The organism is Streptomyces sp. NPDC038280, from assembly GCF_055600045.1.
The window spans coordinates 1-57,671 of sequence record NZ_JBVJYZ010000013.1; the positions used below are offsets into that span (position 1 = coordinate 1).

A 57,671-nucleotide genomic window follows, 5' to 3' on the forward strand; every position below is an offset into this window, starting at 1 on the left:
CTGCAGGGGGGACCCTGTGGGAGAGTAGGACGCCGCCGAACAATCATTGTGGGAAAGCCCCGCACCTTATGGTGCGGGGCTTTTCTGCGTTCAGGACCCGTTCTGCAAAGGCCCCTCCCCCTCCAGCCCGAGCATCAGGCCGGGGGAAGGGGATAGCAAATTAGAGGCGACCGGCTGCCTTCAAGGCCAGATAGGCGTCGGCCAGCGCTGGTGCGAGGTCGTCGGGGGTGGCATCGACGACCGTGACGCCGTGAGCCTTCAGCTGGTCGGCAGTGCGTCGGCGTTGGGTATGGGCCTGGGTGCCGGCGGCGGCTTCGTAGACCGAGTCGACCGAGCCGCGTGCTGTGGCCATCGCAGCCGCGTGAGGGTCGGCGACGGAGGCCAGGAGGACCGTGTGGCGCTGGGTCAGCTGGGGGAGAACCGGGAGGAGGCCCTCCTCGACCGGAGCCGCGTCCAGACTGGTGACCAGCACGAGGAGCGAGCGGCGAGGAGCGTGGGCCAGGGCTGTCGCGGCCAGGCCGCGGGCGTCGGTTTCCACGAGTTCGGGTTCGAGTGGGGCCATCGCGTTGACGAAGGCAGGCAGGATGTCGCCCGCTGATCGGCCCTGTACTTGGGCGCGCAGGCGGCGGTCGTAGGCGATGAGGTCGACTCGGTCGCCGGCCCGGGATGCCAGGGCTGTGAGGAGCAGCGTCGCGTCCATGGCGGCGTCGAGACGGGGGACGTCGCCGACGCGGCCGGCCGAGGTGCGGCCCGTATCAAGGACGACGAGGATGTGCCGGTCGCGCTCGGGGCGCCATGTGCGTACTGCCACCGTCGAGTGGCGGGCCGTGGCGCGCCAGTCGATGGATCGGGTGTCGTCACCGGGGACGTACTCGCGCAGGCTGTCGAACTCGGTGCCCTCGCCGCGTGTCAGCACGCTGGTGCGGCCGTCGAGCTCCCGTAGGCGCGCCAGGCGGGAGGGAAGGTGCTTGCGGCTGGTGAAGGGCGGTAGGACGCGGACGGTCCATGGGACCTTGTGGTGGCCCTGACGGGCGGCGAGACCGAGCGGACCGTATGAGCGGATGGTGACGCGCTCTGACTGGCGGTCGCCGCGCCGGGTCGGGCGGAGTGTCGTGGTCAGGCGGCGGCGTTCGCCGGCCGGGATCGTCACCTTGTGCCGGGAGACAGACTCCTCGGTCCCGGGCAGCCAGCTGCTGGGGGGCCATGCGTCGCGGAGTTGGGCACGCAGGCGGCGCTTGGAAGGGTTCGTGACCAGGAGATCGACGTCGGCAGCGTCACCCAATCGAACTGTTGTGTCACCGCTTCGGGTGAATTGGAGCGTTCGCACTGGTGCGGCCATGGCGTAGTCGCACAGAATTGCTAGTGACAGGGGAGCGTTCACCGCGAGCATCCCCGTCCAGCTGGGGGCGAGGATGCCCACGGGAAGGGACCCGAGGGCGGCGATGAGCGCGGTGCGTCCGGTGAGGGCCACGGTCTCGGCCTCAGCGGGGGACGGGGACGTGGGCGAGGATCGATGTGATGACGGAGTCGGCGGTGACGCCTTCCATCTCCGCTTCCGGCCGAAGCTGGATGCGGTGCCGCAGGGTGGGAAGTGCCAGGGCCTTCACGTCGTCCGGGATGACGTAGTCGCGGCCGGTGAGCCAGGCCCAGGCGCGGGCGGTCGACAGGAGAGCGGTGGCTCCTCGGGGGGATACACCGAGGGTGAGCGAGGGGGATTCACGAGTGGCACGGCAGATATCGACGACGTAACCGGCGATCTCCGGGGAGACCGACGTCTTGGCGACGGCCGCGCGCGCGGCCTCGAGGTCGGCCGGGCCGGCGACGGGGCGGACTCCGGCGGCCTGGAGGTCGCGGGGGTTGAAGCCGTCGGCGTGGCGGGTCAGGACGCTGATCTCGTCTTCGCGTGATGGCAGAGGGACCGTCAGTTTGAGGAGGAAGCGGTCCAACTGGGCTTCCGGAAGGGGGTAGGTGCCCTCGTACTCGACCGGGTTCTGGGTCGCGGCGACGAGGAAGGGGTCCGGCAGGAGGCGGGGAGTGCCGTCGACGGTGACTTGCCTTTCCTCCATTGCCTCGAGAAGCGAGGACTGGGTCTTGGGAGGGGTCCGGTTGATCTCGTCGGCCAGCAGGAGGTTGGTGAAGACCGGTCCCTGCTGGAAGGAGAACTCCGCGGTGCGGGTGTCGTAGACGAGGGACCCGGTGACATCGCTCGGCATCAGATCGGGGGTGAACTGAACGCGCTTGGTGTCCAGTTCGAGGGACGCGGCGAGTGCCCGTACCAGGAGGGTCTTGGCGACTCCGGGGACGCCTTCCAGCAGGACGTGGCCGCGGCAGAGCAGGGCGACGACGAGACCGGTGACGGCGGGGTCCTGGCCGACCACTGCCTTCGCGATCTCGGTGCGCAGGGCCTCCAGGGAGGCTCGTGCGCTGTCCGAGTTCTCTACGATCTCGGGGGTCGGGGCGCTCATGAGGTGCGTACCTCTCTTTCGAGGGCGTCGAGTTGGTCAGCCAGGCGGGTGAGGGCGGCATCGTCGGCGGGTGTCGCGCCGAAGAGAAGGTCCGTCGGGTTCGGGGCTCCGTCGGGGAGACGGGTGGACAGCGCCGGGATCAGGGAGTCGGGGGAGTGGGCGTCGTGTGGGGGGACGCCGAGGAGGGGGGCCAGGCGGCTTCGGGTCGCCGAGCGCAGGACGGCGGCGGCGCGGTCGCGGGCGTTGGCCTTGCGGTAGAGGCGGGCGCGGCCCTCGGTGGCCTCGGAAGCGCGGATGGCCACGGGAAGCCGCTCGGTGACGAGGGGGCCGAGCCGGCGGGCGCGCCAGATCGCGGCGAGTACGGCGGCGATGGTGAGTTGGAGGGTGCCCCAGAGCCAGCCGGAGGGGATCAGGTCGAGGAATCCGCTCTCGGCGCTGGTGTCGCTGTCAGTGCCGTCGCCTTCGGTGGCGGAGGGATCGGAGAGGGAGGGGAGGTACCAGACCAGATGGGGGCGGGAGCCGAGGAGTTGGAGGGCGAGCGAGGCGTTGCCCTGCTTGTCGAGACGGTCGTTGTAGAGGAGGTCGGGGGAGCCGACGAGGACGGTGTCGCCTTCGGATTCAGTGATCCGCAAGAGAGTCGGCAGGCCGTCGGTGAGGTAGCAGGACTCCGTGTGGGGGAGGCCTGTCGCGTAGCGCTCGCCGCCGATGTCGACGCTGCCGGCGCGGACGGCGGCGGGCAGAGTGCACTGCGGTTCGCGGGCGTCGACAGGGGCGGTGCTGCGGGTGGTGACGCCGGGGGCCAGCGTCGGGGTGGAAGGCGGCCCGGGGGCGAGGAGGACGGTGCGGCCGCCCGAGCCGTCGAAGGCCGACCGCAGCGTGTGCTGTTGCCGCGTGGTGAGCAGGTCCGGGGTGGTGACCAGGAGGGTGGTGTCCGGGCCGGTGGTGGCGGTGGCGTCGTCGAGTGTGGTGACCACGCGCAGGTCGACGCCCTGACGCTTGAGGAGTTCGGCGACGGCGCGGCTGCCGTACTGGTCGGCGGAGCGCGGGTCGAGACGGCCGTGGTGGTCGCCGGAGCGGACGGCGGCCATGACGATGGCGGCCACGACGAGGATGGCCAGGGCCAGGAGCAGACCTCGGGTCCGGGTCCAGATCTGGCGGGTGGTGAGGGAGGCGGAGGTGGAGCTGGTGGGCAGCCCGCTCATTCGGCGGCTCCCGGAGTGGCGTTGGCGAGTTCGGGCTTGGTCCGCTCCAGGGACACGTCCAGCTTCTCGATGCGCCGGTATGCGTTCTGGTCGGCGGTGCGCCCGCCGTATGTGACGTCGTCGAATTCCCGGGCGGCGGCGCGCAGTTCGTCGGCGTGGCCGGGCAGGGAGCGGCCTGCGTCGGCGGCTGCCTCGTCGGCGGTGCGGCCGGGGCGGGGATCGAGCAGGGTGCGCTCTTCGAGCGAGCGGACGATGGCGCGCATCCGTTCCTGGACGGCCTGGTTCCAGCGGCCGGCGGCGGCGTGCCGTTCGGCGGCGGTGCGGTGCTCGGCGGCGCTGCGGGGGCGGTCGTCGAAGAGGGAGTCCGAGGTGCTCGCCGTGCGTTGCGGGGTGCCAAGTCGCCACCAGAGGGCGCCTATGACGGCAAGGACGACCAGGGCTATGGCCAGGAGGCCGAGCGGGCCGCCGGGTGTGGCGCCGGAGGCCGCGTCGAAGAGCGTGCCGACCCATTCCCAGAAGCGGTCGAGGGCGCGCTGGAGGAGGTTCGGGTCGTTCTCGTGGTACATCGGCTTGGACAGTTCGCGCTCCGCCGCCTCCCGTGCGGGGCCACGGGGCGTGTCCACCGGTACGTCGCTGCTCGCGCGGATCAACGCCAGCGTCGTTGTCGTTCCCCCCGTGGTCGACACCGCATCAGCTCCTGGAGGTGTCGTCGCCCGGGGAGGCGGGTCCGTATCCGGGGAGCCCGGCGGCGCGCCCGAGTTCGAGGTCGAGGGCTTCTCGGCGGATGCGCTGGTCCACGTAGAGCAGGACGGAGACTCCGGAGGAGATGGGGTAGGTGATCGAGGAGGCGATCACCGCACCGATGCCGGTGATGATCAGGAACGGCCAGCCGAAGTCCGGGGTGGTGCCCGACATCAGGTCGCCGAAGCTGTCGCCTTCCACGGCGAACGCGGCGACGGCGAACGGGATGCCGATGATCATCGAGACCAGCATGGTCAGCAGCAGGGTCAGGGCCATGACGCCGAAGACCCGCCACCAGGCTCCCTGGACGAGCTTGGCCGAGCGGCGCATCGAGGCGATGACGCCTTGGCGTTCCAGCATCAGGGCCGGGGAGGCGAGGCTGAACCGGATCATCAGCCACAGGATGACGACGGTGGCGGCCATGCTGCCCACCGCGATCAGTGCGCCGCCGGCGATGGAGCCGATCAGCATGCCGGGGACGATGCCGACGGCCAGGATTCCGATGCTGATCACAGGCAGGAGCAGGGTGAGGCCCAGGAGCTGGGGGAGCCTCGGGCGGGCTTCGCGCCAGGCGTCACCGAGGTTTACCGGGCGGCCCAGTACGGAGCGGCTGACGACGACGGTGAGCAGCGCCGTGGTGGCGAGGGTCCCGATGAGGGTGATGATCAGCGTCGGGCCCAGGCCGATGAGGGACGCCTGCAGGCTGTCGACGCCCGCGCGCAGTGCCTCCTCGGGGCTCGCGTCCGGCCTGACCTCCGGGGTCGTCGGGACGAGGTAGCGCTGGGCGAGGATCTCGCAGATCTGGGTGATCACGGAGACGGTGATCGTGATGCCGAGCACGGTGCGCCAATGGGCCCGCAGGGTGGAGACCGCGCCGTCGAGGATCTCGCCGACGCCGAGCGGGCGCAGCGGGATGACGCCGGGCTTGGCAGCCGGAGGCTGTCCCCAGGCGCCCTGGTGGCGGGGGCCGCCGCTCCAGCCGGACGTGGGCGCCGGCGGGGGGACCTGTCCGGGGCCGGGTGCGGTCGGAGGCGACCACTGGCCGGCGGGCGGCTGGTCCTTCGACCACTTCGGTGCGGCACCGTCCGCGTCGGCGGGCTCCGCGGGCCGGGGCACCGCGGCGTCATCCTGGCCGTCGGAGGGAGCAGATCCGGGCGAGGCCCAGCCCGGAGTGTCGTTCACGGTCGTCCACCTCGAGGATTTGTCGCAGGGCAGGCTCGTCGAGCCGGCTCGGTCACAATGCCCGGTCGCCTGTCGGGGCGGTCGGCTGGCAGCCATCGTGCCACGCGGGGCCTCGGAGTGGGCCTGGGCCCGTATCTCCATGGCACCTTCATTGTCGGCGGCTCACCGGGCAGACTGGGCGGATGGCTGATCAGTACGTACAAACCCCGGTCGGAACTGAGCCGCCCACACTGCCCGCGCTGCGCTGGGAGGAGCCGCCGGAAGGACCGGTGCTGGTGCTTCTCGACCAGACGCGGCTGCCCGCCGAGGAGACCGAGGTGGTGTGCACGGATGTGCCCGCCCTGGTCCGGGCGATCCAGACGCTTGCCGTGCGGGGCGCGCCGCTGCTGGGGGTCGCGGGTGCCTATGGCGTCGCGCTCGCCGCCGTACGTGGCTTCGACGTCGAGGAGGCGGCGGAGCGGCTGGCGGAGGCGCGCCCCACCGCGGTGAATCTCGGGTACGGGGTGCGGCGGGCCGTCGAGGCCCACCGGGCCGCGGTGAAGGGCGGGGCGGACTCCGAGCAGGCGGCTGCGGCGGCCCTGGCGCAGGCCCGTGAGCTGCACCGGGAGGACGCCGAGGCCAGTGCGCGGATGGCGGCCCACGGGCTGGCGCTCCTCGACGAGCTGCTGCCGGGCGGCACCCACCGGATCCTCACGCACTGCAATACCGGGGCGCTGGTTTCGGGAGGTGAGGGCACCGCGTTCGCCGTGGCGCTGAGGGCGCACCGGGCGGGCAAGCTGCGCAGACTGTGGGTGGACGAGACCCGGCCGCTGTTCCAGGGGGCCAGGCTCACCGCGTACGAGGCGGCCCGCAACGGGATGGCGTACACCTTGTTGACGGACAATGCGGCGGGTTCCCTCTTCGCCGCGGGCGAGGTGGATGCCGTGCTGATCGGGGCGGACCGGATCGCGGCCGACGGCTCGGTGGCCAACAAGGTGGGAAGCTATCCGCTCGCAGTGCTGGCGAAGTACCACCATGTGCCGTTCATCGTGGTGGCGCCGCGCACGACGATCGATCCGGACACCCGGGACGGGGCGTCGATCGAGATCGAGCAGCGATCCGGCCAGGAAGTGACCGAGCTCACAATCCCGCATGTCGCGGGGGCGGGGATCGACACAGGAGGGGGGCTGCCGGTGGCGCCGCTCGGAACGCAGGCGTACAACCCGGCTTTTGACATCACACCGCCGGAGTTGGTGACGGCGATCGTCACGGAAGTGGGAACAGTGTCCCCGGTCACCGGGGAGGGAGTGGCGGAGCTGTGTGCCAGGTCACGACAGGTAACGAATGGCTAATGGGATGATGTCGATATGAAGGGACGCGTCCTTGTCGTCGATGACGACACCGCACTGGCCGAGATGCTCGGGATTGTGCTGCGGGGTGAAGGTTTCGATCCGTCGTTCGTAGCGGACGGCGACAAGGCACTCGCCGCTTTCCGTGAGGCCAAGCCGGACCTGGTGCTGCTGGACCTCATGCTGCCCGGAAGGGACGGCATCGAGGTGTGCCGGCTCATCAGGGCCGAGTCCGGCGTGCCCATCGTCATGCTCACGGCCAAGAGCGACACCGTCGACGTCGTGGTGGGCCTGGAGTCCGGGGCCGACGACTACATCGTCAAGCCGTTCAAGCCCAAGGAGCTGGTCGCCCGGATCCGGGCGCGGCTGAGGAGGTCGGAGGAGCCGGCGCCGGAGCAGCTGGCGATAGGTGATCTGGTCATCGACGTGGCGGGCCACTCGGTCAAGCGGGACGGGCAGTCCATCGCCCTGACGCCGCTCGAGTTCGATCTGCTGGTCGCGCTGGCCCGTAAGCCGTGGCAGGTGTTCACCCGTGAGGTCCTGCTGGAGCAGGTCTGGGGCTACCGCCACGCGGCGGACACCCGGCTGGTCAATGTGCATGTGCAGCGGTTGCGCTCCAAGGTCGAGAAGGACCCGGAGCGCCCGGAGATCGTGGTGACCGTCCGTGGTGTCGGTTACAAGGCCGGGCCGAGCTGACATGACCGGTGGCAGCGCTGCTTCGAAGCCCGGGGAGCCGGGAGTCCGTGCGGGGCGGGCTGCCGGGCCGAGGCGTGGGCTTTCGCGTCTCGGCCGGCTGCTCCAGGGCGGCCGGCTGCTTCAGGACGGGGCGCCGGGCGGTCCGGTGCTCCGGCTTTTCGTGCGCTGGGTGCGCCGTCCGCTGCTGTCCGCCGTGCGGCTGTGGCGTCGGAACATCCAGCTGCGGGTGGTCGCGGGCACGCTGCTGATGTCGCTCGGTGTGGTGCTGCTGCTCGGGTTCGTCGTCATCGGGCAGGTGCGCAACGGCCTGCTGGACGCGAAGCAGAAGGCGGCGCAGAGCCAGGCCGCCGGTGGGTTCTCGGCGGCCCAGGACAGGGCCGGCGCACCCGTCGGCCCTGCCGGTCCGGACGGGGCGGGCAGGTCCGGCGGTTCGGTGAACTGGCGGTCGGACCTGGTGGAGCAGCTCGCCAGTGGTGGGCAGAGCGCGTTCAACGTGGTGGCGCTGAGCCTGGAGTCCGAGGGCACGGCGAGCCGCGGCGCGCGCGCTTCCGGTGAGGTCGACCCGACCGCGAGCATCCCCAGTGGGCTGCGGTCGTCCGTCGCCCAGGGGACGGGCACCTATCAGACGTATACGCGGATCGAGTACACGAGCGGCAAGGCGTCGGAGCCGGGCCTGGTCCTCGGCAAGCGGCTGAACGACGCCGCGGGCACGCAGTACGAGCTGTACTACCTCTTCCCGCTGACCCAGGAGGAGGACTCGCTCGCCCTGGTCAAGGGGACGCTGGCGACAGCCGGGCTGTTCGTGGTGGTGCTGCTGGGCGCGATCGCCTGGCTGGTCGTACGGCAGATCGTCACGCCGGTACGGATGGCGGCGGGGATCGCCGAACGGCTCTCCGCGGGCCGCCTCCAGGAGCGGATGAAGGTGACCGGCGAGGACGACATCGCGCGCCTCGGTGAAGCCTTCAACAAGATGGCGCAGAACCTCCAGCTCAAGATTCAGCAGCTGGAGGAGCTGTCGCGGATGCAGCGACGGTTCGTCTCGGACGTCTCGCACGAACTGCGTACGCCGCTGACGACGGTCCGGATGGCCGCCGATGTCATCTACGAGGCGCGCGGCGACTTCGACCCCGTGACGGCCCGCTCGGCGGAGCTGCTCGGGGACCAGCTGGACCGGTTCGAGTCACTGCTCGCCGACCTGCTGGAGATCAGCCGCTTCGATGCGGGCGCGGCGGCCCTGGAGGCCGAGGCGATAGATCTGCGGGAGGTCGTCCGCCGGGTGATCGGCGGGGCCGAGCCGCTGGCCGAGCGCAAGGGAACCCGGATCCGGGTCGTCGGGGACGAGCAGCCCGTCGTCGCCGAGGCCGATGCGCGCCGGGTGGAGCGCGTCCTGCGCAACCTCGTGGTCAACGCCGTAGAGCACGGCGAGGGCCGGGACGTGGTCGTACGGATGGCGTCGGCGGGCGGCGCGGTCGCCGTCGCCGTGAGGGACTACGGCGTGGGACTCAAGCCGGGCGAGGCGACGCGGGTGTTCAACCGGTTCTGGAGGGCCGACCCGGCACGAGCGCGTACCACCGGCGGTACCGGCCTCGGTCTGTCCATCGCGGTGGAGGACGCCCGGCTGCACGGCGGCTGGCTGCAGGCCTGGGGCGAGCCGGGTGGCGGTTCGCAGTTCCGGCTGACCATGCCGCGTACGGCGGACGAGCCTCTGCGCGGCTCACCGATACCCCTGGAGCCCGAGGACTCGCGGCGCAACCGTGAGCGGGCCGCCGCGGAGGAGCAGGCGGACCAGCGGCTCGGGAGCGTGCCGGCGCAGCCCGGCGGAGAGCGCCCGGCACTGCCCGTACCGGCTCGTGCGCCCCTGCGGCCGCGACCGGGTGAGGCGGGGGATCCCGCGGCGTTGCCGGGCAGTGGGTCCCGGGTGGTGGCCCGGCAGGTGGGGGAGCGATCGGGTGGCGATGCGACGGCGCAGAGCACGGAGTGGGAGGACAGGACTCTTGGGCGCTGACCGTCGGACCCTTCTCCCGGGTCATCGGACTCTCTTCGGCAGGAACTCGTTCGTCGGCAGGACCTTTTTCAAGGGACAGGGGCGTGAGCGTGCCGTGTCGTGGGGGGTCACCTCTCTCGCCGTGGGCGGCATGCTGCTGACCGGCTGCGCGACGATGCCGGACAGCGGCGACGTCAGCAATGTGAAGGCCTCCAACCCCGGGGACTCGCAGGTCCGGGTGTACGCGGTGCAGCCACGGGAGAGTGCGGAGCCCGAGGAGATCGTCGACGGCTTCCTGGAGGCGATGACCAGTGACGACCCGGGTTTCGCCACGGCCAGGAAGTATCTGACCAAGCAGGCGGCGCAGACCTGGCGGCCGGAGGAGCGGATCACGGTCCTCACCACCGCTCCGGACCGCAAGCAGGCGGTGACCACCGGCGGCCGCGACGGCCAGGGCCGCAGCTATCCGCTGACCGGCCGGAAGGTCGCGACCGTCGACGCCCGCCACGCCTACCAGCCGGTCGCGCCCACCGACTACACGGGCACGGTCCATCTGGTGCAGGAGGCCCGGGCGGACGGCAAGGGCAAGGAGTGGCGGATCGACGCCCTGCCGCCCGGTCTGGTGCTGAGTGAGTCGGACTTCCAGCGCAATTACAGCTCCGTCAACAAGTACTACTTCGCCTCCGGGCAGGACTGGGTCGTCGCCGATCCGGTCTACATCCGGCAGCGACAGGACCCGGTCACGCGCATGGACCCGGTGGCGCAGACGGTCAAGGCGCTCCTCGAAGGCCCGACGAACTGGCTGAAGCCCGTGGTCACCTCGCGCTTCCCCACCGGGACGGCACTGAAGGACGGGGTCACCTCGCTGACACCCGACGACCAGAGCACGCTGAAGGTGCCGCTGAACGACAAGGCCGACCAGGTGGGGCACGACCAGTGCCGCCGGATGTCCGCGCAACTGCTGTTCACACTGGGAGATTTGCGCTCGGCGCGGGTCGAGCAGGTGGAGTTGCAGCGGGAGGACGGTTCCCAGCTGTGTGTGGTGGGCAAGGCGCAGGCCGAGGAGTTCGCCGCGGACCGCGCGTCGGGCACGCCCGACAATCCGTACTTCGTCGACGACCAGGGGAAGCTGGCGCTGCTCGACGCCGGCGCCAAGGACGTGGGCAGGGAGAAGCCCGAGAACGTCCTCGGGCCGTTCGGCAACGGTGTCGTGAAGCTGTCGACGGTCGCGGTGGCGCGGGACGAGAAGCACGCCGCGGGTGTCACGCAGGGCGGCCGCGAGCTGCGCGTGGCCTCGATCATGTCGGACGGTGAGCCGCCCGAGCCGCTGGTACGGAGTGCGGCCAAGCGCCCCGAGGACCGGTTGTCGACGCCGAGTTGGGACGGCCGCGGCGACCTGTGGGTCGCCGACCGCGACCCGGTGAAGCCGCGCCTGTTGATGCTGTCGGGCGGCGCCGGCGCTCCGGTGGAGGTCAGGACGCCCTGGATCGAAGGCGCCCGGGTGGAGTGCCTGCGGGTCTCGGCGGACGGCGTACGGATCGCCCTGCTGCTGAAGAAGGACGGCCTGAGCACGCTGCACATCGGGCGGATCGAACGGCAGGGGTCCGGCGCGCGCCAGACGGTGTCCGTCGTCGACCTCCAGCCCGCGGCGCCCCGGATGGAGACGGTCACCGCCGTGTCCTGGGCGGGGCCGAGCCGGCTGGTCGTGGTCGGCAAGGAAGCCGGCGGGGTCGAGCAGGTGCGCTACATCCGCACGGACGGCTCGACGTCGGCCGGAGGCGTTCTGCCGGGGCTGAACGAAGTAACGGCGGTCGCTGCGGCGAACGACGACCGGGCGCCCGTGGTGGCGGATTCCAGAGACGGCATCGCACGCCTGGTCGGCGGCGCGAACTGGCAGCCGATGGTCGAGACGGGGTCGGCGCCGGTTTATCCCGGCTAGACCTTTTCGGTCGGGGCCACGGAGGTCGTCTGCGCCGGGTGACCTTTTGATCCGGGCAGGGCCTTCTCCGCGCGCAACGCCCGGGTCCCCGCAGGGTGCGCGTCGGCGCCCTACGGCCCACTCGACCGGGCGCCCGGTCGCCGGGCGGTTCCCGGTGCCCAGTCGGTTCGTGTCTCGGCGCTGCTCGGGTCGCGGGGCGCACCCGCTTCGCACGTTAACGTCTCGGCGCCGCACGGCCCCTCCGCCAGCCCCTCTGCGGGGCGGCGCTCCGGGCCCTCGGCGGGTGCGCCCCCGTCCCTCCGACGGCCCTCGTCGGCAAGTCCCTCTGCCGGGCGGCGCTCCGGGCCCTCGGCGGTTGCGCTCGTGCCCCTCCGTCGACCCCTCGTCGGCCGCCCCGACCCCGTTGTCCACAGGGGTGGCCCGCTTCGTCGGGCAGGGGCACAGTGGGGGCATGCGGGGGTGGTGGCGAGAGATCGCCGGGTTGGTGCTGCCGGTTGCCTGTGGGGGATGCGGCAGGCCTCGTACACCGCTGTGCGCCGACTGCGGCCGGGCGCTGTACGGGGCCGGTGCGCGCCGTGTCGTTCCCGTGCCGGAACCGGTGGGGCTTCCGGTGGTCTATGCCGCGGCGCCGTACGCCGACTCCGTGCGTGCTGTGCTGCTGGCACACAAGGAGCGGGGCGCGCTCGGGCTGGCCGGGCCGCTCGGTGTCGCGCTGGCCGGCGCCGTCAGGGCTGTCTGTGGGCCCCCTGCCGCCTTCGGGACCGCACCGCTGGCCCTTGTGCCGATGCCTTCCTCCCGGCGCGCACTGCGGGCACGTGGGCATGATCCCGCCCGCCGGATCGCGCGAGCCGCAGCCGCCGAACTGCGCCGCACGGGAACCGCGGCCGTGGCCTTCCCGGTGCTGCGCCAGCGGCGCGCGGTGCTCGATCAGGCCGGTCTGGGTGCCGGGGCGCGGCTGAGGAACATGGCCGGGGCGCTGGAGGTCGCCGCCGGTGGAGCGCGGCTGCCGGGTGACGCGAGGGTGGTTCTCGTGGACGACCTCATGACGACGGGAGCGTCTCTGGCGGAGGCGGCGAGGGCACTGAGTGCCGTGAATCAGCCGCAATTCGCGGGGCTGTTACGTCCGGCGGCCGCAGTCGTGGCGGTTTCGCCGCTCTCATGGGAAATAAACCGGAACTGACGGGGAAGTTGCAACGTTGCAGGTAGTGAGAGGGCAAAAGCACCTGATCGGAGGTACGTGCTGGTAGCGGGTGCCGACACCCGTCCGAGCGAGCTATGTTCGGTTGTGAGGAATGGCGATTGCCAGGGCCTCATCGAATGCACGGGTGCGCCTGGAGGACGGGAGTTCAGGGCGGACGAACCTCAAAGTTGGTGGGGTGGGGATCTTGCCGACTGGGGAGGAGGAGGTGAAAGTCGCCAAGTCCGAGACTCCGGTACTCACCGGAGTTCTGGTGCAAAGGGAGATGCTCGCCGGTCCAAAGAGCCGGTCAGAGTGATCCGGGAACGGAGTTCTGCGTGGACATCGTCGTCAAGGGCCGCAAGACCGAGGTGCCCGAGCGGTTCCGCAAGCACGTGGCCGAGAAGCTGAAGCTGGAGAAGATCCAGAAGCTCGACGGCAAGGTGATCAGCCTGGACGTCGAGGTGTCCAAGGAACACAACCCGCGGCAGGCCGACCGGTCGGACCGCGTGGAGATCACCCTCCACTCCCGAGGCCCGGTGATCCGGGCAGAGGCGGCCGCCGGCGACCCGTACGCAGCGCTTGACCTGGCAACGGGCAAGCTCGAGGCGCGACTGCGCAAGCAGCACGACAAGCGCCACACCCGCCGGGGCAACGGCCGGCTCTCCGCGGCGGAGGTTGCCGACGTCGTGCCGGGCGTGGCCCAGCTCAACGGCAGCGGCGCACCCGTGACGGAGGAACAGCCGGGTGGCATTCCCACCACGAAGATCGGCTCGCTCGAAGTGCAGGGCGAAGGACCGCTGGTGGTGCGCGAGAAGGTCCACACCGCAGCCCCGATGACGCTCGACCAGGCGCTCTACGAGATGGAGCTGGTCGGGCACGACTTCTATCTGTTCGTCGATTCCGACACCAAGCAGCCGAGTGTGGTCTACCGGCGACATGCCTACGACTATGGCGTCATCCACCTCGAATCCGACCCGCTCGCCGGTGCCGAGGGCGCCGGCGCCGGTGGTGCGCTCGGCGGCTGACGGCGGCCGACACCGTCTCTCATGGTGCCCCTGGAGCGCGTTTCGCGCCCCCAGGGGCACCCGCGTGCGACCACGGGATCACCGCGCCGCCGCCCGGGCATGAAATCATGGCGTCCCAGGCCAACCGGTGCTCTGTGAAGTGCGGTTGGTGACCGAAACATGAATTCAGGCCACGGCCTTCAGGGGGAGGAACGATGGCGGACGGCTTCGGTCCGGTGCACAGCGGCCGGGACTCCGATTGCGCGACCGCTCCCGAGGGAGCGGATTCGGCCGATCGGCAGTCCCGAAAAGAGCCGATCCGGGTCCTCGTTGTGGACGACCACGCCCTTTTCCGACGTGGTCTGGAGATCGTCCTCGCGCAGGAGGAGGACATTCAGGTCGTCGGCGAGGCCGGGGACGGCGCGGAGGCCGTCGACAAGGCCGCCGATCTGCTGCCTGACATCGTGCTGATGGACGTACGGATGCCCAAGCGCGGCGGTATCGAGGCCTGCACCTCCATCAAGGAGGTCGCCCCCAGCGCCAAGATCATCATGCTGACGATCAGCGACGAGGAGGCGGACCTCTACGACGCGATCAAGGCGGGCGCGACCGGCTATCTCCTCAAGGAGATCTCCACCGACGAGGTGGCCACCGCGATCCGCGCCGTGGCAGACGGGCAGTCGCAGATCAGCCCCTCGATGGCGTCCAAGCTGCTGACCGAGTTCAAGTCGATGATCCAGCGCACCGACGAGCGGCGGCTCGTGCCGGCGCCTCGGTTGACCGACCGGGAGCTGGAGGTCCTCAAGCTGGTGGCCACGGGCATGAACAACCGTGACATCGCCAAGGAGTTGTTCATCTCCGAGAACACCGTGAAGAACCACGTCCGCAACATCCTGGAGAAGCTGCAGCTGCACTCCAGGATGGAGGCGGTGGTCTACGCGATGCGGGAGAAGATCCTCGAGATCAGGTGAGGCTCCACAACTGATCACGACTCGTCACTACACGGCACTACTCGGCACAACTCGTCGCACCCCAGCGCGACTCCTCGCCACTTCTCAGGGCTGCCGACGAGTGACTCCTGAACCGTCAGTCCAGCGCGGCCACGAGCGCGGCGGCGAGGTCGGGACGGTCGACGTGCTCGACCCGGACCGCGTCGCAGCCCACCCACTCGGCTGCCTCACGCAGTGCCTGCGCCATCGGGCCCACGGCCTTCGGGGTGTCCAGGAAAACCCGCTTCGCGACCAGCGTGCTCCCCTCACGCGCCGGGTCCACCCGGCCGAGCAGCTTTCCGCCGGCGAGCAGCGGCATGGCGAAGTAGCCGTGCACCCGCTTCTGCTTGGGGACGTAGGCCTCCAGTCGGTGTGTGAAGCCGAAGATCCGCTCGGTGCGGGCCCGCTCCCAGATCAGTGAGTCGAACGGCGACAGGAGCGTCGTGCGGTGTCGGCCGCGCGGCTCGGTCGCCAGAGCCTCCGGATCCGCCCAGGCCGGCTTCCCCCACCCCGCGACCGTCACCGGCACCAGACCGGAGTCCGCCACGACGGCGTCGAACTGCTCTCCCTTGAGGCGGTGGTAGTCGGCGATGTCCGCGCGGGTGCCCACGCCGAGGGCCTGCCCGGCCAGCCGGACGAGGCGGCGCAGGCACTCGGTGTCGTCGAGGTCGTCGTGGAGCAGCTCATCGGGGATGGCGCGCTCGGCCAGGTCGTACACCCGCTTCCAGCCTCGCCGCTCGGTGCACACCACCTCGCCGTACATCAGCGCCCGCTCGACGGCGACCTTCGACTCGGACCAGTCCCACCACTCGCCCTTGTTCTTCGCGCCGCCCAGGTCCGTGGCGGTGAGTGGCCCCTCGGAACGCAGCTGCTTGATCACCGCGTCGTACGCGCCGTCCGGCAGGTCGTGGTACCAGTGCGGGCGGGAGCGGTAGGCGCGACGGCGGAAGGCGAAGTGCGGCCACTCCTCGACCGGCAGGATGCAGGCGGCGTGCGACCAGTACTCGAAGGCGTGCGTCCCGGTCCAGTACGCGTCCTCGACGGTGGCGCGGCCGACCGCGCCCAGACGCGCGTACGGCACGAGCTCGTGCGAGCGGGCCAGCACCGAGATCGTGTCCAGTTGGACGGCGCCGAGGTGGCGCAGCACCCCTCGCACTCCGCCGCGACGGTCCGGGGCGCCCAGGAAGCCCTGGGCCCGCAGCGCGATGCGGCGGGCTTCGTCGGCGGACAGTTCGGCGGCGGGAGGCGGGGCGGTCGTCATGCTTCGCACACTAGAGCCGACCACTGACACTCAGGTCCCCGCCGGGAGGTACGCGTGGGAGCTGGGCAGTCCGAGGTCGGAGGGCAGCAGCGCGCCGACCCAGCAGTCCCTCAGCGTGTCCTGGTTGAGCAGCGCCGCGCGCAGGATCCCCTCCACGGTGAAGCCGGCCTTCTCGGCGAGCGCGCGGGAACCGGCGTTGCCCACCTCGGCCCGCCACTCCAGGCGGGTGCAGGCCAGCTCGGTGAAGGCCCAGTGGGCCAGGGCGCGCACGACTTCTGTCATGTATCCGTTGCCGCGGTGCTCCTTCGCCGTCCAGTAGCCGACTTCCCAGGTGCCCGTGCGGGGGTGGTGGAGGCTGCTCGCCGCGAGAAGCGGGCCGCCGTCGCGGGGCTCCACGGCGAAGGTGTACTCGGTGTCGTTGCGCCAGCCGTCCGGTACGTGCTGCCGAAGGAAGCCCTCGGCGTGCTGCCGCTCGTAGGGGGACGGGATCGTCGTCCACCGCTGGATGTCGGGGTCCTGACAGGCCGCGTAGACGGCGTTCGCGTCGTCGGGGACGAAGGTGCGCAGCCGCAGGCGGTCGGTCGTGAGAGTGATGGGCTCCATGACGGGATTCTGCTGATCCGGCACGCGCGGGGCGAACAGTTTTCGGGGAACAGCGGCACCTTCCGAGCGTCCCGTGCGTTGTCTTTCAGTGCGGTGGTGGTCCCCGGATCCGGCAGGCCTCCCGGCGCGGTGCGGTCCTCGCTTACGATGGCCGTTGCGGTGGGGCCCGCTCGCCGCGCCCGTGCCCGTGTCCATGACAAGACCCAGTGCCAGGCCCGACCGGCAAGGAGACCAGCCTCAGTGTCCGTCTTCAACAAGCTCATGCGTGCAGGCGAAGGCAAGATCCTGCGCAAACTGCACCGCATCGCGGACCAGGTCAACTCCATCGAAGAGGACTTCGTCAAGCTCTCCGACGCCGAGTTGCGGGCGCTCACCGAGGAGTACAAGCAGCGCTACGCCGACGGCGAGAGCCTCGACGACCTGCTTCCCGAGGCCTTCGCGACCGTCCGCGAGGCCGCCAAGCGCGTCCTCGGCCAGCGCCACTACGACGTCCAGCTGATGGGTGGCGCCGCGCTGCACCTCGGCTATGTCGCCGAGATGAAGACCGGTGAGGGCAAGACCCTCGTCGGCACGCTGCCCGCGTACCTGAACGCGCTCTCCGGCAAGGGCGTGCACCTGATCACGGTCAACGACTACCTGGCCGAGCGCGACTCCGAGATGATGGGCCGGGTGCACAAGTTCCTCGGCCTCGAGGTCGGCTGCATCCTCGCCAACATGACGCCCGCACAGCGCCGTGAGCAGTACGCCGCCGACATCACCTACGGCACGAACAATGAGTTCGGATTCGACTATCTGCGCGACAACATGGCGTGGTCCCAGGACGAGCTCGTCCAGCGCGGCCACAACTTCGCCTGTGTCGACGAGGTCGACTCGATCCTGGTCGACGAGGCCCGGACGCCGCTGATCATCTCCGGCCCGGCCGACCAGGCCACCAAGTGGTACGGCGACTTCGCCAAGCTGGTCACGCGTCTCACCAAGGGTGAGGCGGGCAACCAGCTCAAGGGCATCGAGGAGACCGGCGACTACGAGGTCGACGAGAAGAAGCGCACCGTCGCCATCCACGAGGCCGGCGTCGCCAAGGTCGAGGACTGGCTGGGCATCGACAACCTCTACGAGTCGGTGAACACCCCGCTCGTCGGGTACCTGAACAACGCCATCAAGGCCAAGGAACTGTTCAAGAAGGACAAGGACTACGTCGTCATCGACGGCGAAGTCATGATCGTCGACGAGCACACCGGCCGCATCCTCGCCGGCCGCCGCTACAACGAGGGCATGCACCAGGCGATCGAGGCGAAGGAAGGGGTGGACATCAAGGACGAGAACCAGACGCTCGCGACGATCACCCTGCAGAACTTCTTCCGCCTCTACGACAAGCTCTCCGGCATGACCGGTACGGCCATGACCGAGGCCGCCGAGTTCCACCAGATCTACAAGCTGGGCGTCGTCCCGATCCCCACGAACAGGCCGATGGTCCGCAAGGACCAGTCCGACCTGATCTACCGGACCGAGGTCGCCAAGTTCGCCGCCGTCGTCGACGACATCGCGGAGAAGCACGAGAAGGGCCAGCCGATCCTCGTCGGTACGACGTCGGTCGAGAAGTCCGAGTACCTCTCGCAGCAGCTCTCCAAGCGCGGCATCCAGCACGAGGTGCTCAACGCCAAGCAGCACGACCGTGAGGCGACGATCGTCGCCCAGGCCGGCCGCAAGGGCGCGGTCACGGTCGCCACGAACATGGCCGGCCGTGGTACCGACATCAAGCTCGGCGGCAACCCCGACGACCTGGCCGAGGCGGAGCTGCGCCAGCGCGGCCTGGACCCGGTCGAGCACGTCGAGGAGTGGGCCGCGGCCCTGCCCGCCGCGCTCGAGCGCGCCGAGCTGGCCGTCAAGGCCGAGTTCGAGGAGGTCAAGGACCTCGGTGGGCTCTACGTCCTCGGCACCGAGCGCCACGAGTCCCGTCGTATCGACAACCAGCTGCGCGGTCGTTCCGGCCGTCAGGGAGACCCGGGCGAGTCCCGCTTCTACCTCTCCCTCGGCGACGACCTGATGCGTCTGTTCAAGGCGCAGATGGTCGAGCGCGTGATGGCGATGGCCAATGTGCCCGACGACGTCCCGATCGAGAACAAGATGGTGACGCGCGCGATCGCGTCGGCCCAGTCGCAGGTCGAGCAGCAGAACTTCGAGACGCGTAAGAACGTCCTGAAGTACGACGAGGTGCTCAACCGCCAGCGTGAGGTCATCTACGGCGAGCGCCGACGCGTCCTGGAGGGCGAGGACCTGCACGAGCAGGTGCGGCACTTCATGGACGACACGATCGACGACTACATCCGCCAGGAGACCGCCGAGGGCTTCGCGGAGGAGTGGGACCTCGACCGGCTGTGGAACGCGTTCAAGCAGCTCTACCCGGTGAAGGTCACCGTCGAGGAGCTCGAGGACGCCGCCGGCGACCGTGCCGGCATCACCGCCGAGTTCATCGCCGAGTCCGTCAAGGACGACATCCACGAGCAGTACGACGCCCGTGAGAAGCAGCTCGGCTCGGAGATCATGCGCGAGCTGGAGCGGCGCGTGGTGCTGTCCGTACTGGACCGCAAGTGGCGCGAGCACCTCTACGAGATGGACTACCTCCAGGAGGGCATCGGCCTGCGGGCCATGGCGCAGAAGGACCCGCTGGTCGAGTACCAGCGCGAGGGCTTCGACATGTTCACCGCCATGATGGAGGGCATCAAGGAGGAGTCCGTCGGCTACCTGTTCAACCTGGAGGTCCAGGTCGAGCAGCAGGTCGAGGAGGTCCCGGTCCAGGACAGGGCTCCTTCGCTGACCAAGGAGGACGCGGTCCCCGCGGGCGCGTCCCGTCCGGAGATCCGCGCCAAGGGCCTCGACGCCCCGCAGCGGCCGGACCGGCTGCACTTCTCCGCCCCGACGGTCGACGGTGAGGGCGGTGTCGTCGAGGGCGACTTCGCCTCCGACGGTGCCTCCGGGGACGGCGGCCTGACCCGCGCGGAGCGGCGCAAGGCGCAGAAGAGCGGTGGCGGCGGCCGTCGCCGCAAGAAGTAACCGCGTAGGACCGCGTACGACCCAGTACGACGGCGTACGACACAGGGGCCGGGCACCGGGAAGGTGTCCGGCCCTTCGTCATACCCCGGCCCGGTTGCCGTCCAGCTCCACGACCGCGCAGCGCCAGCGCCGGTCGGTACCGAGCTCGAGCCGGTACGCCATGGCGCGCAGCCGGCCACCCGTCGCGATGGTGGCGTAGGCCTCCACGACCCCGGGGCGCGGCGGGAACCCGCCGCAGCGGTGCACCACGGGGCGGACGCCACGGCCCCGGAAGGGCGCCGAGGGGGCGAGCTGGACCAGCTGCTCGTACGCCTCGCCCACGGTCTGGCCGAGCATCCAGTGCACGGGGCGCTCGCCGCTGAGGACGGCGAGGAGTCGCTGTGCGAAGAGGACGTGCGGGGGCAGCGGACGGCGCGGACCCGACCCGGGGCCGGGGCGGCTGCTGGGGCGCGGCGGGAGAGGCCGGGTCGAACCGGGTCCACGCCGGTCGCGTCGGCCCACCGGGCGTGCTGCGGAGACGTTGGAGGTGGCGGGTACTGGGCGGGTGGTGGAGGCGGCCGCGGGGGCGGATGTCGGAGCGGCGGCGAGGCCGGCCCGGGAGGTGGCGGCGAGGCCGGCCTCGAAGGGGGCGGTCAGGCCGGTGCCGGCGTCGGTCGCGCACTCGGCGGGGTTGTTGGTCGGTCGGTCCTGCGCGGTGATGGTCCTGTTCATGGCGGTGGCCCCCGTTTCCGTCCGCCCCGGCGCTCTACCAGGCGGTAACTTCGGTTGGTGATCTTCTACGGGGCGGCTGACCGGGTCGCAACGCCGCGACGCCCGCGAGCGCGGGGCCGGACGGTTCACCTATCAGGGTGATGAGAGGCCCTGGGCGCCCGCCGGAGGCTGTACGGCGCGGCCCTCGGTAGACGGACCCGTGCTGGACCACAAAGCCCCGAAGGGGGACTCCACACGTATCCTGAGGGGGTTTCCGACTACGAAAGCGGCGAGCCATGCGTGTGTACGTCCCCCTTACCCTGCCCGGTCTGGCACAGGCGCACAGGGCGGGCGAACTGGGTCCCGGCCCGGTGACCGCGTACGCCGTGACTCCCGCGCTGCGCGAGTGGTACGTCTCCGACGACATCGAGGAGCTCGAGTACGCGGCGCTCAGCCGGGCCGCCGCCGCGTCGCTGCGGATGCTCGCCGTGGACCCTGAGGCCGCGCGCCGCCGGGTCGTCCTCGCCGTCGACGTGCCGGACGGGGCGGCGGTCTCCGACCCCAGCCACGGTCTGGATGCCTCCTCGCTGGGCGAGGTGCGGATCGCCGGCCCCGTGCCGCTGGGCAAGGCGGCCGCTGTGCACGCCGACGCGGACGACGCGGAGGCGGTCGTGTCCGCCGCGGCGGCCGCGCTGGGCGCGGCGGACCAGGGGGACGACGACGCGCAGTTCACCGTGGACGGGGCCGAGGACCACGAGCTGCTCTGGTTCGGCGTGCAGGAGATTCCGCAGCTCATCGGCTGAGCACGGTCCCGCCCGCCGTTTTTCCGGCGGCATTGTCGGAGGGGGCGGGTACCGTCTTTGGATGGGATCCGTCAGGGGGTCGGCAGGGGAATGGGCATGACGAAGCGCGGCACGCATCTGGTCTGGGACTGGAACGGCACACTGCTCGATGACATCGACGCCGTCATCGGGGCGACGAACGCCGCGTTCCACGAGCTCGGCCTCGAGCCCATCACCCTCGCGCGCTACCGGGAGCTGTACTGCGTTCCCGTGCCGCTCTTCTACAAGCGGCTCCTCGGGCGCCTGCCGACGGACGACGAGTGGCTCGTCATGGACGCGGCCTTCCACAAGCACTACTGGTCACGGGCGGACGCCTGCGGGCTCACGGTCGGCGCGGCGGAGCTGCTCGCCGCGCGGCAGAACGAGGGGCGGACGCAGTCCCTCCTCTCGCTCGCGCCGCACGACCTGCTGTTGCCGATCGTCCGGCGCCACGGGATCGAGGAGCGGTTCGTCCGCGTCGACGGGCGGATAGGTGCCTCGACCGCGGGCAAGGCGGAGCACATGGTGCGCCATCTGACGGCACTGGAAGGCGTGGCCCCCGAACAGGTCGTCGTCATCGGCGACGCCGTGGACGACGCGGTGGCGGCGGCCCATGTGGGAGCCAAGGCGGTTCTGTACACCGGCGGCTCACACAGCAGGGCGAGCCTGGAGAAGGCGCGCGTGCCGGTCGTGGACACGCTGACGGAGGCGGTGGCCCTGGCGGACGACCTGGCGGGCTAGCGATCACCGGGTCGAACGGCGGACGATCTGGCCGCGGTCGGCGACGACCGGCGGTGCGCCGGCAACCTGGCCGATCCGGAGCCCGCCCGGCCCCCGCCGGCCAGCGGCCCGCGCGGGCCCCGCTCCGGCCGACCCACGACCCGCCCGGCCCCTTACAGCCGGCGCCCCGCCCAACTCTTTCCGGCCGAGCCACGGCCCGCTCGCCCGGCCGCGCCCCCTCGGCTCACGCCACCGGTGCCTTCGACCTCAGTACCTTCAGGAACTCGCGCATCCAGGCCGGGTGGTCCGGCCAGGCCCGGGACGACACGAGGGTGCCGTCCACGACCGCCTCGGTGTCCTGGAACGTGGCTCCCGCCGCCTCCATGTCCGGTTCCAAGGCCGGATAGGCGGTCACCCGCCGCCCCCGCAGGCTGTCGATCGACGCCGTCAGCAGCGGGCCGTGGCAGATCTGCGCCACCGGCTTGTCCGCGTCGAAGAACGACTTGACGATCTTGCGGAGCTCGGGATCGTTGCGCAGGTACTCGGGCGCCCGTCCGCCCGGGATCACCAGGGCGGCGTACTGACCCGGATCCACTTCGGAGAAGGCCAGATCCGCCGGCCAGGTGTATCCGGGCTTCTCGGTGTACGTGTCGAAGCCGGGTTCGAAGTCGTGCACCACGAACCGCAGGGTCTTGCGGGCGGGGGCGGCGAGATGCACCTCGTACCCCTCCTCGCGCAGGCGCTGGTACGGATACAGGACCTCCAGCGACTCGGCCGCGTCGCCGGTGACGATGAGGATCTTGGCTGCCATGACGGACGCTCCCCGGGTGTCGTGTGTGCCTGGGTGTCGGGGTCACGGTGCATCCGGGACCACGGTTTGCCAAGTCGGACCCGTCCCGATGGGCCGGATTCCGACCCCCTTGCGACCCCGGGACCATCAAGGTCTCTTGTGTCGCTGTCCAGACTGTCAAACTTCCCGCCCCTGTTTTGTACACATAAGGCTCATGACGGGGCGGGGGTGGAGGGCGATAGCCTGGTGCCGTGATCAGCGCGATACGCCGTGGGGGCAGCGAAGCCCCCGGCCTGCGCCCGGAGTGCCACCGTGCCCGGGTCGTTGATCTTCTCATTCCGGGCCCGCTGCCGACATTGGCCAATAACGACCCGGACATCTCTCATCGCGGCATAACGTCGACAGCGACCGGACACCCCGCGTCGTGGCGTTGCGCCTTTTCTTTTTCTTTCCCCTACGTCACGCAACGGCGCGCGACAGGAGCCAGAGGACATGCAGACCAAGCTGGACGAAGCCAAGGCCGAGCTGCTCGCACGGGCGGCCCGGGTAGCTGAGAACAGCCCGGTCGGGGGGCAACTTCCGACGGGGTCCGACAGCGGAGAGCGTCCCGACCAGGACACCCTGCTCGACTACCTCCAGCGCTACTACCTGCACACGGCACCCGAGGACCTCACGGACCGCGACCCGGTCGACGTGTACGGCGCGGCCCTGTCGCACTACCGGCTCGCGGAGAACCGCCCCCAGGGCACCGCGAACGTCCGCGTGCACACGCCCACGGTCGAGGAGAACGGCTGGACCTGCAGCCACTCCGTCGTCGAGGTCGTCACGGACGACATGCCCTTCCTCGTGGACTCCGTCACCAACGAGCTCTCCCGCCAGGGCCGTGGCATCCACGTCGTGATCCACCCGCAGGTCGTCGTCCGCCGCGACCTCACCGGCAAGCTCATCGAGGTGTTCACCTCCGAGGCCAAGGGCGAGCGTCCGCACGACGCCCTCACCGAGTCCTGGATCCATGTCGAGATCGACCGCGAGACCGACCGCGCCGACCTCAAGCAGATCACCACGGACCTGCTGCGCGTCCTGTCCGACGTCCGCGAGACCGTCGAGGACTGGGAGAAGATGCGCGACGCCGCGCTGCGCATCGCCGACGAGCTCCCCACCGAGCCGACCGCCTCCGACCTGCGGGACACCGAGGTCGAGGAAGCCCGGGAGCTGCTGCGCTGGCTCTCCGCCGATCACTTCACCTTCCTCGGCTACCGCGAGTACGACCTCGTCAACGGTGACGCGCTCTCCGCCGTGCCCGGTACCGGCCTCGGCATCCTCCGCTCCGACCCGCACCACAGCGGCGACGACGCGCACGCGCACCCCATCTCGCCGTCCTTCAGCCGGCTGCCCGCCGACGCCCGCGCCAAGGCTCGTGAGCACAAGCTGCTCATCCTCACCAAGGCCAACAGCCGTTCCACCGTGCACCGCCCGTCCTACCTGGACTACATCGGCGTGAAGAAGTTCGACGCCGACGGCAACGTCATCGGTGAGCGCCGCTTCCTCGGTCTCTTCTCGTCCGCCGCCTACACCGAATCCGTGCGCCGCGTGCCGGTCATCCGCCGCAAGGTCGACGAGGTGCTGGAGGGCGCGGGCTTCTCGCCCAACAGCCACGACGGCCGCGACCTGCTCCAGATCCTGGAGACCTACCCCCGCGACGAGCTCTTCCAGACGCCCGTCGACGAGCTGCGCTCCATCGTGACCTCCGTCCTCTACCTGCAGGAGCGCCGCCGGCTGCGGCTGTACCTGCGCCAGGACGAGTACGGGCGCTACTACTCCGCGCTGGTCTACCTCCCCCGCGACCGCTACACCACGGGTGTGCGCCTGCGGATCATCGACATCCTCAAGGAGGAACTGGGCGGCACCAGCGTCGACTTCACCGCCTGGAACACCGAGTCGATCCTCTCGAGGCTGCACTTCGTCGTCCGTGTCCCGCCGGGCACCGAGCTCGCCGCGCTCACCGACGCCGACGTCGACCGCATCGAGGCCCGGCTGGTCGAGGCCGCCCGCTCCTGGTCCGACGGCTTCGCCGAGGCGCTCAACGCCGAAACCGGTGAGGAGCGCGCCGCCGAGCTGCTGCGCCGCTACGGCCACGCCTTCCCCGAGGGCTACAAGGCGGACCACTCGCCCCGCTCCGCCGTCGCCGACCTGGTCCACCTGGAGCAGCTCAGCCGTACGAAGAAGGACTTCGCCCTCTCGCTCTACGAGCCGGTCGGCGCCGGACCCGGCGAGCGCCGCTTCAAGATCTACCGGACCGGTGAGCAGGTCTCCCTCTCCGCCGTCCTGCCGGTTCTGAACCGGCTCGGCGTCGAGGTGATCGACGAGCGCCCGTACGAGCTGCGCTGCGCCGACCGCACGCACGCCTGGATCTACGACTTCGGGCTGCGCATGCCGAAGACCAACGGCGACCACCTCGCCGACGACGCCCGGGAGCGTTTCCAGGAGGCCTTCGCCGCGTCCTGGACCGGCCGCGCCGAGAACGACGGCTTCAACGCCCTCGTCCTGAGCGCCGGGCTGAACTGGCGTCAGGCGATGGTGCTGCGCGCGTACGCCAAGTACCTGCGCCAGGCCGGCTCGACGTTCAGCCAGGACTACATGGAGGACACCCTCCGCAACAACGTCCACACCACCCGGCTGCTGGTCTCCCTCTTCGAGGCCCGGATGTCGCCGGAGCGCCAGCGCGCCGGCACCGAGTTGACGGACGGCCTGCTGGAGGAGCTGGACGGCGCCCTGGACCAGGTCGCGAGCCTGGACGAGGACCGCATCCTGCGCTCCTTCCTCACCGTCATCAAGGCGACCCTGCGCACGAACTTCTTCCAGAGCGTCGGCGAGGGAATCGGCAAGAGGGGCCAGAAGGCGGACGGCGGCGAGCCGCACGACTACGTGTCGATGAAGTTCGACCCGCAGGCGATTCCCGACCTGCCCGCGCCGCGCCCGGCGTTCGAGATCTGGGTCTACTCGCCGCGCGTCGAGGGTGTGCACCTGCGCTTCGGCAAGGTCGCGCGAGGCGGTCTGCGCTGGTCCGACCGGCGTGAGGATTTCCGTACGGAGATCCTCGGCCTGGTCAAGGCGCAGATGGTGAAGAACACCGTCATCGTGCCGGTCGGCGCCAAGGGCGGCTTCGTCGCCAAGCAGCTGCCGGACCCGGCCGTCGACCGGGACGCCTGGCTGGCCGAGGGCATCGCCAGCTACAAGACGTTCATCTCGGCGCTGCTCGACATCACCGACAACCTGGTCGCGGGCGAGGTCGTACCGCCGGCCGACGTGGTCCGCCACGACGAGGACGACACGTATCTCGTGGTCGCCGCCGACAAGGGCACCGCGACCTTCTCGGACATCGCCAACAACGTCGCGATCGGCTACAACTTCTGGCTCGGCGACGCGTTCGCCTCCGGCGGCTCCGCCGGTTACGACCACAAGGGCATGGGCATCACCGCCCGCGGCGCCTGGGAGTCCGTCAAGCGGCACTTCCGGGAGCTCGGCCACGACACCCAGACCGAGGACTTCACGGTCGTCGGCGTCGGCGACATGTCCGGTGACGTGTTCGGCAACGGCATGCTGCTCTCCGAGCACATCCGGCTGGTCGCGGCCTTCGACCACCGCCACATCTTCATCGACCCGAACCCGGACGCGGCCGTCTCGTACGCCGAGCGCCGCCGGCTCTTCGAACTGCCCCGCAGCTCGTGGGCCGACTACAACGCGGACCTGCTGTCCCAGGGCGGTGGGATCCACCCGCGCACGGCCAAGTCGATCCCGATCAACGCGCAGGTCCGCGCGGCCCTGGGCATCGAACCCGGCATCACCAAGATGACCCCGGCCGAGCTGATGCAGTCGATCCTCCACGCACCGGTCGACCTGCTGTGGAACGGCGGCATCGGTACGTACGTGAAGTCGTCGGTCGAGTCCAACGCCGACGTCGGCGACAAGGCCAACGACGCCATCCGCGTCAACGGCGAGGACCTGCGGGTCAAGGTCGTCGGCGAGGGCGGCAACCTGGGTCTGACCCAGCTGGGCCGGATCGAGTTCGACCGCAAGGGCGGCCCCGACGGCCAGGGCGGCAAGGTCAACACCGACGCCATCGACAACAGCGCCGGCGTGGACACCTCCGACCACGAGGTGAACATCAAGATCCTGCTCAACGGCCTGGTCACCGACGGCGACATGACCGTCAAGCAGCGCAACCGGATCCTCGCCGAGATGACCGACGAGGTCGGCGCGCTCGTCCTGCGCAACAACTACGCGCAGAACGTGGCCCTGGCCAACGCCGTCACCCAGTCGCCCTCCCTGCTCCACGCCCACCAGCGCTTCATGCGCCGGCTGGGCCGGGACGGGCACCTTGACCGGGCGCTGGAGTTCCTGCCCAACGACCGACAGATCCGTGAGCTGCTCAACAGCGGCAAGGGCCTGAGCCAGCCGGAGCTCGCCGTCCTGCTCGCCTACACCAAGATCACGGTGGCGGACGAGCTGATCGGCACCGGTCTGCCGGACGACCCGTACCTGCGCGGGCTGCTGCACGCGTACTTCCCGACGCAGCTGCGCGAGAAGTTCCCCGAGGCCATCGACGGCCACGCGCTGCGCCGTGAGATCGTCACGACCGTGCTGGTCAACGACACGGTCAACACGGGTGGCTCGACGTTCCTGCACCGGCTCCGCGAGGAGACGGGCGCCGCGATCGAGGAGATCGTGCGGGCGCACACGGCGGCCCGAGCCATCTTCGGTCTGGGCGAGGTGTGGGACGCCGTCGAGGCCTTGGACAACAAGGTTCCGGCCGATGTCCAGACCCGGATCAGGCTGCACTCGCGCCGACTGGTCGAGCGCGGTACGCGCTGGCTGCTCGGCAACCGGCCGCAGCCGCTGGAGCTCGCCGAGACCATCGAGTTCTTCGCGGACCGGGTCGAGCACGTCTGGTCGGAGCTGGCGCAGATGCTGCGCGGCGCGGACCTGGAGTGGTACCAGTCGATCGTCGACGAGCTGACCTCGGCGGGCGTCCCGGAGGAGCTGGCCCTGCGGGTCGCCGGGTTCTCCTCGGCCTTCCCGACGCTCGACATCGTCGCGATCGCGGACCGTACGGGCAAGGAGCCGATGGCCGTCGCCGAGGTCTACTACGACCTGGCCGACCGGCTGCGGATCACCCAGCTGATGGACCGGATCATCGAGCTGCCGCGGGCCGACCGCTGGCAGTCGATGGCCCGTGCCTCCATCCGCGAGGACCTGTACGCCGCCCACGCCGCGCTGACGGCGGACGTGCTGTCGGCGGGCAACGGCGCCTCGGCGCCGGAGGAGCGGTTCAAGGACTGGGAGCAGAAGAACGCGGCGATCCTGGGCCGGGCGCGGACGACCCTGGAGGAGATCCAGAGCTCGGACACGTTCGATCTGGCGAATCTGTCCGTGGCCATGCGGACCATGCGGCAGCTGCTGCGGTCGCACGCCTGAGGGAGTGAGCGCCTTTCGGGCGCGTGAGAGTGACGGAGAGGGGCGCCCACCGGCAGGTCCGGTGGGCGCCCCGCTCTTTCTTGGGCCCGGTGAGGTCCTGGGCCGGTTACCTGGGCCCGTGACCTCTGGGCCCGTTGCGTCTTCGTCGCGCTATTCGGTGGCCCTCCACAGCCGCTGGCAGGAGAGCAGCGCCGCGGCGAGCAGCAGCCCGTTGCGGAGCACCATGACCACGCACCCGAGCGCGCTGGAGGCGATGACGTCCTCGTACAGCACGGGGTAGGCGAGCGCGCTCAGCGCGGTCGCCGGCAGGAGGAGCATGGCCACCGGCCGCTGGGTGGTGTGCCGGGCGGTGAGGCAGACCGCCGCCAGGCCCAGCAGCCAGATCATGTACTGCGGACTGATGACCCGGCTGGTGACGGTGAAGAGGAGTACGGCGGCGAGCGCGGAGTCCAGTGGGACGGCGGGCGTCCACTGCCGCGCCCTGACCCGCCACAGCACCAGCCAGCAGAAGGCGGCGGCGGTGAGCAGCAGCGAGAACCGGCCGACGGTCGACACATGGGGCCCGACAAACTCGAAGGCGCCGTAGCGGTACTGGACCGTGCCCTGCCACAGCCCCATCGCCCGCGCGACCCCGAGGGCGGTGCCTCCGAGTGACTCGATCTGCACGCCCCGGCCGCCCTGCTGGCGCAGGAAGTCCAGGCTGTGCGAGAAACCGGCCGCGAGGACGACCAGCAGCGCGGTGGCCGTGGTGAAGGCGGTGAGCCAGGCGGAGCGGGTGCTACGCCCCCGGGGCGAGCCGACGAGCGTGAGCGCGGGCCAGCCCTTGACCATGGCGCCGATCCCGGCCAGCGCGCCGCTGATCCGGGGCAGGCCGGCCTTCAGCGCGAGCACGGCGAACACGGCGACGGCGGTGACCTGGACGTCGTAGCGCGCGAGCGGGATGTGCAGCAGGAGGGGGAGCCCGCCGACCCAGACCCAGGCGCCTTCGAGCCCGGCGCGACCGCCGCGGAGCCCGGCGCGGAAGAGGGCGGCGGCCACGGCCGCGTCGGCCAGCAGCGTGAGGACGACGAAGGCCTGGAAGTACGTCAGCCACGGCAGCATGGCCGGCGAGAGGAACACGAGCGCGGCGCCGGGCGGGTACTGCCAGGTGACGTCGTTGAGCGGGAAGCTGCCCTGGATCAGCTGCCCGTACCACCACTGGTACAGGACATGGACCTCCCGGGCGACGCCCCGCACGCCGAGGCTGTCGTGGACCAGCAGCCACAGCATCACCGCGCGGGTGAGGACCCAGACGGGGCCGATCGCGAGGCGTGCCCGGCGCTCGGTCCTGGTGTCGACGACCCCGCGGGCGGTGAGCGCCCCGATACGGGTGAGGGACGGCACGGGGGCCACCGGCGCGAGGGAGGCGAGCGCGGAGCGGGATCCGGGCGAGCCGTCATGGACAGGGGACATGTCCGAGGGCAGGGGACTCATGTCCTCCGACGAGGTCATGTCGGAGGCGCGCGGGGTACGCGGGGCGCCGGAGGCGCGGCGGGAGCGAATCCGAGGCGTCTTCATCGAGGCGAGTTTTATCCACCTTTGATCACTTTTATTCCGTATGTATCTCTTTCAACCCACCCTTTCGGGTGAACGCCTCATAGGCCGCCACGACGTCCTTCGCCGGTCCGTCCCTCCGCACGCTCCCGGCCTCCAGCCAGATCGCCCGGTCGCAGGTCTCCGTGATGGTCGAATGGCTGTGGCTGACCAGGAAGACCGTGCCCGCCTGGGAGCGCAGCTCGTTGATCCGCTCCTGGCTGCGGCGGCGGAACTTCGCGTCTCCCGTGGACAGGGCCTCGTCGATCAGCAGCACGTCGTGGGTCTTGGCGGCGGCGATGGAGAACCGCAGCCGGGCGCCCATGCCGGAGGAGTAGGTGCGCATCGGCAGCGAGATGAAGTCGCCCTTCTCGTTGATCCCCGAGAAGTCCACGATCTGCTGGTAGCGGTCCTTGATCTGTTCGCGGGACATGCCCATCGCGAGGCCGCCCAGGACGACATTGCGTTCGCCGGTCAGGTCGCTCATCAGCGCCGCGTTCACGCCCAGGAGGGAGGGCTGGCCCTGGGTGTAGATCCGGCCCCGGTTCGCCGGCAGCAGGCCCGCGATCGCCTTGAGGAGCGTCGACTTGCCCGAGCCGTTGGAGCCGATCAGGCCGATCGCCTCGCCCCTGTACGCCGTGAAGCTGACGCCCTTGACGGCGTGCACCCTGCGGACGCCGGGGGTCGCCCGGCGGGAGGCGATCCGGCTGAGGGCGGCGGTGGCGGAGCCCTTGCCCCGGCGGCCGCCCTGGACGGTGTAGGTGATGTGGACGCCGTCGACGACGACGGTCGGAGTGGGCTCGGGGCCCTCGGTGTTGGGGTCAGCCACGGCCGTACGTCTCCTCTGCCCGCCAGAAGTAGATGAAGCCGCCCACGGAGGCGAGCAGGGCCCAGCCGGCGGCCAGGGCCCACGCGTGCGGCGGCAGCTGCGCGGAGGTGAAGCTCTCGATGAGCGCGAAGCGTGTGAGATCGATGTAGACGGACGCCGGATTGCACTCCAGGACCCGCAGCAGCGCGTGCGGCAGACGGCTGGTCGCCTCCAGGCGCTGGATGCTCCACATCACGCCGGAGACGTACATCCAGGTGCGCAGCAGGAACGGCATCAGCTGCGCGATGTCCGGTGTGCGGGCCGCTACCCGCGCCATGACCATCGAGACACCGGTGTTGAACAGCGCCTGGAGGGCCAGAGCAGGGACGGCCAGGAGCCACGGCCAGGTGGGGTACTCGCCGAACGCGAAGAGGATCACCGCCAGCGCACCGAGCGAGAACACCAGCTGCTGGAGCTGTTGCAGGGCCAGGGCGATCGGAAGCGAGGCGCGCGGGAAGTGCAGGGCGCGGACGAGACCGATGTTGCCGCTGATGGCGCGCGTGCCGGTCATGATCGACTGCGAGGTGAAGGTCCAGATGAAGACGCCGGTGACCAGGAACGGGATGTAGTCCGGGATGCTCCGCTTGTTGTCCATCAGGACGCCGAAGATGACGTAGTAGACGGCCGCGTTGAGCAGGGGGGTCATCACCTGCCAGACCTGGCCGAGCTTCGCCTGGCTGTACTGGGCGGTGAGCCGGGCGGTCGCGAACGCGGTGATGAAGTGGCGGCGGGACCAGAGCTGCCGGACGTACTGGGGGAGTGTCGGGCGGGCGCCACTCACGGTGAGCCCGTGCCGCAGGGCGAGGAGGCGCAGGTTCTCGCTCTCGGAGGGGCTCTCGAAGGGGTCGGCGGCGGCCGCGGACCGCGCCGGACCCCGGGGAGCCGCGCGACCGCGCGATGAGCGGGGCCTGCCGCGGTGGGACGCGGCGGTCTCAGTGGTCACAGCAGGCACAGTGCTCACTTCCGACGAGGGGTAGGCGCGCGGAATCACGCGCTCGACGACGGAACGGGTCCGTATCGTCGCTACGGCGAGATTAGGACCCCGCGACGTCGGAACGCAACCGTCTCGTCGTCACGTGCGCCTTGGCTATCATCCTGACCATGACCCCAGAGCCCACCGGAACCCCACGCCGCGCCCCCGCGGGAGCCGCCGTGCTCCGGGAGGACGTCACCGACGCGATCCGCGCGGCCGTGTTCGACGAGCTGGCAGCGGTCGGCTTCGCCCGGATGTCCATCGAGGGCATCGCCCGGCGCGCGGGCGTCGGCAAGACCGCCGTCTACCGGCGCTGGAAGTCCAAGCTCTCGCTCGTACTCGACCTGGTCGGCGCCTTCGCGGCGCAGGGTCTGCCCGCCCCGGCGACCGGCTCGCTGTACGGGGACGTGCGCGCCCTGCTCGAAGTGGCCTCCCACGCCCTGCGCCACCCGGTCGCCTCACAGGTCATCCCGGACCTCCTGGTGGAGGCGGCCCGGCACCCCGAGATCTCGGACGCGATCAAGGCCGCGCTCCTGGACAGCCAGCAGGGCGTGGTGGCCCAGGTCGTCCGCGACGCCGTGAGCCGGGGAGACCTGCCGGCCGACGCGGACCCGGACCGCGCGCTCGACCTGGTCGTGGGCCCGCTCTACTGGCGCCTCGTCGTGGTCCGGACCGACCTGCCCGAGGGGTATCTGGACGACCTGGCGCGGGCGGCGGTGGCGGCGCTCACCGCGTAGCCCGGCCCCGCTCCCGCATACCGATCGGTCCGACGCGCTGACCGCTACTTCACCGCGCCCGCCATCACGCCGGACACGAACTGGCGCTGGAACGCGAAGAACACGGCCAGCGGGATCACCATCGAGACGAACGCGCCCGGCGCCAGTACGTCGATGTTGTTGCCGAACTGCCGGACCTGCTGCTGGAGCGCCACCGTGATCGGCGGCGACTCCGAGTCCGCGAAGATCAGCGCGACGAGCATGTCGTTCCACACCCACAGGAACTGGAAGATCCCGAGCGAGGCGATGGCCGGCCCGCCGAGCGGCATCACGACCCGCGTGAACAGCCGGATCTCGCCCGCCCCGTCGAGCCGCGCCGCCTCCAGCAGCTCCCGCGGAATCTCCGCGAAGAAGTTCCGCAGCAGGAAGATGGCGAACGGCAGGCCGAACGCCACATGGAACAGCACCACGCCGAGCGTCGTCTCGAAGATGCCGATCTCACCGAAGAGCTTCGAGACCGGTACGAGCGCCACCTGGACCGGGACCACCAGCAGACCGACCACCACCAGGAACCACCAGTCCCGGCCCGGAAACTCCATCCACGCGAAGGCGTATCCGGCGAGCGAGCCGATCACCACCACCAGCACGGTCGCCGGGACGGTGATCAGGACCGTGGAGAGCAGTGAGTCGGTGATCGTGTCGTTGGAGAGGATGTTGGCGTAGTTGCGGGTGGTCAGCTGGGCGGGCTCCGTGAACACCTGCCACCAGCCGCCGGAGCTGATGTCGGCGGGGTCGCGCAGCGACGAGAGCAGCAGGCCGATCGTCGGCAGCAGCCAGAACAGCCCGACCAGGATCAGGAAGACACGCACGGCGCCGCCGGCGGTACGGGCGGCGAGGCGCGAACCCAGACCGCGGCTGCCCGTCTTCGACACCTCACTCATCGACGGGCCTCCTTGCGCATCCTGCGGATGTTGAAGAGCATCACCGGGATCACCAACAGGAGCAGGAGAACGGCGATGGCGCTGCCGACGCCCAGGTCCGCGTCCGTGCCGAACGACGAGCGGTACAGCTGGAGCGCCAGAACGTTCGCGTCGTCCTGCGCCGAGCCCGGGGCGATGATGAAGACCAGGTCGAAGATCTTCAGCACGTTGATCATCAGGGTGACGAGGACCACCGCGAGCACGGGGGCCAGGAGCGGGACCGTGATCCGGCGGAAGACCTGCCACTCGTTCGCCCCGTCGACCCGCGCCGCCTCCATCAGTTCGCGGGGCACGCTCGCCAGGCCCGCCGCGATCAGCACCATCGCGAATCCGGCCCACATCCACACGTAACTGCCGATCACCGCGGGGGTGACCAGGGACGGTCCGAGCCAGTCGACGCCGTTGTACTGCTCCCTGAAGTTGCTCTCGGGCAACCTCAGCAGAGCTCCGTCGGCCGTCGGCGGAAGGGTGAACGTGCCGTCCGCGGCGGCCTTGGTGGAGGCGACCACCTTGCCGTCCTTGACCGCCTCGACCGTGAGGCCCTTGAGTCCCAGCTCCTGGGCGTCGACGACGTTGGGCCTGCCTCCGCCGCCCTTGGTGAAGTCCAGCCAGGCGGTGCCGGTGATGCCGTCCGGTGACGCGGCGGGGACCTTGGCCGGCCGGGCGTCGCCCGGCATCTTCGCCGGCGGGACCCCGACGAGCGGCAGCTGTACGGCAGTTCCCGCCCGCACCGGCTCCTTGGTGATGAACGCGCCACCGCCCGCCGCCTTCAACGGGTGCACCGGCAGCGGGCGCGCCTTGGGATATCCGGCCGACTCGGCGAACGTGTCGTGCACACCCACCCAGACGGCGTTGGCGACCCCCCGCTCCGGATCCTGCTCGTACACCAGCCGGAAGATGATGCCGGCGGCGAGCATCGAGATCGCCATCGGCATGAAGACGAGCAGTTTGAACGCCGTCCCCCAGCGGACCCGTTCGGTGAGAACGGCGAATATCAGGCCCAGGGCGGTGGTGACGGTCGGCGCGAAGACCACCCAGATGGCGTTGTTCTTGACGGCGGTGAAGATGGTGTCGTCCGTGAAGATCTCGACGTAGTTGCCGAGACCGGCGAAGGAACCGCCCTCCTGGTCGAAGAACGAGCGGTAGATCGAATACCCGATCGGGTAGACGACGAGCGCGCCCAGCAGGACCAGCGCGGGCAGCAGAAAGCCGACCGCGATGGACCTGCGGGTGCCTGTCACGCTCTTGGCGTGGGTGCGGACGGGGGCGCCGGCCGGCGGAATCGTTCCCGGGGTCGCACCACCCTGTGCCGAGGGGGTGACCACGGCGTCAGCTCTTGTACGCCTTGGCCGCGTCGGCCTCCAGCCGCTGCTGGGTGCCCGCGATGTCCTTGGGGTTCTTCAGGAAGTCCTGCAGGGCCTTCCACTCGCCCTTGCCGGGGGTACCGCCGAACGACTGCGGCATCTGGTCCGACATGTCGAACCGGAAGTCGTCCCCCGCGCCGATCAGGGACTTGGCGATCTCCCGCTGGACGTCATTGGGGTACGCGGCGAGGTCCAGGGACTTGTTGGGGGAGAGGAAGCCGCCCGCCGCCGCCCAGATCTTCGCGGCGTCCGCCGAGGCCAGGAACGTCAGCAGAGCCTGGGCGCCCTTGGTGTCCTTCAGCGCCACGGCCGCGTCTCCACCGGTCACCACCGGCGCCTCGCCGCCGACCGCGGGGAACGGGAAGACCTTCGCGTCCTTACCGATCTTGGCCGGGGTCTGCGCGATGTTGATCGCCGCGAAGTCGCCCTCGAAGACCATCGCACCCTTGGGCTGGTCACCCCCGGTGAAGGTCTGGGTGACGGACGCGGGGAACTCCGTCTGCAGTGCGCCGTTCGCCCCGCCCGCGATCAGATTCGGCTTTCCGAAGAGCTCGCCGAGCGTGGTCAGCGCCTGCTTCACCGACGGGTCGGTCCACTTGATCTCGTGCTTGGCGAGCTGGTCGTACTTCTCCGGCCCCGCCTGGGAGAGGTAGATGTTCTCGAACCAGTCGGTGAGCGTCCAGCCGTCCGCGCCGCCGATCGAGACCGGGGTGACGCCGGACGCCGAAATCGTCTCGGCCGTCGCCAGGAAGTCCTTCCAGGTCTTCGGCTCGCTCGCGCCCGCATTCTCGAAGACGGCGTTGTTGTACCAGATCAGGGACTTGTTGGCGGCCTTGAAGTACACGCCGTACTGCGTGCCGTCGACCGCGCCGAGGTCCTGCCAGCCCTTGGCGTAGTTCTTGGCCAGCTGGGCCTTGGCCTCGGGCCCGACCGGCTTGATCCACTTGCGGGCGACGGCCTGCTGGATCGCACCCACCTGGGGGAGCATCGCGACGTCCGGCGGGCTGCCGCCGGCGATCTTCGTGCCGAGGAAGTTCACGATCGGGTCCTGGGCCGGCACAAAGGTGACCGTGGCACCCGTGCGCTTCTCGAACTCCTTCAGGACCTTGGTGAAGTTCTCCTGCTCGGGGCCGGTCCACACGGCTGCCACCTGGATCTTCTCGCCCTTGAGCTGCGGCAGCCGCAGCGTGGGCGCGCTGGTCTCGGCGTTGCCCGGCCCGGCTTCCGATTCCTTGCCGTCGTCACCGCAGCCGGCGAGCGCCAGTGCGAGGGAGGTGACCGCGGTGATCGCCACCGCGGCCCTGCGTGTACGAAGAGTTGTGCGCATCGATGCCCCGTCTCTTCCTGCGCGTGCTCATTTCGTCCCGTGCCGACAGGTCTACGCCCGGTCCCCGGGGGTCGCAATAGCGCCTTCGGTGTCAACTGCGCCATCGTGATGGGGTCGTGACGTGCCCCCAGGGCGCCTGACGCGCCCTCAGCGGCTGGTCGTGGCGCGGCTCAGGGGCGACAGGGGTATGGCGTCGACCGAGCGGGCGGCCCGTTCCAGCGCGCTGGCCAGGAGAGCGAGATCCGTGGGCCCGTTGCCCAGCTCGCGTACGGGTCTGCGGGTCGGCGGATCACCCATCCGCTCCCACTCCAGCGGGACGACCGTGGGCCGCAGCGTCGCCGTGCGGGGGATGCGGCCGGTGACCCGGCCGGCCTGGAAGGGGGTCACTCGGCCGTCCGGGTGGCCGAGCCTGCCCCGGCCGGGCGCCTGGTCGTCGGGACCGCCGGTGGGCGGAGCGGGATCGAGCACCACGCGCAGCCGGGCGCCGTGGGCCAGCTCGGTGTCTGCCGTACGGTCCGGGCGCGCCGACGTCGCGATCAGGTGCACCCCGAGGCGCTCTCCGCCGCGAGCCACGGCCTCCAGGGCCCGTACGACCGAGCCCGCGGCCGGCCGGCCGGTGGAGCCGAGCGCCGGGGCGACCAGCGCGTCGAAGTCGTCGACGAGAACGATCAGACGAGGCAGGAGCGGGGACTCCTCGGGGCGGGCGGGCTGTTCGCGGGGGCCGGGGGCCGTACGAGCCGCTGCCGAGGGGCGCAGGCGGAGGGTTCCGCTGGAGGGGGAGTCGAGATCGCCGCGTTCGGCGGGGGCGGGGTGGGCCGTCTGGCCGCCGCGACCGGTCTGGCCGGACGGGCCGTCCTGTGCGGGCAGTCCGACCTGAGTGCCCTGCGTGGGCAGACCGGCTCGAGCGGGCAGCCCGGCGCCCGTGGGGCGGCCGGGCCCCGTGGGCGCTCCTGCCTGCGCGGGCACTCCGGGCGGGCCCGAAGCATCGCTTCCACCGGTCCGGTACGTGGCTCCGGGCCCGCCGGAGGCCTGGCCGTGGGTGCGGTGACCGCTCTGGCCGCCCTCGGCGGCGTACGCCTCGTCGGCGGCGCGGGTGGCGCGGTCCGTCCGCTGCTCCCCCGCGCTGGGTGTGCGCGGGCCCACCATCCGATCCGCCAGTTCGCGCCGGGTGTGCCAGGTCGCGAAGTCCTCGCCGCCCAGCAGCTCGGTGCGGCGCTTCAGCTCGGCGCCCAGCGCCTGGGCGAAGTCCCTCATCCGGACCGGGTCGCTGGCGACGACGTGCTCGACGACATGCGGAAGTTCGGTGCACGGCGCCAGGCCGTCGCCGCGTTCGCCGCCGGCGCCGTCCACCAGGAGCAGCCCGAGCCGGTCGGGGCGGCCCCCGGCGGCCAGCGAGGCGGCGATCGAGCGCAACAACTCGGTCCGCCCGCTGCCCGCCGGTCCCTCGATCAGCAGATGTGGCCCCTCGTCGGTCAGGTCGACGGCGACAGGACCGCGCGGACCGGCGCCCAGCACCAACGTCCCGTCCACGGCAGAGGCCCAACGGGCCATCAGCGAGGCAGGTGTGGCCCGAGCGAGCCCCAACTCGTCCAGGAGCCGCGCCGACGGGGGCAGCGCCACCGCCGCGGCCACCCGGCCGCTCGGCACCGCGCCTTCCGTGCGCAGCGGGGCCAGCGCCCGCCCGAACCGCTCCGCCCAGGCCAGGGACACCGCGTCCACGGTGGCGACCGTGCCGTGTCCGGCGGGACGGCCGCCCGCCGTGCGCATCAGCCGCAGCGCCGTCGCCACGTCACCGCTCAGCAGCGCGACGGCCCCGCACTCGCGGAAGGCGAGCGACTGGGCGCACGCGGTCTCATAGGTCGCCGCGACCGGCGACTCGGGCGAGGCCGCGGGGGCCTCGGCCAGACAGATCAGGTGGATACCGGCGGCCGCTCCCGCTCCGGCGAGCCGGGCCGTCGTTTCCCGCAGCGCCGCCGAACCGGGGTCGCCGTCCACGATCACGACCGTGTACGTCCCGTCGAACCGCGCCGCGGCCTCGGCGACCGCCGTGCGGTCCGCGCTCGGCCAGCCGGGCCCGAGGAGGCCGTCGTCCAGCCGACGCGTCAGTTCGGCCGTACGGGCGAGGGCCTGCTCGCGGTCGTACGCGAGGAGCAGCCGGCAGTCCTGGCCGTGCGCGGGCCGCATGTGCGGGAGCCAGCCGAGCCAGGACCACGCTCGGCGCCGCTCGGCCGCCGGACGCGTCCGGTCCGCGCTGATCAGCACGATCTCCAGATCCTCCGGCGCGTGCAGCGCGGCGAGCTGGGCCACGACGGACCGGGTGAGCCCCCGCAGCCGGTCACCGGGGCCCGCGAGTCCGAGCGATCCGGCCTCTCGCAGGCCGACGGTGACCGGGACGGCGGGCAGCTCCGCGCGATCCGCCGTACCGAGCCGCACGACCAGAGTCTCGGGGTGTCCGGTGCCGCGCTCCCACAGCCGGGGACCGGGGCCGAGCGCGGTGAGCAGCACGGCGGCCGGGTCCGGCCAGCTCTCGGGGGCCGGCGCCGGGGCCGGGCCCCGGCCGCCCGGGGCGCGAGGCCCGTCGGCGTCCCGCGCGGGCGGAAGGTCCGCGCGGCTCCCGGCGAGGCGTCTCGCCCACGCGCCTATGCCGCGCTTGCGGGCGACGCCCTCGGGAATCACGGTTCCGCGCGCGGGTGTGCCCTGGCGGCGGCTCGTCCGGGTCCGGCTGTGGGCTTCGCTCTCGTCCCCTTCGTCGTACTCCCCGGCCCGCGCGTGCCCGCGCGGCTCACCGGCGCCCGCCTGGGTGCCGCGGGCCGCGTCGAGCTCCCCGGGCCCGGAGCGGTACGGACCGCCGTCGGCCTCCGGGTCGGTGCGGTACGAGTCACTGCTGCGACCGTTCGCGGCGTCACGGGCGTCGGAGCCGTACCAGGTGCCGTGGCCACTGGACGCACCGTGGCGCGCGAAGCCGGACGGCGCCCCGTCCCGGGCGCTCCCGTGCCCAATTCCGTCCCGGCCGCCGTGCTCCAGACCGTCCCGCACTCCATCCCGCACGCCGTCGCGAAGCCTGACCCCCGCACCGTCGTGTGCGCCGTCCTGGGTGTCGCCCGCGCGCGTGCCGTACGCGGTCGGCGGCGTCCCGGACGGCGGTACCGCGACGGGCCGGTCCACCCGCAGATGGCCCTCGCCGTCCGGGGTCGTCGCGAGGGAGTCCGAGCCGCAGCCGCCCGGTCCCGCCAGCCGCAGGGCCGACTCACCGACGCGCAGCAGCGCGCCCGGAGACAGCCGGACCGGACGAGCGCCCACGTCCGCGCCGTCCACCGTCGTGCCGTTCGTGGAGCCGAGGTCGGCGACGGTGACCCGCCCGTCGTCCGAGACCGTCACCGCGCAGTGCAGACGGGAGACGTCCGGGTCGTCGAGTGGCACGTCCGCGTCGGCGGAGCGGCCGACGCGGATCTGACCGCCGTGCAGCAGATGGACCCCGCCCGCGTCCGGCCCCGCGACCACGTGGAGCCGGGCCGCGGCGCCCTCGCCGGGGCTGTCGTCGTCGCCGGGGACCTGGAGGGAGAGCACCGCGCCGTCGACGAGCGGAGGCTCACCGAGCGCGCAGCGCTGTGAGTCGAGCCGCTCCCGGCCCGCGTACAGCACGACGGCGCCGGAGATGTCGGCCCCGGAGACGGCGGCGGCGAGCCCGGAGGCGACCGAGGCCAGGGCGGTGCCCGCGGGGGCGGTGACGATCACGTCGCAGGCACGCGCCGCGGAATGGCCGCTCTGCGGCGCGAGGACGGTCAGCCGGATCTGCATCGCCGTCAGCGGTCCCTTCTGCGCGGGGTGCCCGGCAGGGGACCGCCCTGGATCGCCCCCCACCCGGCACGGACGCGTCGTCCGGTACAGGTCGGCACGGATCGTGAGGCTCCCGTCCCCACGACGCGACGTGCTGGAGGCATCCTCGCACCTGCCACTGACAACACGCCCGGGACCCACCTGTAAGTGATCTTGAATGGTCGGCTGTCGACCTAAAAATGCCTGCTTGGGCGCGCCTTCGGATCAGGTGTGGCAACCATCTCAGCGCCGGTCGCGTCTTGTTTTCGGACAAAAGGAGCTCGTTTCCGGACACTGGGTGTCCGTCCGTGACTCCGCCGGTGACCCGTTCGGCGGCACTAAAGTAGGTCGGACCACCCGGGCGGGTCACAGAACAAGGGACAGGACCCCAGACCCGGACCTCCTCAGGACCATCATCAGCAGGGAGCGCGTGACGTGCGGCCAATCGGCAGCAAGTACCTGCTCGAGGAGCCGCTCGGACGCGGCGCCACGGGCACCGTCTGGCGAGCCCGCCAGCGGGAGACGGCGGGCGCCGAGGCGGCCGTTCCCGGCCAGCCCGGCGAGACCGTGGCGATCAAGGTTCTGAAGGAGGAACTGGCGAACGACGCGGACATCGTGATGCGCTTCCTGCGCGAGCGTTCCGTGCTGCTCCGCCTCACCCATCCCAACATCGTCCGGACCCGCGACCTGGTCGTGGAGGGCGATGTCCTCGCGCTCGTCATGGACCTGGTCGACGGCCCCGACCTGCACCGCTACATCCGCGAGAACGGGCCGCTCACCCCGGTCGCCGCCGCGCTCCTCACGGCCCAGATCGCCGACGCGCTGGCCGCCAGCCACGCCGACGGCGTCGTCCACCGCGACCTCAAGCCGGCCAATGTCCTGCTCGCCGAGCTCGACGGCCGGATGCACCCGATGCTCACCGACTTCGGCATCGCGCGCCTGGCCGACTCCCCGGGCCTGACGCGTACGCACGAATTCGTCGGCACGCCCGCGTACGTCGCCCCGGAGTCCGCCGAGGGCCGCCCCCAGACCTCCGCCGTCGACATCTACGGCGCGGGCATCCTGCTGTACGAGCTCGTCACCGGCCGACCCCCCTTCGCGGGCGGCACGGCCCTCGAGGTCCTGCACCGCCACCTCAGCGAGGAGCCGCGCCGGCCCTCCACCGTCCCCGGTCCGCTGTGGACGGTCATCGAGCGCTGCCTGAGCAAGAACCCGGACCACCGCCCCAGCGCCGAGAACCTGGCCCGTGGCCTGCGTACGGTCGCCGCCGGCATCGGCGTCCACTCCTCGCCCGCCCAGATCGAGGCCGCCGACGGCGTCGGTGCGCTGCTCGCGCCCGACCCGGCGCCCGCGTCCGTCCCGCAGACCCCCGGCGCGGCCGACCCGACGCAGGTGCTCCACAGCAACGCGCCCCAGTACGACCCCGGCGCCGCGACCAGCTTCCTCCCGGCGGCCGGTGCCGCCGCCGGTGCGGGCGCCGACGCGACCGCCGTGATGCCGCCCGTACCCCCGCGTCCGGACGGCCCGCCGCAGCCCGAGGAGCCGCACCCCTGGCAGAGCCAGCTGCGCGCGGCCCGCGATCGCAACGAGCAGACGCAGATCCAGTACCTGGACCCGAGCCAGGACCCGCTGCGACGACGCCCCCAGCGCCAGCCGCAGCAGCCCCAGCGGCCACAGCAGCCGCAGCAGAGGCCGCAGCAGCCGCCGCCGTACGCCCAGCCGCCGCAGCGGCAGCAGTACGCACCCCCGCCGCCGCCCCAGCAGCGGTACGCCCCCCAACCCCAGCAGCAGCAGTACGCGCCGCCCCAGCAGCCGCCTCAGCAGCGCCCGCCGCGTGAGCCCCGCCGGCGAGGCGCCAACCCGATGCGGATCCCGGGCCTCGGCTGCCTCAAGGGCTGTCTGTTCACCATCGTGCTGTTCGTCGTGGCCGGCTGGCTCATCTGGGAGCTCACACCGCTCCAGGACTGGATCGCCCAGGGCAAGGGCTACTGGGAGGCCATCGGCGACGGCATCTCGACGGTGACCGGCTGGATCTCCGAGCTCAGCGGCTCCGATCCGGGAGCCACCACGGGGGATACCGGCGGTACGGGGCAGTAACCCTGCCGATTTATCGACTTCCGAGGGGTGATTTCCCTTCGGAAGTGACGACCAGCGCCTGATGCCGCGTAACTTTGTCGCGAACGCCAGCCGCTGAGGGAGCAGTCTTGGCACGGAAAATCGGCAGCCGGTACACCGCCCACCAGATCCTCGGGCGGGGCAGCGCCGGCACGGTGTGGCTCGGCGAGGGGCCCGAGGGCCCCGTCGCCATCAAGCTGCTGCGCGAGGACCTGGCCTCCGACCAGGAGCTCGTCGGCCGCTTCGTCCAGGAGCGCACCGCCCTGCTCGGCCTGGACCACCCGCGCGTGGTGGCCGTCCGCGACCTCGTCGTGGACGGCAACGACCTGGCGCTCGTCATGGACCTCGTCCGGGGCACCGACCTCCGCACCCGCCTCGACCGCGAACGCCGCCTCGCCCCCGAGGCGGCCGTCGCGATCATGGCCGACATCGCCGACGGCCTGGCGGCCGCGCACGCCGCCGGAGTCGTCCACCGCGACGTCAAGCCCGAGAACATCCTGCTGGACATGGAAGGCCCGCTCGGTCCCGGCGGCGCCCACCCCGCGCTGCTCACCGACTTCGGCGTCGCCAAGCTGATCGACACCCCCCGGCGCACCAAGGCGACCCGGATCATCGGCACCCCGGACTATCTCGCCCCCGAGATCGTCGAAGGTCTGCCGCCCCGCGCCGCCGTCGACATCTACGCCCTCGCGACGGTCCTGTACGAACTCCTGGCCGGCTTCACGCCCTTCGGCGGCGGCCACCCCGGGGCCGTACTGCGCCGCCACGTCACCGAGACCGTCGTCCCGCTCCCGGGGATCCCCGAGGAGCTCTGGCAGCTGATCGTCCAGTGCCTGGCCAAGGCCCCCGCCTCGCGGCTGCGCGCCTCGGAGCTGGCCGTCCGGCTGCGTGACGTCCTCCCGCTGCTGTCCGGCATCCCTCCCCTGGACGTCGACGAGCCGGACGCGGAGCCCACCCAGCAGTACGAGGAGCCCGAATACCCGGCCCTTCCCACGGAACCCCGCCGCCGCGGCGCGGTCCCCCTGGTCCCGGGCTCGGCCCCCGACTCCAACCGCGACACCCACACCTCGATGCGGGTCCCGGCGCCCGACGAACTCTCCGGCGGCCCCCTGGGCACCGCCCGCGCCCCCCGCCCCTCGGGCGCCCGCCGGCCGGGCTCGGCCCGTCACAAGGCCGACGCGGTCCGCAAACGCCGCATCACCCTGGGCCTCGCGGCGGTGGCGGTGGCGGTGGCGATAGGGGTGGGCGGCTACCTGGCGACGACGGGCGACGCGGACGCGCCTCCACAGGACTCGGGTAACACGGCTCCTGGGAACCCGTAGGTGGGGCTGCTCAGTCGGACGATTCACGGAGGTAATTGCGCGCGAAGCTTCTTACGCTGTCTCTGCGGCCTGACTGTCTTGCCCATCCGCCCCGAGGAGTCAGGCGAGTTCAGAGGAACTCGTTGAGGAAGTGGGTCGCGGCCCATCAAAACTCCTCGCCATCTTTCCGCGATTCCGACAAACCCGATTCATGCGAGAAAACTCACTTCATTCTCGCATTGCGCAGATTCTCGGATGCAGATTTGAGATTGACGAGCAGTGCATGCCTTTCAGGCAAGGCCGAACCTGCTGCCCGCTGAGCCTCCTCATGCGTCTGAGAGAAGTCGCGCCATGCCTCGTAGATCGATTTTGTGCACTCCCGCAGCAGTGCGGAGCATTCAGCCACTTGACGCATGGATAGCTCACTCTTTCCTTCCGCGCCAATCCAACTGTTGAACCTGGCCTCTTCGGCGATGAATTCACCGACCAATTCCACCAAATCGTTGCCAAGCATCTCGCTACTCAGCATCAAAACGACCAGGTTCGTAGCTGGCGCTGCAGTGGGGCCTGTGATTTCTTCCGGGGTTGGCCATCCCTCGGGCATCTCTTCCAGCCATGCCCAGTCATCAGGCAGTGACATCATCTTCTCCTGTCACCCAGCATTGTGTCGCCGGATCAAGTACTTCGTCAGCTCAATGGATGACGTCATATCCGGGAGATCTGTAACCCCTCCTGCGCGCAGGACTTCAGCACAGTAGGTAACGCAACTTCGGCTGTCGACGTTGTAGCGGCCAAGATTCCTCCCCAGAGTCACTTCCTGGAAGGCTAGAGCCCCTCCCGGGTTTGGCAATGGAATCCGCACCCTAATCGTCGTGGGCGCGTGCGGCTCCGTGCGAATCGCGGGCACAGCATCTGTACCGGGGACGCCTACTTGTTCGGTATGCAGCGCCTCATCCGCCGTCTCAACCTTCACGGTTGCATGCTTTTCCACCGGGTCCAAGTAGACCGTGGCCGTTCCTTCCCCGCAGTTGTGAACGAGTACGGCAGTCTCGCCCGCCAGCACATAGTACGTATGCAGGTTCCTGACCGTCAGGTCGTACGTGACCGACGCCCACCGGTAGTTCCGGACCGTCAGGACCCTCAGCGTCGTGCCGTCCGGCTGGCGCAGTTCCGTGCCGGGGCGGAGGTCCTTCGCGTCCACCCACCGCTTCTGCGTCGCGTCCCAGAACGGGTGGTGCCAGGTCGTCGTCACCTTCGCCGGCTTGGCCGGCCCGGTTCCGGGGGCTGCCGGCTCCGCGGTGAGCGTGAGGTCGGTGAACTCCTTGTCGTCCTCCGTGACGATCTGGCGTTCGACCTTTTCGCCTGTGGTGACATTCGTCTGCGGGTCCGACGCCGTGACTTCGTCACCCGGCTTCAGTTCCGAGATCGGCTTTGTCGTGCCGTCGGCGAGGAGTACCAAAGTGTCGGCGGTGAAGCTGTGTGTCCTGACGCATGCGGCACCGGCCGATTCCAGCGCGTTCGCCTGTGCCCGCGCCGCCTTCGCCGTCGATGCCGCCGCCTGGGCTAGGTCCTCCGCCTCCTTGATGATTCCTTCGGCCTTTTTGAAGGCCCGCCAGATCTTGAACGCCTTGTAGCCCGCCTTGATCGCCTTCGCGAGCTTGCCCCAGGGCACCGCGTTCAGGGCTGTGTTGAAACAGCCCATCACGTCGCCCTTGGTGAAGCAGTTGACCGCGTCGGTGATGCCGAGCACGTCGGCGACCAGGTTGATCAGCTGCCGCTTGAGTCCCTGCTGTTGCTTCTTGGCCGCTACCGCGACCGCGCTCGCCGTCTTCGCGGCCTGCTCGGCGGCCGAGGCGTCGGCCTTGGCCTTGGTGGTGGAGTTGCCGAGGTTGCCGCGGCCGTCCTTGCCTCCGATCGGGTTTCCGTCGGAGCACATGCCTCGGTGGCAGGTCGTCGTGTTCGTCCCGCCGGGGTCGACCGGACCCTCGGTGATGATCTTTCCGGAGCCGTCGCCCTTCGGGGTGCCGATGCCGCACAGGTCGGCCCAGCACAGACCGCTCGGGTCGCTCTGTGTCGTCGGGTTGTTGCCCGCGTACGCGTAGGCGTTCCAGGTTTCGGGTTCTCCCGGCACGATCAGCGGATCGGGATTCAGGAACCGGCCGACGACGGGGTCGTACTGGCGGGCCCCCAGGTTGACGAGCCCGGTGGCCTTGTCCTCCTGCCCCCCGACGAAGCCGCGTGCCCCCTGCCAACCAGCAGCGGCCGTGCGGATCTCGCCGAACGGCTTGTACTGGCGTCGCGTGACCTGCTGCGAGCCGGCGTCGATCTCCAGCGTCCCCGTGTTCTGCCGGTCGGAGACGAGGTAATCGACCTGGACGCCTTGTGCGTCCGCCGACTGGACGGCGATGGTCTGGCCGCCGAGCGAGACGTAGCGCGAGCCTTCCGCCTCGGCGGCGCCGTCCTTGAGCGTGAGCTCCTGATCGCCCGTGAACAGGACGGTCGCGCCCGCGTCCCGGCGGATCAGCAGATTGCCGGAGGCGTCGTAGACGTACTTCGTCGAAGCCGACGTTCCCGTCCTGGCCAGTTCCTCGAGCTTGCCGACCGCGCTGTACGAGAAGGTGTCTGTCCCCGCCCGGCCGGTGCGGGTGCGGATGTTGCCCGACGCGTCATAGGTGTACGTGGTGGAGGAGTTGGACTCGGCGCCGCCCGGCCCCGTCCTGTCGACCCTCTCCAGTGCGTGGGCAGGGCCCTTGTCGGCCGCCGGAACCGCGTACGTCGACACGGTGTCCTTGGTCGCGTCACCGCCGAGATCGTGGTCGGTCTGCGTCTCGCGGTTGCCCGTACCGTCGTATGTCCACGACTGCCAGTACGCCGCTGGACCGCCCACCATCGTGGCCACCCCGGCGGCGGGCTTCTTCGCGCAGTCGTCCGTCGCCGTCCAGGCACTCTCCAGACGCTGCGCCCAGTCGTGGGCGAAGCACTGGGTATCGATCTTGCCGCCGCCGAGCTCGTCACGGATCTTCGTGACGTTGCCCGCCGGCTGGTAGCTGTAACTGGTGCGGTCGGAAACCTGCGCACCCGACGCCGTGACGACGAAGGACGAGTTGAGCCGGTGGGTCTGCTCGTCGTACTTCAGGGTCTGCTGCGCGAAATTGCCCGAGGTCCCGTAGGTGAACTGCTCGGGCTCGTCGAACTGCGTCCAGGAGAGGGACGCGGTCAACGACGGGCTGCCCACGCTCTTCTGCCGGCCGAACCTGTCGTAGCCGTAGGTGAATGTCTCCTGCGGCAGATGGCCGGCGGCGGTGTTCGTGTAGGAACTCAGCGTGCCGGTGAGGTTGTACCGGTTTTGTGTGAGGTAGGTGCCCTGGAGCTTGCCCTCGCTCGCCGGGATGACGAGCGCCGACGCGGTCGGCCAGCCGTGCGAGTCGTACCCGAGGACCTTGCTCGTGTACGCCGCGCCACCTTGGTAGCTGGTCGAGGAAGTCGGCAGACCCTTCTTGACGGAGTCGTACGTCCAGGCGGCCAATGGCTTGCCCTGGGCGACGTCCGTCACGCCCGTGGTGTCGTAGGCGCCTGTCTTCCGGCCCAACTCGTCGTACGTGTAACTGACCGTCTTCTGGCGGGCGTCCGTGGAGGAGATCGTCTGCCCTGAGGCGTCGTACTTCGTGGTGGAGCGCCCGGTGTCCGGGTCGGTCTGGGCGGTCTTGCGGCCGAGCAGGTCGTACGTGTTCGTCCAGGTGTGGCCCTGGCCGTCGTCCTGGCCGATCTGGCGGCCGGAGGCGTCATAGGTGTAGGTGACGGCGTCCGAGGTACCTGTCGTGGTACTGCTGTGATAGCGGACCAGCTTGGTGGTGTTGCCCCGGGCGTCCACGAGGGTGCTGGTCGGCGTCGCGCCGAGCGGCGGGACGACGTCGGTCCGGTCGGAGCCGGGGTAGAAGGTCGTCGTCCGCCAGGTCTCGGAGGCGCGGGTGTAGGCGACGCTCACCGTGGGGCGGCCGGCGCCGTCGTAGAAGGTGCCCGTCTGGGTGGGCACCTGGTTGTCGGGCGCGTACACCAGCGCGCCGGACGGCTTGTCCTTGCTGTAGTACGGCCCTGCCGACTTCACAGCCCAGCTGTGGGAGTCATAGACGGTATCGCTGATGACACTTCCGCCGTCGGCCGTCTCCGTCTGCGTCTCCCGCTCACGCAGCATCGCGTCGTAGAGGGTGATCGACGTGCGGTAGCTGCCGTCGTCGTTGAGGCTCTGCGTCGTGACCGCGGAAGGCGCCGACGGGGAAAGGCTGTAGGTGTACTTGGTGTTCGGTCCGTTGCTGGTCGAGAAGCCGGGGCGCCAGACGGCGGTCAGTCGGCCGAGCGCGTCGTATGCGCTGGTCGTCGAGTAGCCCGCGGCGTCAGTCGTCCTGGCGGGGAGACCGCGCTCCGGCTCCATCGTGGTGGTGGTCGTGAAAGCCGCCGTCTGACCGGTGACCTTGGGCTGAGTCACCTGGACGCTGGGCGGTGCCGTGCCGACGGCCGGAGTGAAGACGGTGGTTGTGGTCCGGCCCAGCGCGTCGGTCTCACTCGTCTCGCGCCCGTACGCGTCGTACTGGTTCTTGAGCACGGTGACGTAGTGCGGGGTCCCGTCGGCTGCGACGGAGTCGGCCTTCTGGACCATCGTCACGTCACCGATGCCAGGAACAGCAAGATTGTCGGTGTGCCCGTCGAAGAACGCCAGGTCATCGCTGATCGCGTGCTTGGGGAACTGCGGGGTGGCGGCGCAGCCGACGGCGACGGTCTGCATGCGCCTCGGCATGGGAAGCCAGTCGCCGGCCGCGTTCTTCGCGTACCAGGTGCGGGAGCACTTGTCGTCGCTCGAGACCGACACGTCGCCCTTGTCGTCCACGGAGGTCGGCAGGCCTGTCGCGCTGTCGAACTCGGTCACCGTCTCGGTCGTACGGGGCTTCCCGTCGGCCTTCGTGGTGGTGCTCCGCGTCCGCTTGGTGTTGAGGATCCGCGCTTCCAGGGGGGCGAGGCCGACCTTCGTACGGCTCTGGGTCGCGGTCACCGGACCGAGCCAGGGCTCTGTGGTGGTGGAGGCGAGCGTGGCCCCGCCGTCGCCGTCGAAGCTCTGCGTCTCGAAGGTCTGGCCGGACAGGGCGGGTGAGTCGGTCACCTCGACATCGCCCACCGAGTTGGTCAGTGTGGAGCCCTTGCCGCGGAAGTACGTGGAGCGCGAGAGGGTGATCTTCGCGGGTGCGGTGCCGGTGCGCACCTCCACCTGGCCGAAGCCCCGCCACTGGTTCCACGTGCGGTACTTGGCCAGGGAGAGCGAGTCGTCATTGAAGGCCCAGAAGGGGTCGCCCACGTAGCGGTACGAGGTCTGCACGGGCAGACCGTTGCCGGTGGGGTCCTGCTCGGTGACCGTATTGACAACGAATTTGTTGAACCAGTCCAGCTGAGGAGATGTCTGGCCCGGCGGTGTCCAGTACGACGGGTAGCAGCGCATCGTGTTCGTCTGCGGGCTGGACGGCAGGACGACGGTGCCCTTGCGATGGCACTGTGCCGCCAGGTAGTTGACAGTGATGACCTTGCCGGACTCCGTCGTGATGGTCATCATGCGGCGTCGGGTGATCGGCTGGTAGCCGTCGAGTCCGTCCACGCGGTTGGCCATCGGCTGACCGTCGAAGTACACCGGTGGCAACGACTCGGTACTGCTGCCGGCCATGCCCGTACGCACGATCGACGACAGCCACAGGGTCGGAGTGGTGGTGTCGCCGGTGGCCGGATAGGTGTGTGTCAGCGCCCACGCGTCGACGTCGGCATAGGTCTTGTCGACGAGTACCTGTGTACGGATCGCGGTCAGGCGTTTCGTGGACCAGAACGAGGGACCGTGGTTGGCACACGTCCCGGTGGCGGTGCAGTTCTGGTCCAGGGGCACGTCGGGCCAGTGCGCGTTGTTGGCGAGCGTCCGCTTGGCTTCGGCGCAGTCGAAGGAGGCGTTGGGCAGGCAGCGCTCGGCCGTGGTGAAGAAGACCTGGCCGGCCGCGGGCGACGCGGTGTCGTAGACCTTGCCCTTGCGCTGGCCGTACTGGATCTTCGAGAGGTAGCTGCTGCGGGTGTACGCCGTCGGGGTACTGGCGTCGTTCACGCCGTAGTAGCCGGTCTCCGGGGTGTACCAGTAGCTCATCGCGTTGTCGTGAGGGTCCACGACGTAGTCCAGGCTCCAGCGGTAGGCCTGTTGGCAGGAAGACGCCGCGAACGTCGAGGCGTGGCAGGGTTCCCCCGCGTCATTGCCGAAGACCGGGGTGGTCGCGACCGAGTTGGTCACCGGAGCGCCCGTGGTCCAGCCGGGGAGCCGGTTCCGTCCGAATTGGTACTCGGTGCCGTCGGCAGTGGTCACGACCCAGTACTCGTGGTCGTTGTCGGTGTTCACGGTGTCCGTGCGGACCGAGATCTTCTCGCCGTTGTCGTTCTGCGGGTGCCATGTCTTGGACGTACCGTCGAAGACGAGGGTGTTCGACGCACCGTTCAGCGAGAGCGTGAGCGTGTCGGCGGCGTCCGACCAGCACTGGTCGCCGGTCTTGGGGCTGCCCCCTGCCGTGTCGTCCGAGCAGGGTAGGTAGGAGCGTTCGATGAACCCGGGGGAGAAGTCCCAGCCATCGCCGACCCAGCCGGACTGGCCGTTGGTCGACGAAGTGCGACCGTCCACGCTCTGGGAGCTGTAGTCCAGTGAGACGTTGGGCTTGAAGCCGCCTGGAACGTCGGGCAGGCCTATCGGATACGACCATGAGAAGCCACCGGTCGACCCACCCGCCGTCCACTGCCCGGAGGGAGCGAGGGACGTGGCGGAGTAGCTTCCGCCGCCGCCGGAGGCCGAAGCCGTGGCGGCGAAGACGACTGGTTGCGCCCCCCCGCCCGGCGAACTCGCGGCTACGGACACGTTCGCCGACACACGGCCGCTCTTCGCGTCGTTCGCGGAGACCAGCGGCGTCTGCTTGCGGCAGGCGTCCTTAGCGGGAGTGGTCAGTGCGCAGGCGGGCAATTGGACCAGCCGCAGTCGGGATGACCAGTCACCGCCGTACGCCTGGGCGAAGGGGCGGTAGTCCAGCTCGACATGGACGCTGCCGGGCGCGCCGGGCTCGATCCGCTGGACCGATCCCAGGACTCCCGTGACACCGGCACGGTCGGCGGCCGAATGGTCGCTCAGCCGGACTCGCACCTTTCGGACCGGGGAGGCCGCGGAGCGGACCTTCGCCTTGCCGGCCGGTGCCGAGACCCGGACGGGGAGCGCGCCGGCCCGTACGGCCGAGGAGGAGGGTACGGGCGTATCGGCGGCCCCGCCCCGGGGCCATGTTCTCTTGGCGCCGGCCGGATCCCAGGAAGGAGTCTTCGGGCGCGGAACCGGCCGCTTGGGCACTGGTGTGACCGGGACCGGATCGGCCTTCTCCGGCGTGACGGCGTAAGTGCGCTTCTCGTTTCCGAAAAGCGCTGTCGCAGCGGCTGGATCAGCACTTGTCACCACCATGAGCAGCGCGGACGCGAAGGCTGCCAATGACGCGCCTGCGGTAATCCGGCCACGGTGGCGGAAAACTGTTCCGACCCTGGATCGACCAGTCATGAAACCCCCCAGTTCCGTATAACGGCCAGCGGAACTTAGCAGGGTTTGAATTGCCAAAACTTATGGAGCGAAAAAAGCAGCGGCAAAGATTGAGTAATGCCAGAGGCTTGTAGGCGCTGATCTGTCCTGATTTGGGGACTTATTGCTTCTGACGGGCGGTAGTGGGCGAATCACTGAACGGTGAATTCCATTTCGAGGGATAAATGGCGCAAGTCCGATCAATGTCGTGCGCCTTTGCCGAATATTTACTTGTTCGTTTCGCGTTGAAATGACTATCGTCCGCGAGCCGAAGTGAAACCGCCGACATGTCCAGGGGGGCTGCATGTGGGGCCGTCGTGCGTCCATGCATAAACGCCATATCGTCACGCTGTTGTGCGCCGCGCTCGTATCGACGGCTGCGCCCGGCGCCGCCCTCGCCGTGGCGTCCCACGACCTGCCACCGCCGCTCGTCTCGCCGGGGGAACCCGCACCCGTCCCCCAAGATCCGCCGCATAGGGGCCCGCTGGGGCGGATGAAGGACAGCGAGCCGTCCGGACTCACCCCGGCTCAGGAGCAGGCCCTGGCCACGGCTCAGGGCAGGGCGGAGAGCACGGGCAAGCCGGCCGCGGTCGACGCGCTGACCAATGAGACGGACATGGTCACGGCGAACCCGGGAGGCACGGTCACCTGGACGACGAGCGTGCTCCCTGAGCGCGTACGCAAGAACGGTGTCTGGACGGGGCTGGACAGCACGCTCCGCAGGAACGCCGACGGCTCGTACAGCCCGACGGCATCGACCGGATCGCTGACCTTCTCCGGTGGTGGTGACGGACCGCTGGTGAGGATGAAGGACGGCAAGGCCACCCTCGGCCTGTCCTGGCCCACGCAGCTGCCGACGCCGAAGACGTCCGGACCGGACATCACCTATCCCGAGGTCCTGCCCGGCGTCGACCTCGTCCTCACCGCGAACACGCGAGGCGGATTCACCCAGGTGCTCGTGGTCAAGTCCGCGGCCGCCGCCGCCCACCCCGGCCTGGCCTCCTTGAAGCTGGGCGTCCGGACGACGGGAGTGGAGCTGGCGGAGGACAAGGACGACAACCTGCAGGCGAAGTCACCCAACGGCCGAGTCGTGTTCAGCGCGCCGCAGCCGCACATGTGGGATTCGTCGTCTGCCTCGACGAAGGCCTCCGGGGCGACCGCGAAGTCGGCCGCTCCCGCGTCCCTGTCCAGCCCGCGAGGCCCGGCGGGCGGGGCCAGGTCCGCTCGCATCCGGGTGGACGTCAGCGCCTCGGCCCTGACCCTCGTGCCCGACGCGAAGCTGCTCAAGGGCACGTCCACCAGGTACCCCGTGTACATCGACCCGTCGTGGAACCCGCACCCGGCGAACGGGGCCAGGCAGCACTTCGTCGGCGTCCAGGAGGGGTGTCCGACGGCGAAGAACTACGACTCGACCACGTACGGAAACCCGGGCGTCGGCATGAACTCGTGGTCCGGCTGCATCGGCCGGGAGAGGGCCTACTTCCAGATCGGAATTCCGTCCGCCATCTGGAAGACACACATCGTCTCCGCTGTCGCCAATGTCCAGGAGACGTCCTCGTCGAGCTGCAGTGAGTCGTCCTCGGTGACTCTCTACGCGGCGAACGCGTTCAGCGCGAACACGTCCTGGAGCAGCCGCCCCGGACTGGTGGCCGCACTGGGTTCCCGCACCTTCGGCCCGGCGTGCAGCAGTTATGTGTCCGGCGGATACGCGGTGACGTCCGCGATAGCCAAGGCCGCGGCCGGCCGCGCCGGCAGCTGGACCTTCGCGCTGCTCAACGGCAATGAGTCGAGTGGCGTCTACATGAAGCGCTTCTCGCCGAGCCCGACGGTGAGCATCACGTACAACCATGTGCCCTATGTGCCGAGCGGTCTCGCGGCCACCGTCAACGCGGCCTCGTACGGCTGTGACGTCGCCGCTCCCTACCCGGTCATCGGCAAGACCGTCGCCACCACCCCGCCAATGCTCACCGCGGTGGTGGGAGACGCGGATCGGGACGCCCTCGCCGCGAAGTTCACCTACTGGGTGGACGGCAGCGCCACCAAGGCGACACTGACCTCTCCCGATGTCGCGAGCGGGAAGCGGGTTCAGGTCCAGCTTCCCGCCTCCTTCGTCTCCGGCTTGAAGGACGGCAGTACCGTCGCCTGGCAAGTCCTTGCCACCGATGGCAAGGACACCGCCACCAACCCGTCGGTCTGCCGCTTCACCGTCGACCAGCGCGCACCCGTCAAGCCCACCGTCGAGTCCCAGGGGCTGCTCTTCCCCGAGCGCGAGCAGGGCGCCGCGGCGGGCACGGAAGGGACGTTCGTGGCGCGTGTCGCGCCCGGATCGGCCAACAACACCGCGACGAAGTTCGTCTTCGGGCTCGATGTGAAGCCCCCGACCTCCAACCCGCCGGCCTCCCAGGTGGTCGCGGCGGTCAACAACAGCGCTTCGTACAAGGTCCGGCCACCGGCGCCCGGAACACACACGCTGTGGGTGTACGCCCTCGACGCGGCCGGCAACGCCTCGGAGATGTATCCCTACGAGTTCATCGCCCTCGGCCATGCTCCCCGTACGTACGCCAGCCTGAAGGACGCCTTCAACAACACGGCGGTCTCCTCGGACAGCAATCCCGCGCCGGCGGACATCGACAGCTACGGCAACAGCTTCTCGTCGCAGGATCTGCAGGCGGCGGGCTGGAAGCCGGGCGAGAAGCTCACCGTGAACGGTGCCACCTTCACGCTGCCGACATTCGGCACCGGCGGCCCCGACAACGTCATGGCGGCGAACCAGACGATCCGGATGAACGGTGCCACGGGCCATGCCCTGGTCTTCCTCGCCACCGCCACCCAGGCGCGCACTGCCCTGGACCGCAATCCGGCGGACGTCACGAGCCCGGTCGTACCGGACGGCACGACGGGAGCGGGTACGAACTGCGTCCTGACGAATGGCCTGCCGACCGACTGCGAGGCGGCGACGGGAGCCATCACCTACAGCGGGTCGCCGTCACCGTCTCCGTACTACCTCTCGGTCCCGGACTGGTCGACGGGCCCGGGAACCCTCGCGACGGTCACCCTGCCGCACAGGAACAGGCCCGCCGGCGGCCAGGAGGCAAGACCGGTCAAGATCTACACCTTCTCCGTGCCGCTACGGCCTGGGGTGGCCGTCGACTCCGTGACGCTGCCGGATGTGAACGACAGGGCGACGCTGGGAATCCCGGGGTTGCACATCTTCGGTATGGCGGTGCGGGACACCGGCAGGGCGACGGGTGGGGGGTCCTGGAAGGGCGCTTGGGGAGCTCCTGTCGAAGGCATCTACAACTACAACGACGGGGGAAGCGACTTCACCGATCAGACGTTCCGGGTCGTTGCGGCTCCCAGCGTCAGCGGTACCGCCCGCTTCCGTCTCTCCAACGCCCACGGTCTCACTCCGCTGGTGATTGATCACGCGACCTATGCGCTGAGCGCTGGGGGCGGAGCCCAGACCGAGGCGCCACCGGTCGATCTCGCCTTCGACGGCGGCAAACGTTCAGTGACCATCCCTGCCGGGGGAGAAGTGTTCACCGACCCCACCTCGACGCCTTTGCCGGCCAGGAAGGGAGCGGTGATCAGTTTCCATCTGGCCAACAAGGTGAAGTACCTGCCGCAGCACAGTTGGGTGGGAAATACAGGGATCATGTACGTCAGTCCACCCGGCTCAGGAGATCGCACGGCGGACAAGGAGGGCACGGCATTCAGCGGGGACGGAGTCAGGTGGGGGCGTTTCATCAACATCCTGACCGAGATCGACGTGCTCAGCGGCGACGGTAAGCCGACCGTCGCGGTTCTCGGCGACGGCTTGGTGGATCCGTTCTCCGGTGGGACTCCCGTCCAGGGCGGAGTGCCGCGGCTGCCTGAATGGCTGGCATGGAATCTCGGAAGTGATCCTTCCACGGCCGGGGTCGGTGTGGTCGCCTCCGGTATCGAGAACAACCGCCTGACCGTGGACGGGACGCAAGGCGGAGACGCCGCTCTTTCCAGACTGGACCGCGACGTCCTTTCCGTCCCTGGAGTGAAGACGGTCGTCATCTATGAGGGACTTCGTGACCTTCTGGCCGGGACCGACGACATCGATCTCACGAGCACCTATGCCCTCCTCCGCGGCCAGCTGACGGCATGGGGGATCAAGGTCGTGTTCACCACGCTCACGCCGTGCCACGGTTACGGTCCGTGTACACCGATGGTCGATCTCAATCGTCTGAACGTGAATAGCTGGATCTCGGAACAGCAGGACTTCACCGGGCCCTATGTCGACCATGTCGACACAGAAGCGGCGGTGGCCGTGCCCGACCCGTCCAGCCCCCTGGATCCGCCGTCCTTGCGGCTTCGTGCGGAAGCCGCACCTGGCGACCATGACGCGGGTGATCACGTGAACCTCACACGCAACGGCTATCTGGCTGCCGCCAACGCGTTCGGCTTCGGCGTGCTTGATCCAGGGGTCGCGCCGGGGGGAGCTTCCTAACAATTCGCCCACGGCCGAGCGGCCCCCTGCGTCCCCTCGGGGGCCAGGGAGGCCGCTTTGCCACGGAAAGCAGGCTCCGTGATCAAGCGGGCCGGGATTTCCATTGCCGCCACCCGTTACGCTGGACGCGTGGCAGTCGTCGATGTATCCGAAGAGCTGAAGTCCCTCTCCTCGACCATGGGGTCGATCGAGGCCGTACTGGACCTCGACAAGTTGAGGGCAGACATCGCCGTGCTCGAGGAGCAGGCCGCGGCCCCGTCCCTCTGGGACGACCCGGAGGCGGCGCAGAAGATCACCAGCAAGCTTTCGCACCTCCAGGCCGAGGTCCGCAAGGCGGAGGCGCTCCGGGGCCGGATCGACGATCTCGGGATCCTCTTCGAGCTCGCCGAGGCCGAGGACGACGCCGACACCCTCGCCGAGGCCGAGTCCGAGCTCGTCTCGGTGCGCAAGGCGCTGGACGAGATGGAAGTCCGCACGCTCCTCTCCGGTGAATACGACGAGCGCGAGGCGCTCGTGAACATCCGGGCCGAGGCCGGTGGCGTCGACGCCGCCGACTTCGCCGAGCAGCTCCAGCGCATGTACCTGCGCTGGGCCGAGCGGCACGGCTACGGCACCGAGGTGTACGAGACGTCGTACGCGGAAGAGGCCGGCATCAAGTCGACCACCTTCGTCGTCAAGGCGCCCTACGCCTACGGCACGCTCTCGGTCGAGCAGGGCACGCACCGCCTGGTGCGCATCTCCCCCTTCGACAACCAGGGCCGCCGCCAGACCTCCTTCGCCGGCGTCGAGGTCCTCCCCGTCGTCGAGCAGTCCGACCACGTCGAGATCGACGAGACCGAGCTGCGCATCGACGTCTACCGCGCGTCGGGCCCCGGTGGTCAGGGCGTCAACACCACGGACTCCGCGGTCCGCATCACGCACCTGCCGACCGGCATCGTCGTCTCCTGCCAGAACGAGCGCTCGCAGATCCAGAACAAGGCCAGCGCGATGAACGTCCTCCAGGCCAAGCTCCTCGAGCGCCGCCGCCAGGAGGAGCAGGCCCTGATGGACTCCCTCAAGGGCGACGGCGGCAACTCCTGGGGCAACCAGATGCGTTCGTACGTCCTGCACCCGTACCAGATGGTGAAGGACCTGCGGACGGAGTTCGAGGTCGGCAACCCGCAGGGGGTGCTGGACGGCGAGATCGACGGCTTCCTGGAGGCGGGAATCCGCTGGCGCAAGCAGCAGGAGAAGTAAGCGACAGAAGTACGCAGGCGAAGTAGGGGCAGCAGCACCCGCTTTACGCGTCCGGACGGCGTCGGGCTCCCTGGGGAGTTCCGGCGCCGTTCGTGTGGGTGGGGTGAATTCGCTGGCGCAAGGGGAATGTTGCTTTGCGGCTCGCTTTGTCGACAAGGGAACTGGCGTTGGGGAGGCGGAAGTTCCGCGTCTTCGTCACAGTTGCATCCCCGCACGCCAGGCAAGTGCGGTGATTCCGGGCATCGCACGCGCAACCGCCTTGACTGGCCTGGGGAAACTGGGAAGGCTGGCGCCTGGCATGCGCATTGCTGGGGCGTGTGTGGACGGGGGTCAGTACGCCGCCCCCGATGCCTGCGGCCCCGAGCGCTGCTCCAATGACGAATGAGCTACTGGGGGTAGCAGGCAAAATGACCAAAAACACGCGGGTCCGCTTCGCGCGGATAACCGCCGGTGCGGTGATCGCGGCCGGTGCTTCGCTGACGGCGGCGGGTGCCGCTCAGGCGGTCGGTATCGAGGTCGCGGGCATCAGCGCGGAGGTCGAGGCCAAGGACGGAAGCGTCGAGGTGGGCCTGGGTATCAACGACACCCAGGGCGGCACGAGCGACGGCAACACCACCATCGGCACCACGACGGGTACCTCGACCGGTACGTCGACCGGTACGTCCACGGGTACCTCGACCGGTACGTCCACGGGTACCTCGACCGGTACGTCGACCGGTACGTCCACGGGTACCTCGACCGGTACGTCGACCGGTACGTCCACGGGTACCTCGACCGGTACGTCGACCGGTACTTCCACGGGTACGTCGACCGGTACGTCGACCGGTACTTCCACGGGTACGTCGACCGGTACGTCGACGGGCACCTCGACGGGTACGTCGACCGGTACTTCCACGGGTACCTCGACCGGTACGTCCACGGGTACGTCGACGGGTACGTCGACGGGCACCTCCACGGGTACCTCGACCGGTACGTCGACGGGCACCTCCACGGGTACCTCGACCGGTACGTCGACGGGCACCTCCACGGGTACCTCGACCGGTACCTCGACGGGCACCTCCACGGGCACCTCGACCGGTACCTCGACGGGCACCTCCACCGGTACGTCGACGGGCACCTCGGCCGGTACCTCCACCGGTACGTCGGCCGGCACGTCCACGGGTACGTCCACCGGCACGACCGGTAAC

35 protein-coding genes (1 of these 35 running past the window's edge) are annotated in these 57,671 nt (G+C 70.1%); 17 read left to right on the forward strand and 18 right to left on the reverse strand.

The genetic code is table 11. From position 1 onward, the window contains the following. Positions 1-160: 160 nt before the first annotated feature. From ACZ7J0_RS23850 to ACZ7J0_RS23870, 5 genes are read right to left on the reverse strand one after another with little or no spacing between them, the layout of a single operon-like run. Positions 161-1,471, reverse strand: coding sequence for a DUF58 domain-containing protein (locus tag ACZ7J0_RS23850; protein ID WP_470890475.1), 1,311 nt, complete (start codon positions 1,469-1,471; stop codon positions 161-163). 10 nt (positions 1,472-1,481) lie between these two features. Then, positions 1,482-2,465: an AAA family ATPase gene (locus tag ACZ7J0_RS23855; RefSeq protein ID WP_470890477.1), complete on the reverse strand. Its 984-nt coding sequence runs from the start codon at positions 2,463-2,465 to the stop codon at positions 1,482-1,484. Next, entirely contained in the window at positions 2,462-3,667 is a 1,206-nt protein-coding gene (locus ACZ7J0_RS23860) for a DUF4350 domain-containing protein (RefSeq protein ID WP_470890479.1), read from the reverse strand. Before ACZ7J0_RS23860 ends, ACZ7J0_RS23855 begins: the two co-directional genes overlap by 4 nt. Beyond that, on the reverse strand, positions 3,664-4,353 hold the full coding sequence (locus ACZ7J0_RS23865; protein WP_470890481.1) for a DUF4129 domain-containing protein: 690 nt from the start codon (positions 4,351-4,353) through the stop codon (positions 3,664-3,666). Before ACZ7J0_RS23865 ends, ACZ7J0_RS23860 begins: the two co-directional genes overlap by 4 nt. Positions 4,354-4,357: 4 nt before the next feature. Continuing rightward, positions 4,358-5,590 carry a DUF7847 domain-containing protein gene (locus ACZ7J0_RS23870; RefSeq protein WP_470890483.1) on the reverse strand — a complete coding sequence of 411 codons (1,233 nt, stop codon included), beginning with the start codon at positions 5,588-5,590 and terminating at the stop codon, positions 4,358-4,360. Between the two features lie 182 nt (positions 5,591-5,772). Between ACZ7J0_RS23870 and mtnA the strand changes: the two genes are divergently transcribed. From mtnA to ACZ7J0_RS23905, 7 genes are all read left to right on the forward strand, one after another. Beyond that, a complete protein-coding gene (gene mtnA / locus ACZ7J0_RS23875) occupies positions 5,773-6,921 on the forward strand; it encodes an S-methyl-5-thioribose-1-phosphate isomerase (RefSeq protein ID WP_470890485.1) in 1,149 nt (382 codons plus the stop codon). A 15-nt stretch (positions 6,922-6,936) separates the two neighbouring features. Continuing rightward, positions 6,937-7,614: a two-component system response regulator MtrA gene (gene mtrA / locus ACZ7J0_RS23880; protein ID WP_468710939.1), complete on the forward strand. Its 678-nt coding sequence runs from the start codon at positions 6,937-6,939 to the stop codon at positions 7,612-7,614. A gap of 1 nt (position 7,615) precedes the next feature. Continuing rightward, complete coding sequence (gene mtrB / locus ACZ7J0_RS23885) at positions 7,616-9,619, forward strand: MtrAB system histidine kinase MtrB (RefSeq protein ID WP_470890486.1); 2,004 nt, start codon at positions 7,616-7,618, stop codon at positions 9,617-9,619. A gap of 130 nt (positions 9,620-9,749) precedes the next feature. Next, positions 9,750-11,537: an LpqB family beta-propeller domain-containing protein gene (locus tag ACZ7J0_RS23890; RefSeq protein ID WP_470890758.1), complete on the forward strand. Its 1,788-nt coding sequence runs from the start codon at positions 9,750-9,752 to the stop codon at positions 11,535-11,537. A 451-nt stretch (positions 11,538-11,988) separates the two neighbouring features. Continuing rightward, on the forward strand, positions 11,989-12,717 hold the full coding sequence (locus tag ACZ7J0_RS23895) for a ComF family protein (RefSeq protein WP_470890488.1): 729 nt from the start codon (positions 11,989-11,991) through the stop codon (positions 12,715-12,717). A 335-nt stretch (positions 12,718-13,052) separates the two neighbouring features. Next, entirely contained in the window at positions 13,053-13,742 is a 690-nt protein-coding gene (gene hpf, locus ACZ7J0_RS23900; RefSeq protein ID WP_470890490.1) for a ribosome hibernation-promoting factor, HPF/YfiA family, read from the forward strand. Positions 13,743-13,936: 194 nt separating this feature from the next. Then, positions 13,937-14,692: a response regulator gene (locus ACZ7J0_RS23905; protein ID WP_470890491.1), complete on the forward strand. Its 756-nt coding sequence runs from the start codon at positions 13,937-13,939 to the stop codon at positions 14,690-14,692. Between the two features lie 115 nt (positions 14,693-14,807). Here ACZ7J0_RS23905 and ACZ7J0_RS23910 read toward each other — a convergent pair whose 3' ends face one another. Both ACZ7J0_RS23910 and ACZ7J0_RS23915 read right to left on the reverse strand, forming a co-directional pair. Next, positions 14,808-15,971, reverse strand: coding sequence for a winged helix-turn-helix domain-containing protein (locus ACZ7J0_RS23910; RefSeq protein WP_470890493.1), 1,164 nt, complete (start codon positions 15,969-15,971; stop codon positions 14,808-14,810). A gap of 30 nt (positions 15,972-16,001) precedes the next feature. Beyond that, entirely contained in the window at positions 16,002-16,574 is a 573-nt protein-coding gene (locus ACZ7J0_RS23915; RefSeq protein ID WP_470890495.1) for a GNAT family N-acetyltransferase, read from the reverse strand. A 240-nt stretch (positions 16,575-16,814) separates the two neighbouring features. On the opposite strand from ACZ7J0_RS23915, the gene secA reads away from it, so the two are divergent. Further along, complete coding sequence (gene secA, locus ACZ7J0_RS23920; protein ID WP_470890497.1) at positions 16,815-19,625, forward strand: preprotein translocase subunit SecA; 2,811 nt, start codon at positions 16,815-16,817, stop codon at positions 19,623-19,625. A gap of 78 nt (positions 19,626-19,703) precedes the next feature. Here secA and ACZ7J0_RS23925 read toward each other — a convergent pair whose 3' ends face one another. After that, positions 19,704-20,126 carry an Rv3235 family protein gene (locus ACZ7J0_RS23925; protein WP_470890760.1) on the reverse strand — a complete coding sequence of 141 codons (423 nt, stop codon included), beginning with the start codon at positions 20,124-20,126 and terminating at the stop codon, positions 19,704-19,706. A 485-nt stretch (positions 20,127-20,611) separates the two neighbouring features. On the opposite strand from ACZ7J0_RS23925, the gene ACZ7J0_RS23930 reads away from it, so the two are divergent. Both ACZ7J0_RS23930 and ACZ7J0_RS23935 read left to right on the forward strand, forming a co-directional pair. Next, entirely contained in the window at positions 20,612-21,118 is a 507-nt protein-coding gene (locus tag ACZ7J0_RS23930) for a DUF6912 family protein (RefSeq protein WP_470890498.1), read from the forward strand. 96 nt (positions 21,119-21,214) lie between these two features. Beyond that, positions 21,215-21,877: an HAD family hydrolase gene (locus ACZ7J0_RS23935; protein ID WP_470890500.1), complete on the forward strand. Its 663-nt coding sequence runs from the start codon at positions 21,215-21,217 to the stop codon at positions 21,875-21,877. Between the two features lie 223 nt (positions 21,878-22,100). Here ACZ7J0_RS23935 and ACZ7J0_RS23940 read toward each other — a convergent pair whose 3' ends face one another. Beyond that, entirely contained in the window at positions 22,101-22,667 is a 567-nt protein-coding gene (locus ACZ7J0_RS23940) for a DJ-1/PfpI family protein (protein ID WP_470890502.1), read from the reverse strand. Between the two features lie 471 nt (positions 22,668-23,138). On the opposite strand from ACZ7J0_RS23940, the gene ACZ7J0_RS23945 reads away from it, so the two are divergent. Then, entirely contained in the window at positions 23,139-28,121 is a 4,983-nt protein-coding gene (locus ACZ7J0_RS23945; protein WP_470890504.1) for an NAD-glutamate dehydrogenase, read from the forward strand. 150 nt (positions 28,122-28,271) lie between these two features. Here the strand turns inward: ACZ7J0_RS23945 and ACZ7J0_RS23950 are convergent, their stop codons facing one another. The 3 genes from ACZ7J0_RS23950 to ACZ7J0_RS23960 are packed head-to-tail and all read right to left on the reverse strand — an operon-like array spanning position 28,272 to position 31,375. Continuing rightward, positions 28,272-29,678: a glycosyltransferase 87 family protein gene (locus ACZ7J0_RS23950; RefSeq protein ID WP_470890506.1), complete on the reverse strand. Its 1,407-nt coding sequence runs from the start codon at positions 29,676-29,678 to the stop codon at positions 28,272-28,274. Between the two features lie 31 nt (positions 29,679-29,709). Continuing rightward, a complete protein-coding gene (locus tag ACZ7J0_RS23955) occupies positions 29,710-30,522 on the reverse strand; it encodes an ABC transporter ATP-binding protein (RefSeq protein WP_470890508.1) in 813 nt (270 codons plus the stop codon). Next, positions 30,515-31,375, reverse strand: a complete 861-nt coding sequence (locus tag ACZ7J0_RS23960; protein ID WP_470890762.1) for an ABC transporter permease — start codon at positions 31,373-31,375, stop codon at positions 30,515-30,517. Before ACZ7J0_RS23960 ends, ACZ7J0_RS23955 begins: the two co-directional genes overlap by 8 nt. Before the next feature lie 287 nt (positions 31,376-31,662). On the opposite strand from ACZ7J0_RS23960, the gene ACZ7J0_RS23965 reads away from it, so the two are divergent. Further along, positions 31,663-32,271 carry a TetR/AcrR family transcriptional regulator gene (locus ACZ7J0_RS23965; protein WP_470890510.1) on the forward strand — a complete coding sequence of 203 codons (609 nt, stop codon included), beginning with the start codon at positions 31,663-31,665 and terminating at the stop codon, positions 32,269-32,271. A 44-nt stretch (positions 32,272-32,315) separates the two neighbouring features. On the opposite strand, the gene ACZ7J0_RS23970 is transcribed toward ACZ7J0_RS23965, so the two are convergent. The 4 genes from ACZ7J0_RS23970 to ACZ7J0_RS23985 form a co-directional block, all read right to left on the reverse strand. Continuing rightward, the gene (locus tag ACZ7J0_RS23970; RefSeq protein ID WP_470890512.1) at positions 32,316-33,191 is read right to left on the reverse strand and encodes a carbohydrate ABC transporter permease; all 876 of its coding nucleotides are present in this window, start codon (positions 33,189-33,191) and stop codon (positions 32,316-32,318) included. Next, the gene (locus ACZ7J0_RS23975; protein ID WP_470890764.1) at positions 33,188-34,513 is read right to left on the reverse strand and encodes a carbohydrate ABC transporter permease; all 1,326 of its coding nucleotides are present in this window, start codon (positions 34,511-34,513) and stop codon (positions 33,188-33,190) included. The genes ACZ7J0_RS23970 and ACZ7J0_RS23975 overlap by 4 nt, the downstream gene beginning before the upstream one ends. A gap of 46 nt (positions 34,514-34,559) precedes the next feature. Then, positions 34,560-35,921, reverse strand: coding sequence for an ABC transporter substrate-binding protein (locus ACZ7J0_RS23980; RefSeq protein ID WP_470890514.1), 1,362 nt, complete (start codon positions 35,919-35,921; stop codon positions 34,560-34,562). Positions 35,922-36,068: 147 nt separating this feature from the next. Beyond that, a complete protein-coding gene (locus ACZ7J0_RS23985; RefSeq protein WP_470890516.1) occupies positions 36,069-39,719 on the reverse strand; it encodes an FHA domain-containing protein in 3,651 nt (1,216 codons plus the stop codon). 453 nt (positions 39,720-40,172) lie between these two features. Between ACZ7J0_RS23985 and ACZ7J0_RS23990 the strand changes: the two genes are divergently transcribed. Together ACZ7J0_RS23990 and ACZ7J0_RS23995 are read left to right on the forward strand one after the other, a co-directional pair. Further along, positions 40,173-41,834 carry a serine/threonine-protein kinase gene (locus ACZ7J0_RS23990; protein ID WP_470890518.1) on the forward strand — a complete coding sequence of 554 codons (1,662 nt, stop codon included), beginning with the start codon at positions 40,173-40,175 and terminating at the stop codon, positions 41,832-41,834. Between the two features lie 107 nt (positions 41,835-41,941). Next, the gene (locus ACZ7J0_RS23995; protein ID WP_470890519.1) at positions 41,942-43,174 is read left to right on the forward strand and encodes a serine/threonine-protein kinase; all 1,233 of its coding nucleotides are present in this window, start codon (positions 41,942-41,944) and stop codon (positions 43,172-43,174) included. Positions 43,175-43,376: 202 nt separating this feature from the next. On the opposite strand, the gene ACZ7J0_RS24000 is transcribed toward ACZ7J0_RS23995, so the two are convergent. After that, positions 43,377-43,793 carry a hypothetical protein gene (locus ACZ7J0_RS24000; protein WP_470890521.1) on the reverse strand — a complete coding sequence of 139 codons (417 nt, stop codon included), beginning with the start codon at positions 43,791-43,793 and terminating at the stop codon, positions 43,377-43,379. Between the two features lie 12 nt (positions 43,794-43,805). Next, entirely contained in the window at positions 43,806-50,351 is a 6,546-nt protein-coding gene (locus ACZ7J0_RS24005) for an RHS repeat-associated core domain-containing protein (protein ID WP_470890523.1), read from the reverse strand. Between the two features lie 742 nt (positions 50,352-51,093). Between ACZ7J0_RS24005 and ACZ7J0_RS24010 the strand changes: the two genes are divergently transcribed. The 3 genes from ACZ7J0_RS24010 to ACZ7J0_RS24020 all read left to right on the forward strand — a co-directional run. Beyond that, positions 51,094-55,248 carry an SGNH/GDSL hydrolase family protein gene (locus tag ACZ7J0_RS24010; protein WP_470890525.1) on the forward strand — a complete coding sequence of 1,385 codons (4,155 nt, stop codon included), beginning with the start codon at positions 51,094-51,096 and terminating at the stop codon, positions 55,246-55,248. A 129-nt stretch (positions 55,249-55,377) separates the two neighbouring features. Beyond that, a complete protein-coding gene (prfB, locus tag ACZ7J0_RS24015) occupies positions 55,378-56,484 on the forward strand; it encodes a peptide chain release factor 2 (RefSeq protein ID WP_470890526.1) in 1,107 nt (368 codons plus the stop codon). Positions 56,485-56,891: 407 nt separating this feature from the next. Then, positions 56,892-57,671, forward strand: partial view of a hypothetical protein gene (locus ACZ7J0_RS24020; RefSeq protein ID WP_470890528.1) — the 5' portion only. It continues 279 nt past the right edge of the window; the window shows 780 of its 1,059 coding nt (coding positions 1-780); the start codon lies at positions 56,892-56,894; its stop codon lies beyond the right edge, outside the window.

What these genes read in the sequence shown, in the direction of transcription:
- ACZ7J0_RS23855 (WP_470890477.1), bottom strand. Translation starts at nt 2,465, where the DNA reads ATGAGCGCCCCGACCCCCGAGATCGTAGAGAACTCGGACAGCGCACGA.
- ACZ7J0_RS23860 (WP_470890479.1), bottom strand. Translation starts at nt 3,667, where the DNA reads ATGAGCGGGCTGCCCACCAGCTCCACCTCCGCCTCCCTCACCACCCGC.
- mtnA (WP_470890485.1), top strand. Translation starts at nt 5,773, where the DNA reads ATGGCTGATCAGTACGTACAAACCCCGGTCGGAACTGAGCCGCCCACA.
- mtrA (WP_468710939.1), top strand. Translation starts at nt 6,937, where the DNA reads ATGAAGGGACGCGTCCTTGTCGTCGATGACGACACCGCACTGGCCGAG.
- mtrB (WP_470890486.1), top strand. Translation starts at nt 7,616, where the DNA reads ATGACCGGTGGCAGCGCTGCTTCGAAGCCCGGGGAGCCGGGAGTCCGT.
- ACZ7J0_RS23890 (WP_470890758.1), top strand. Translation starts at nt 9,750, where the DNA reads ATGCTGCTGACCGGCTGCGCGACGATGCCGGACAGCGGCGACGTCAGC.
- ACZ7J0_RS23895 (WP_470890488.1), top strand. Translation starts at nt 11,989, where the DNA reads ATGCGGGGGTGGTGGCGAGAGATCGCCGGGTTGGTGCTGCCGGTTGCC.
- ACZ7J0_RS23905 (WP_470890491.1), top strand. Translation starts at nt 13,937, where the DNA reads ATGGCGGACGGCTTCGGTCCGGTGCACAGCGGCCGGGACTCCGATTGC.
- ACZ7J0_RS23910 (WP_470890493.1), bottom strand. Translation starts at nt 15,971, where the DNA reads ATGACGACCGCCCCGCCTCCCGCCGCCGAACTGTCCGCCGACGAAGCC.
- ACZ7J0_RS23915 (WP_470890495.1), bottom strand. Translation starts at nt 16,574, where the DNA reads ATGGAGCCCATCACTCTCACGACCGACCGCCTGCGGCTGCGCACCTTC.
- ACZ7J0_RS23930 (WP_470890498.1), top strand. Translation starts at nt 20,612, where the DNA reads ATGCGTGTGTACGTCCCCCTTACCCTGCCCGGTCTGGCACAGGCGCAC.
- ACZ7J0_RS23935 (WP_470890500.1), top strand. Translation starts at nt 21,215, where the DNA reads ATGACGAAGCGCGGCACGCATCTGGTCTGGGACTGGAACGGCACACTG.
- ACZ7J0_RS23940 (WP_470890502.1), bottom strand. Translation starts at nt 22,667, where the DNA reads ATGGCAGCCAAGATCCTCATCGTCACCGGCGACGCGGCCGAGTCGCTG.
- ACZ7J0_RS23945 (WP_470890504.1), top strand. Translation starts at nt 23,139, where the DNA reads ATGCAGACCAAGCTGGACGAAGCCAAGGCCGAGCTGCTCGCACGGGCG.
- ACZ7J0_RS23950 (WP_470890506.1), bottom strand. Translation starts at nt 29,678, where the DNA reads ATGAAGACGCCTCGGATTCGCTCCCGCCGCGCCTCCGGCGCCCCGCGT.
- ACZ7J0_RS23965 (WP_470890510.1), top strand. Translation starts at nt 31,663, where the DNA reads ATGACCCCAGAGCCCACCGGAACCCCACGCCGCGCCCCCGCGGGAGCC.
- ACZ7J0_RS23970 (WP_470890512.1), bottom strand. Translation starts at nt 33,191, where the DNA reads ATGAGTGAGGTGTCGAAGACGGGCAGCCGCGGTCTGGGTTCGCGCCTC.
- ACZ7J0_RS23980 (WP_470890514.1), bottom strand. Translation starts at nt 35,921, where the DNA reads ATGCGCACAACTCTTCGTACACGCAGGGCCGCGGTGGCGATCACCGCG.
- ACZ7J0_RS23985 (WP_470890516.1), bottom strand. Translation starts at nt 39,719, where the DNA reads ATGCAGATCCGGCTGACCGTCCTCGCGCCGCAGAGCGGCCATTCCGCG.
- ACZ7J0_RS24000 (WP_470890521.1), bottom strand. Translation starts at nt 43,793, where the DNA reads ATGTCACTGCCTGATGACTGGGCATGGCTGGAAGAGATGCCCGAGGGA.
- ACZ7J0_RS24010 (WP_470890525.1), top strand. Translation starts at nt 51,094, where the DNA reads ATGCATAAACGCCATATCGTCACGCTGTTGTGCGCCGCGCTCGTATCG.